49 protein-coding genes, 1 other RNA gene, 5 pseudogenes and 1 other annotated feature are annotated in these 45,418 nt (G+C 36.9%); of the genes and pseudogenes, 8 read left to right on the top strand and 47 right to left on the bottom strand.

Going from position 1 to position 45,418, the window contains the following annotated elements; all coding sequences use genetic code 11:
• The 3 genes and pseudogenes from JEM49_RS04225 to JEM49_RS10790 form a co-directional block, all read right to left on the bottom strand.
• Positions 1-3,970: mucin-binding protein (locus tag JEM49_RS04225; RefSeq protein WP_201873786.1), on the bottom strand; the 3,970-nt coding region annotated here is incomplete at its 3' end.
• Between the two features lie 222 nt (positions 3,971-4,192).
• Positions 4,193-4,717, bottom strand: coding sequence for an LPXTG cell wall anchor domain-containing protein (locus JEM49_RS10730; RefSeq protein ID WP_446720524.1), 525 nt, complete (start codon positions 4,715-4,717; stop codon positions 4,193-4,195).
• Positions 4,700-4,801, bottom strand: a pseudogene (locus JEM49_RS10790) (mucin-binding protein); the annotation flags it as partial. The pseudogene JEM49_RS10790 and the gene JEM49_RS10730, both read right to left, overlap by 18 nt.
• Before the next feature lie 105 nt (positions 4,802-4,906).
• Here JEM49_RS10790 and JEM49_RS04215 point away from each other — a divergent pair.
• Positions 4,907-5,326 (top strand): annotated as a pseudogene (locus tag JEM49_RS04215) (IS982 family transposase); the annotation flags it as partial.
• A gap of 172 nt (positions 5,327-5,498) precedes the next feature.
• On the opposite strand, the gene JEM49_RS04210 reads toward JEM49_RS04215, so the two are convergent.
• From JEM49_RS04210 to rpmG, 35 genes and pseudogenes are all read right to left on the bottom strand, one after another.
• Positions 5,499-6,209 (bottom strand): GntR family transcriptional regulator, encoded by a 711-nt coding sequence (locus JEM49_RS04210; protein ID WP_201873782.1) that lies wholly within the window; start codon positions 6,207-6,209, stop codon positions 5,499-5,501.
• Complete coding sequence (locus JEM49_RS04205; RefSeq protein WP_201873780.1) at positions 6,202-7,173, bottom strand: Gfo/Idh/MocA family protein; 972 nt, start codon at positions 7,171-7,173, stop codon at positions 6,202-6,204. The genes JEM49_RS04210 and JEM49_RS04205 overlap by 8 nt, the downstream gene beginning before the upstream one ends.
• Before the next feature lie 9 nt (positions 7,174-7,182).
• A complete protein-coding gene (gene deoC / locus JEM49_RS04200) occupies positions 7,183-7,896 on the bottom strand; it encodes a deoxyribose-phosphate aldolase (RefSeq protein ID WP_201873779.1) in 714 nt (237 codons plus the stop codon).
• Between the two features lie 149 nt (positions 7,897-8,045).
• Entirely contained in the window at positions 8,046-9,095 is a 1,050-nt protein-coding gene (gene tsaD, locus JEM49_RS04195) for a tRNA (adenosine(37)-N6)-threonylcarbamoyltransferase complex transferase subunit TsaD (RefSeq protein WP_201873778.1), read from the bottom strand.
• Complete coding sequence (gene rimI / locus JEM49_RS04190; RefSeq protein ID WP_201873777.1) at positions 9,092-9,664, bottom strand: ribosomal protein S18-alanine N-acetyltransferase; 573 nt, start codon at positions 9,662-9,664, stop codon at positions 9,092-9,094. Before rimI ends, tsaD begins: the two co-directional genes overlap by 4 nt.
• Positions 9,648-10,382, bottom strand: coding sequence for a tRNA (adenosine(37)-N6)-threonylcarbamoyltransferase complex dimerization subunit type 1 TsaB (tsaB, locus tag JEM49_RS04185; protein ID WP_201873773.1), 735 nt, complete (start codon positions 10,380-10,382; stop codon positions 9,648-9,650). The genes rimI and tsaB overlap by 17 nt, the downstream gene beginning before the upstream one ends.
• Before the next feature lie 25 nt (positions 10,383-10,407).
• Entirely contained in the window at positions 10,408-10,926 is a 519-nt protein-coding gene (locus tag JEM49_RS04180; RefSeq protein WP_087235483.1) for a folate family ECF transporter S component, read from the bottom strand.
• A 58-nt stretch (positions 10,927-10,984) separates the two neighbouring features.
• Entirely contained in the window at positions 10,985-11,719 is a 735-nt protein-coding gene (locus JEM49_RS04175) for an acyl-[acyl-carrier-protein] thioesterase (protein ID WP_087235484.1), read from the bottom strand.
• A 3-nt stretch (positions 11,720-11,722) separates the two neighbouring features.
• Entirely contained in the window at positions 11,723-12,577 is an 855-nt protein-coding gene (rsmI, locus tag JEM49_RS04170; protein WP_025005211.1) for a 16S rRNA (cytidine(1402)-2'-O)-methyltransferase, read from the bottom strand.
• Between the two features lies 1 nt (position 12,578).
• Complete coding sequence (gene yabA, locus JEM49_RS04165; protein ID WP_025005212.1) at positions 12,579-12,929, bottom strand: DNA replication initiation control protein YabA; 351 nt, start codon at positions 12,927-12,929, stop codon at positions 12,579-12,581.
• A 10-nt stretch (positions 12,930-12,939) separates the two neighbouring features.
• Positions 12,940-13,797 (bottom strand): DNA polymerase III subunit delta, encoded by an 858-nt coding sequence (locus JEM49_RS04160; protein WP_201873767.1) that lies wholly within the window; start codon positions 13,795-13,797, stop codon positions 12,940-12,942.
• Positions 13,798-14,118: a cyclic-di-AMP receptor gene (locus JEM49_RS04155; RefSeq protein ID WP_025005213.1), complete on the bottom strand. Its 321-nt coding sequence runs from the start codon at positions 14,116-14,118 to the stop codon at positions 13,798-13,800.
• Positions 14,119-14,129: 11 nt separating this feature from the next.
• Complete coding sequence (gene tmk, locus JEM49_RS04150) at positions 14,130-14,768, bottom strand: dTMP kinase (RefSeq protein WP_191335633.1); 639 nt, start codon at positions 14,766-14,768, stop codon at positions 14,130-14,132.
• A 103-nt stretch (positions 14,769-14,871) separates the two neighbouring features.
• The gene (locus JEM49_RS04145) at positions 14,872-15,111 is read right to left on the bottom strand and encodes a YaaL family protein (protein WP_025005215.1); all 240 of its coding nucleotides are present in this window, start codon (positions 15,109-15,111) and stop codon (positions 14,872-14,874) included.
• Positions 15,111-15,710: a recombination mediator RecR gene (gene recR / locus JEM49_RS04140; protein ID WP_025005216.1), complete on the bottom strand. Its 600-nt coding sequence runs from the start codon at positions 15,708-15,710 to the stop codon at positions 15,111-15,113. The genes JEM49_RS04145 and recR overlap by 1 nt, the downstream gene beginning before the upstream one ends.
• On the bottom strand, positions 15,711-16,046 hold the full coding sequence (locus JEM49_RS04135) for a YbaB/EbfC family nucleoid-associated protein (RefSeq protein WP_003625916.1): 336 nt from the start codon (positions 16,044-16,046) through the stop codon (positions 15,711-15,713). It abuts the gene before it with no gap.
• A 14-nt stretch (positions 16,047-16,060) separates the two neighbouring features.
• Positions 16,061-17,848 carry a DNA polymerase III subunit gamma/tau gene (gene dnaX, locus JEM49_RS04130; RefSeq protein ID WP_201873765.1) on the bottom strand — a complete coding sequence of 596 codons (1,788 nt, stop codon included), beginning with the start codon at positions 17,846-17,848 and terminating at the stop codon, positions 16,061-16,063.
• Between the two features lie 53 nt (positions 17,849-17,901).
• Positions 17,902-18,001, bottom strand: an RNA gene (gene ffs / locus JEM49_RS04125) — signal recognition particle sRNA small type.
• A gap of 42 nt (positions 18,002-18,043) precedes the next feature.
• Complete coding sequence (tadA, locus tag JEM49_RS04120) at positions 18,044-18,550, bottom strand: tRNA adenosine(34) deaminase TadA (protein ID WP_025005218.1); 507 nt, start codon at positions 18,548-18,550, stop codon at positions 18,044-18,046.
• Positions 18,540-19,169: a class I SAM-dependent methyltransferase gene (locus JEM49_RS04115; RefSeq protein ID WP_201873764.1), complete on the bottom strand. Its 630-nt coding sequence runs from the start codon at positions 19,167-19,169 to the stop codon at positions 18,540-18,542. The genes tadA and JEM49_RS04115 overlap by 11 nt, the downstream gene beginning before the upstream one ends.
• A 1-nt stretch (position 19,170) precedes the next feature.
• Positions 19,171-20,016 (bottom strand): ion transporter, encoded by an 846-nt coding sequence (locus JEM49_RS04110; RefSeq protein WP_201873763.1) that lies wholly within the window; start codon positions 20,014-20,016, stop codon positions 19,171-19,173.
• A 75-nt stretch (positions 20,017-20,091) separates the two neighbouring features.
• Positions 20,092-20,454 (bottom strand): 50S ribosomal protein L7/L12, encoded by a 363-nt coding sequence (gene rplL, locus JEM49_RS04105; RefSeq protein ID WP_003625909.1) that lies wholly within the window; start codon positions 20,452-20,454, stop codon positions 20,092-20,094.
• Between the two features lie 51 nt (positions 20,455-20,505).
• On the bottom strand, positions 20,506-21,018 hold the full coding sequence (gene rplJ / locus JEM49_RS04100) for a 50S ribosomal protein L10 (RefSeq protein WP_087175982.1): 513 nt from the start codon (positions 21,016-21,018) through the stop codon (positions 20,506-20,508).
• 43 nt (positions 21,019-21,061) lie between these two features.
• Positions 21,062-21,183 (bottom strand) — a sequence feature (ribosomal protein L10 leader region).
• A 97-nt stretch (positions 21,184-21,280) separates the two neighbouring features.
• Positions 21,281-22,286 (bottom strand): annotated as a pseudogene (locus tag JEM49_RS04095) (AEC family transporter).
• A gap of 149 nt (positions 22,287-22,435) precedes the next feature.
• On the bottom strand, positions 22,436-23,113 hold the full coding sequence (gene phoU / locus JEM49_RS04090) for a phosphate signaling complex protein PhoU (protein ID WP_087363207.1): 678 nt from the start codon (positions 23,111-23,113) through the stop codon (positions 22,436-22,438).
• Positions 23,114-23,131: 18 nt separating this feature from the next.
• Positions 23,132-23,887, bottom strand: a complete 756-nt coding sequence (pstB, locus tag JEM49_RS04085; RefSeq protein ID WP_087235488.1) for a phosphate ABC transporter ATP-binding protein PstB — start codon at positions 23,885-23,887, stop codon at positions 23,132-23,134.
• Position 23,888: 1 nt separating this feature from the next.
• Positions 23,889-24,686, bottom strand: coding sequence for a phosphate ABC transporter ATP-binding protein PstB (pstB, locus tag JEM49_RS04080; protein ID WP_098043655.1), 798 nt, complete (start codon positions 24,684-24,686; stop codon positions 23,889-23,891).
• A 10-nt stretch (positions 24,687-24,696) separates the two neighbouring features.
• Positions 24,697-25,584: a phosphate ABC transporter permease PstA gene (gene pstA, locus JEM49_RS04075; RefSeq protein ID WP_098043654.1), complete on the bottom strand. Its 888-nt coding sequence runs from the start codon at positions 25,582-25,584 to the stop codon at positions 24,697-24,699.
• A 2-nt stretch (positions 25,585-25,586) separates the two neighbouring features.
• Complete coding sequence (gene pstC, locus JEM49_RS04070; protein WP_025005224.1) at positions 25,587-26,582, bottom strand: phosphate ABC transporter permease subunit PstC; 996 nt, start codon at positions 26,580-26,582, stop codon at positions 25,587-25,589.
• Positions 26,583-26,585: 3 nt separating this feature from the next.
• Positions 26,586-27,452 carry a phosphate ABC transporter substrate-binding protein gene (locus JEM49_RS04065; RefSeq protein WP_098043653.1) on the bottom strand — a complete coding sequence of 289 codons (867 nt, stop codon included), beginning with the start codon at positions 27,450-27,452 and terminating at the stop codon, positions 26,586-26,588.
• A gap of 175 nt (positions 27,453-27,627) precedes the next feature.
• Positions 27,628-28,320: a 50S ribosomal protein L1 gene (gene rplA, locus JEM49_RS04060; protein WP_056945458.1), complete on the bottom strand. Its 693-nt coding sequence runs from the start codon at positions 28,318-28,320 to the stop codon at positions 27,628-27,630.
• 82 nt (positions 28,321-28,402) lie between these two features.
• Positions 28,403-28,828, bottom strand: coding sequence for a 50S ribosomal protein L11 (gene rplK, locus JEM49_RS04055; RefSeq protein WP_013853556.1), 426 nt, complete (start codon positions 28,826-28,828; stop codon positions 28,403-28,405).
• A gap of 127 nt (positions 28,829-28,955) precedes the next feature.
• Positions 28,956-29,513, bottom strand: a complete 558-nt coding sequence (gene nusG, locus JEM49_RS04050; protein WP_087175979.1) for a transcription termination/antitermination protein NusG — start codon at positions 29,511-29,513, stop codon at positions 28,956-28,958.
• A gap of 100 nt (positions 29,514-29,613) precedes the next feature.
• Positions 29,614-29,781, bottom strand: a complete 168-nt coding sequence (gene secE / locus JEM49_RS04045) for a preprotein translocase subunit SecE (protein ID WP_087175978.1) — start codon at positions 29,779-29,781, stop codon at positions 29,614-29,616.
• Positions 29,782-29,789: 8 nt separating this feature from the next.
• Entirely contained in the window at positions 29,790-29,939 is a 150-nt protein-coding gene (gene rpmG / locus JEM49_RS04040) for a 50S ribosomal protein L33 (RefSeq protein ID WP_003549092.1), read from the bottom strand.
• Between the two features lie 197 nt (positions 29,940-30,136).
• On the opposite strand from rpmG, the pseudogene JEM49_RS04035 reads away from it, so the two are divergent.
• The 3 genes and pseudogenes from JEM49_RS04035 to JEM49_RS10480 all read left to right on the top strand — a co-directional run bounded on the left by JEM49_RS04035 (position 30,137) and on the right by JEM49_RS10480 (position 32,873).
• Positions 30,137-31,878: pseudogene (locus JEM49_RS04035) on the top strand (1-deoxy-D-xylulose-5-phosphate synthase).
• Between the two features lie 123 nt (positions 31,879-32,001).
• On the top strand, positions 32,002-32,517 hold the full coding sequence (locus JEM49_RS10485) for a helix-turn-helix transcriptional regulator (protein WP_242509767.1): 516 nt from the start codon (positions 32,002-32,004) through the stop codon (positions 32,515-32,517).
• Between the two features lie 41 nt (positions 32,518-32,558).
• Positions 32,559-32,873 carry a hypothetical protein gene (locus JEM49_RS10480; RefSeq protein ID WP_242509766.1) on the top strand — a complete coding sequence of 105 codons (315 nt, stop codon included), beginning with the start codon at positions 32,559-32,561 and terminating at the stop codon, positions 32,871-32,873.
• A gap of 9 nt (positions 32,874-32,882) precedes the next feature.
• Here JEM49_RS10480 and JEM49_RS04025 read toward each other — a convergent pair whose 3' ends face one another.
• The 9 genes from JEM49_RS04025 to JEM49_RS03985 all read right to left on the bottom strand — a co-directional run bounded on the left by JEM49_RS04025 (position 32,883) and on the right by JEM49_RS03985 (position 41,682).
• On the bottom strand, positions 32,883-34,385 hold the full coding sequence (locus JEM49_RS04025) for a gluconokinase (RefSeq protein WP_201873762.1): 1,503 nt from the start codon (positions 34,383-34,385) through the stop codon (positions 32,883-32,885).
• Between the two features lie 112 nt (positions 34,386-34,497).
• Positions 34,498-34,716 (bottom strand): P8 family protein, encoded by a 219-nt coding sequence (locus JEM49_RS04020; RefSeq protein ID WP_201873761.1) that lies wholly within the window; start codon positions 34,714-34,716, stop codon positions 34,498-34,500.
• A gap of 75 nt (positions 34,717-34,791) precedes the next feature.
• Positions 34,792-35,337, bottom strand: a complete 546-nt coding sequence (locus tag JEM49_RS04015) for a sigma-70 family RNA polymerase sigma factor (RefSeq protein ID WP_025005233.1) — start codon at positions 35,335-35,337, stop codon at positions 34,792-34,794.
• A 142-nt stretch (positions 35,338-35,479) separates the two neighbouring features.
• Entirely contained in the window at positions 35,480-36,232 is a 753-nt protein-coding gene (gene rlmB, locus JEM49_RS04010; RefSeq protein WP_087175974.1) for a 23S rRNA (guanosine(2251)-2'-O)-methyltransferase RlmB, read from the bottom strand.
• The gene (locus tag JEM49_RS04005; RefSeq protein ID WP_025005235.1) at positions 36,219-36,662 is read right to left on the bottom strand and encodes a Mini-ribonuclease 3; all 444 of its coding nucleotides are present in this window, start codon (positions 36,660-36,662) and stop codon (positions 36,219-36,221) included. The genes rlmB and JEM49_RS04005 overlap by 14 nt, the downstream gene beginning before the upstream one ends.
• Positions 36,655-38,079, bottom strand: coding sequence for a cysteine--tRNA ligase (gene cysS / locus JEM49_RS04000; RefSeq protein ID WP_446720523.1), 1,425 nt, complete (start codon positions 38,077-38,079; stop codon positions 36,655-36,657). The genes JEM49_RS04005 and cysS overlap by 8 nt, the downstream gene beginning before the upstream one ends.
• A 100-nt stretch (positions 38,080-38,179) precedes the next feature.
• The gene (gltX, locus tag JEM49_RS03995; protein WP_201873759.1) at positions 38,180-39,679 is read right to left on the bottom strand and encodes a glutamate--tRNA ligase; all 1,500 of its coding nucleotides are present in this window, start codon (positions 39,677-39,679) and stop codon (positions 38,180-38,182) included.
• A 75-nt stretch (positions 39,680-39,754) separates the two neighbouring features.
• Positions 39,755-41,131 (bottom strand): DNA repair protein RadA, encoded by a 1,377-nt coding sequence (radA, locus tag JEM49_RS03990; RefSeq protein ID WP_201873758.1) that lies wholly within the window; start codon positions 41,129-41,131, stop codon positions 39,755-39,757.
• On the bottom strand, positions 41,131-41,682 hold the full coding sequence (locus JEM49_RS03985; protein ID WP_025005238.1) for a dUTP diphosphatase: 552 nt from the start codon (positions 41,680-41,682) through the stop codon (positions 41,131-41,133). Before JEM49_RS03985 ends, radA begins: the two co-directional genes overlap by 1 nt.
• 136 nt (positions 41,683-41,818) lie before the next feature.
• Between JEM49_RS03985 and JEM49_RS03980 the strand changes: the two genes are divergently transcribed.
• From JEM49_RS03980 to JEM49_RS03965, 4 genes and pseudogenes are all read left to right on the top strand, one after another.
• A complete protein-coding gene (locus tag JEM49_RS03980; RefSeq protein ID WP_025005239.1) occupies positions 41,819-42,121 on the top strand; it encodes a hypothetical protein in 303 nt (100 codons plus the stop codon).
• A gap of 330 nt (positions 42,122-42,451) precedes the next feature.
• Complete coding sequence (gene pepC / locus JEM49_RS03975) at positions 42,452-43,801, top strand: aminopeptidase C (protein WP_201873750.1); 1,350 nt, start codon at positions 42,452-42,454, stop codon at positions 43,799-43,801.
• Between the two features lie 158 nt (positions 43,802-43,959).
• A pseudogene (locus JEM49_RS03970) lies at positions 43,960-44,782 on the top strand (RhaT/GlcU family sugar-proton symporter).
• 182 nt (positions 44,783-44,964) lie between these two features.
• Positions 44,965-45,294, top strand: coding sequence for a hypothetical protein (locus JEM49_RS03965; RefSeq protein ID WP_201873747.1), 330 nt, complete (start codon positions 44,965-44,967; stop codon positions 45,292-45,294).
• Positions 45,295-45,418 lie beyond the last annotated feature (124 nt).

The following is a 45,418-nucleotide window of genomic DNA, read 5'->3' as shown; positions in this document are numbered from 1 at the left end:
TGTAGGTAATCGTACGAGTGACAGTATCTTGACGACTATCTGGGTTGGTAGCGTGAGTAAAGTGGACATCATATAATTGCATTGCCTGATCATCATGATCAAAAATCAAATCTTGTCCATCACTGCTATCTCTTACCAAAACATAATGTTGCTTTTCATAATTGTTAATATCGGCCTTAGTATTGTAGTTAGCATCTGCATCGCTTACACCATATAATGGTTTACTATTAAGTGTCTCACCTGTAGTGTCGTCGATAAAGTTAACTTTAATTACCTGTGAATTTGCTTTATACGTTACAGTTATAGCACTATCTGGATCGCCATATTTAACAGTAGCTTGTGCAACCTGACTCTTATTAGGCGTATAGCCATCTATTTTCGGTACTGGATATTGAGGCAAAATATCGCTGCCAGGAATTGCAGCCCACGCGATCTTATGTGTAAATGGATCTTCAAAGCCTGATCTGGTGAACTCAATAGAATGTTGGGCAACATCGGGATAAATCGGTTTTCCATTTTGATCAACAAACTTAATCGTCCGCGTAACTTTATGTGTATCAGTTACTGGTTTAGCAAATGCGCCTTCATAGATTAATGTATCGCCATCAAAATCTGGAGCAACAGTGTGATCAAAAGCAGCTGTTCCATTTTGATAACCAGCTGCATATTGAGCATCTGAGTTCTGAATAGTTGGTCTCGCTGCCCAATTGATTACTATGCCAGCAGGCAACAAGATACGATCAGCATCAGTCAAGTCGCTATTCTTAGTCATGAAGTCTTCTGGCTTCATAATAATATCTTGACCTTCGTGATAAGTCTTAGCCTGATCTGGCAGATCAACATAGTGATCATTGCCTTGATCATCTTTGTAATGCACCTTGACGTTAACCTTTGCTTGTCCAGTCACCGTCAGCTTAGCTGAAGCAGGCTTCCCCGGTAAAATAGTCAAGTTAGGCAAATTGCTATTGCTAGAAGCCTTGTTTTCACTAAAGATAGCACTTGAAACGCTAATGCTCTTGCCAACATGTTGATAGATGTCTTTATCTACTAAAGGAATCTCAACCCGGGCTGAAGTCCTTGCTGGTAAAGCTTTACTATCAAACTTGAGCATGACTGACTTGACCTCGGACCAATTAGTTATCTGATCTGCCGTTAGCCAGTGCCCATCAGCAGCTGCAGCTTGTGCGTTATTCAAATCTGTCAACGCAGTGGAATACAGCAACTCACCAGCACTCGATAAATCCGTGCCATTGACGGCATCGATTAAGCTAGCCTGCCCGGACATCGTTGGCGTGAATTGACTAACCTTATCTTGACTATCAGGAATGTTGATAATCTGGTAGGCATTAGCAACCTGATTATTAGTGGCATTGATGATTGAACCATAGATCTTCATTTGATCTGGATTAATTCCATGTACATCCTGCGTAGCTAAAGTTGAAATACCTGAGGTATTCCCTGAGACCATAGTGGCAGATGACATTCCCTCAACAGTATTAATTATCCAAGAACCTGGGTAACCGGCTTTTGAGCCATTATAAACAACTTTGCTAGTATCAATCTTTTCTTTTTGTACCAAGCCTTTTAGAGCCTGAGCAACAGTGTGATCAGGGTCATTCAGATTACCGTTCTTAAGGTTATCAGCAACCGTGAAGAAGACAGTTGGCTTAGTTGAATTCTGCACGTCTGGAGCATTTGAGTAAGGAACTGTCACATTCAGTCCGTCTTCTAGCAAGTCATAGTTAGAACAGTCACACTTAATAAAGCGATGACCATCTACCGTAATTACAGACACTGACTTTGGTGTCAATAGTGGCTGATAGGCTACATATGCTCCTGAATATTTAACTGTAACTTTTGACAGATCGGCAACTTCCGCATTATCAGGCACCATAATATAGGTAATTGGATGCTTCAACATTGGATGGCCATAAGCTGATACACAGGTTTCATAAGTCATGGTACCGGCATTTTTCTCGCCGGGCACCGTACTGGTCTGATGAGCTGGATATACAGCGGTAAATGTGCCTTCCTTAACTTTATTAACCAGCCGATCAATGACCGTTGTCATTGGCATCATCACTTCACCATTAAAACTAGGTGAAGACAAAGTCGTTTTGGTAGTCAAAAGATCGCCAACTAGTACTGGTTTGCCATTAGCGTAGGTCTTGGAATAAGTGCCGTGCTTAGATGACAGATCATATTCAACATCTGGATTCCATTGGGCTATTCGTACGTTCAATGATCTGATTTTCTTATTCGGAGTTACGTGAAATGTTAAAGTATTGCCAAATTGGTCAGGGGTAATCACTGCGGAAGTACCATCAACGTAGCTAACGATAAAATTAATATTATCTGGATCTTGATCTTGATCTTGATAGATTGTATTCTCTGACAAAGTTAAAGTTGCCGGAACATTATATCCATCAGGCAGGTCAACGGTTAGGTTAGCATCTGTTATATCCAACGTCGATTGATTGCTGAGCGTAAAGTAATGCATATCAGTAGTAGAACTTGCCTTGCCATCAACAACCATAACTCCACTAGTGTCCTTGCCTGGATTATCTTTATCATGGGCAGTATATTCCGTTAAATAATTTACCGTGGCCGCCCAATCAATATCTTTCACAGTTGGATAAATCGTTAAGTCATCAATGCCTGTACCGGTAATGGTCCCTATATGGCTAGGCTTAGTAGTCACATTAACTATCGTACCCGAAATAGTTGATTTATCTTTATCTAAGAACTTAGCATGATACTTCTTATTAACAAAATCACTTGCCGGAATATCGAAGTGGCCGGTTATCTTAAAGTTAAAGTGATTTGACTGCCCCTTTAATAAGCTAGTGATCTGTTCTTCATTTAACACGATATGAGCTACATTATTGGCGTCAATCGTTAATTGATCAGGGGTTAGAACTAATGACCGATCTTCATCGTTCAAAGTAATATTAGTTAACTTGTAATTCTTGTCCAAGGCTAAGTTCAGATCAACTTGATTAAAGTCCTTCAGTGGTGTCCCCAAGGTCAAAGCAGGACGGGTCGTAAATTCTTGTCCGTTAATGATAGGTTGGGGAACATGAACTAAATCTGCGCTTAATTCAGGCTCTTTACCGATTGCGGTAACCTTCAAGCTGGCATGATTTTCTGCAGAACCCGTAGTATCAATTGTAATCGTATTAGTCATCGAGGCTAAGGGATTTATATTCTGATCATAATGCAGATTAATGTTTTGAGTAATAGTGCCACCATTAATGAAATGATCTTCGATCTTGTAATAATCGATAGTTTCAGTAAAAGTAGTCTTCCCAAAAACAGGAGCCAAAACTGCTACATCGGTTGTTCCTAAACTCAGGCCACCCTTCTTAGGAATGGTAATAGTATAAGTGTCACCAGCTTGAAAGTCGGCTGAATTCATAGTTAATTTAGCAGTCTTTTGCTTTTCATCGAGCTGACCATGATCAATAGTTAATGTACTGTTTTTGCCAAAAGTAGCACTCGCAGATGGAGCCTCTTTGCCAATTTTATCTCGGTTAGCAGCTGCATCAGTTCTATCTTCTTGCACATTGCTGGTAGTAGAATTAGACGGACTATCAGCAGTCAATTTGGTTTCTTGTGTTTCAGTAACAGGCGTCTTCACTTTGCTTTCACTGTCTTGTTTGACAGTGCGAGCTGCATATAAACTGTTACTATTTAGATCTGTCTTAGCTGCCTTGGCTTCTACGACGAGCGGCTTATCAGCATCTTGTCTTTCTGTAGTAGCTGGTTTAATAGTAATCGTCTCATCTTGAGCCGACTCAGAAGTATTGGCGTTAGTTTGTTCACTCTCTTGAGAAATTGATTCATTAGAATTGCTGGTTTCCGCTTGAACTGTATCAGCTTTGATCCCGAAAAAACTAATCCCAATTAAGACACTTGCAACTCCAATTGTTAATTTTCTAATAGAATAATGATTTTTCCTCTCACGCATCTCTATCACTCCCTAAAAATAACAAAGATATTGTCCTCAATTTTATCTTATGTCTTATACGATTATTGTACTACCAGAGATTAATAAAATATACTTAGAAATTCTGAAAAAGAGTGAAATAACAATTTTTGCTTGATGGTAATAAAAAAGCATTCCTACAGATTTCTCATCTGTAGGAATGCTTCTTCTAATCAAGTGAATCTTTCATTCTAATTAAATTACTTAATCCTCTTTTCTGTCCTTTTTACCAAGTTCAAACAAACTTGCTAGCGATATAGTCAATAACCCTAGAATAATACCAATCTTACTACTCTTTTCACCAGTCTGTGGTAAAGTTTCTCCATTAGTTTTAGCCTTATTATCTATAGCTGTACTATGAGAATTATTAACCATAGAATTAGGAACATTATTTGACTTAATCCTCTTCATTAACAATTCAGACTTAGGCCCGTTACTTCTGTTAGATGTTTCGGCCTTAGCTGGTCTATTTGAACTGGTCAAATGCTTTTTAGCTACTGTTCTTACTTTCTCCTTCTTATCATTATTCTCCACTTTACGTGACTTATGCTCAATTAAATGTTTAGAGTCTTTGTTAGGAACTTCTGGATTTTGCTTTTGCGGCTCTTCAGGTTTCTGAGGCGTTTCAGGATTTTCTGGACTATCCTTTGGCCCTGTTGGATTATCATCTGGTGGAGTTGTTGGCTCTTGTGGTTCAACGTTTTTACTATAAGTTACTGTTCTTACCACATCATGAGCACCATGATCCACTTCAACTGCAGGTACCACGGCTTGATCTGGAGTATATCCTGGAATCTCTGGGGATACAACTTTACCGAATCTTTGTCCAAGTTACACCTTCCTGCCCAGTTACAAGGTTTCTAGTTCCTGTCTTAGTGAAGATCAATGGCGTAGCTTCATAGTCATCATGGGGCTTGCTACCATTATGGCTTCAAAGTTCATGCCTTTGTAAGTGATGATGGCTACTTGCTTGATTACGCAGTCACTAAAGCATCAGTACATGATACTAAAGAAACCACGGAGCTGATGGGCAACGTCCATCCTGCTAACCATTATCTTTTAGGCGATGAAGGCTACCTCGACAAAGATTTAGCTTTTAAGCTAAAACAAATGGGCTATAAGCTTTGGACGCCATACCGCAAAAACATGCGAGATGCTAAAGAGCATAACTATCATCAGCCAATAGCTATCAGAAGAACAATCGAGAGCGATTTTTCCTCGCTTAGCTACTATAACGCTGAAAACAATCGCGCCCGGAGCTTAACAGGTTTTCAAGAACGGCTTAAAGTTGCAGTTTTGGCTTACAATATGGCATATTGTCTAGAACGATTTAACTAGCACCACGCGTATAAGTTTATTTGTTTTGAACCAGAAAGACACAAAAATCTTTGTTGTGATTTTACTAAATTAGAAAAGTATTGTTATGAAGTTTCAAACATTAATTAGATAAAAATTACTAAAAATAAAAGGGTAATGATCTTCGCATAAAATTGTCGATCATCTACCCCCTTTATTTTTTTAAATCAATCAAAAAGTAGTTCTCATCCCCACGATATGTGGCAATCGAATACTCAATCGGAACTTCATTCTTGGTATAGCCATAAGTATGAAAATAAAATACCGGATCTTGCTCTTTAATATCTAATAAATCCGCCGTCATTTCATTAGCAGCTTTAACTTCCAATTTTCGCTTCACATGGACAACCGGAAAATTTCTTTTACTCAATTCTTGATAAAGCGACTGAATTGAAAAATCGATCTCTTCAAAATTAGCCAAGTGTTTTACAGGTAAATATGTTGTCACTACTACATTAGGACTACCATCAGCCGAACGTAAACGCGTTAACTTGTAGACTTCATCGTTCGCCTTCAACTTTAAAGCTTGCCTTACCTCTTCTGTAGACTTTGCTTTTTTAAAGTAAAGAACTTGAGTCTGAGCAGTTAAACCTTTTTGCTTCATTTCACAATCATAGCTTTGAATGACATGAGTAAATTCCTGGGCAATTTTAGTCTGCTTAACAATTGTACCAACATGCTTACGGCGTTCTAAGTAGCCCTGATTAACCAAACCCTGGACAGCATGACTAATCGTTGGACGAGAGACTTCGTATTTAGCTGCAAGTTCTACTTCTTTCGGAATCAGATCACCGGTTTGATAACTGCCATCAGTTATCTGCTTACGCAAAATTTCTTCAATTTCTTGATACTTCGCCTTAGTCATGAGGCAAAAACTCCTGTGCTTTTTCTAATACGCTAATCGCATTCAAGCTATGCTCTGCAGCTTCATCGGCCGCTTGCTGATCATGCTCTTTGATCTTACGTGCAAAGTAATTAAACTCGCTAATCATGCGGTGATCATACTTATTGAAGTTATAATGCTTTGGCTCTTCTTTTCCTATTTGAACATAATAATCAGGCAGAGCATTTAATGGTCCATCAAAGTAGATTAACCCCTTCTCGCCTTCAATATAAGAACGAGTTGGTCCAACTGCATCCTTGGCTGCAATTAAACTAGCTTGCTTATCATCATAAGTTAAATTCAGAATACCGGAAGTGTCAGTACCACGCTGAATTGTTGGTAAGTATGAAATTTGATTTGGCTGACCAAATAAACTGACACAGAAATTGATGTTGTAGATATTCATATCCATTAAAGCACCGCCACCCATTTTACGATCAAACTTAGGAATATGAACACCTGCTAAGAAGTCCGCATAGTGACTAGAAATCTGTGTTAAATTTAAAGCTACAACATGAACCTTGCCAATCTTTTCCAGATCTTCTTTTAAGTGGAAGTAGTTTTCAAGATAAAGAACGGTCATGGCTTCAAACAGCAACACATGGTGCTCATCCGCTATCTTTTTAAGCTCTTTTACTTGCTCACTAGTTTCAACTAATGGCTTTTCACAAACAACATTTTTACCAGCTGCTAAAGCCTCTTTAGCAATGGAAAAATGCAGTGAATTAGGCACGCCAATATAAACCGTATCAATGTTGCTAGCTGCAAACATTGCCTCATTGTCTGTGTAGACTTTGTTAATTTGATACTTTTGGGCTAATCCCTCTGCCACGCTTTTTGACCTAGCTAAAGTAGAAATTGCCACTAGTTCTACATTCTGCATTTGATTACTTGCAGATAAAAAATCATGAACAATCTGGCCACTACCAACGATTCCTAACTTCATTTTTTTCTCCTAACGTTCAATCTCAATACTGTCCACATGATTATCTTCCATCCGCCGCTTTAATGCTTCGTAAATCTTCACACCGGCAGAACAGCCAATTCGATCGGCACCTGCCCGAACCATGGCTAAAAAGTCATCACTGTTGCGAATGCCGCCGGCTGCCTTAACTTTAACATCATCGCCAACCACAGACTTCATTAACTTGACGTCTTCAACCTTAGCGCCAGATATCCCAAAGCCAGTGGAAGTTTTAATAAAATCAGGCTTAACTTCTTTAGCAATCTCAGCCAACTTCTTAATTTCATCCTTAGTTAAGTAGCAGTTTTCAAAAATTACTTTGCATGGAATATGATGCTCATGACAAACAGCAACCACTTCAGTCATTTCTCGCTTAATATAATCGTAGTTCTTAGCCTTTAATTCGGTAATGTTAATGACGTAATCAATTTCGTTAGCGCCATTTTTGATTGCATCCCTCGTATCAAGAACTTTTGATTCAATCGTCTGTTGTCCTAAAGGAAAAGCAATCGCAGCACCTGTATCAATATCCGTGCCCTTTAATTGCTCAGCACAGAACTTAGACTGCACTTGGTTAATCGCCACCATCTTGAAGTGATACTTTTTCGCCTCATCACAAAGCTTTTTCATGTCTGCCCGCGTTGCATCCGCATGTAAATTGGTGTGATCGATTAATCTAGCAAAATCATCTAAAGCGTATTTCATAATTTAAGCCTCTTCTATTATGTAATAACATATTGCTTACACAATTGATGATAAAGCACACAATTGCATAAGTCAACATATATGTTATTACATAATAAAAAATACCTAGAAATAATCGTTCTAGGTATTTGATTTAAAAAGTTATTCTTTTAATTCAACATGCTCTTAGCATATGGCAATTCAAGTGATGGATCAGCATTCAAAGTCAAATCCGCAAATTGATTATCATTATAAAGATTATATGCAGCAGCACCAATCATCGCAGCGTTATCACCACAAAGCTTGATATCTGGTAAAATCACCTTTGGTTGATCTGCCTTAGGTAGTTTAGCAATTTCTGCACTCATGCGATCACGCAAACCATGGTTAGCAGCAACTCCACCACCCATGATAAAGGTCTTAGGCTTGTACTGCTTAATTGCACGAATCGTCTTATGTGCTAAAACATCAATTACCGCAGCTTGGAAGCTGGCAGCCAAATCGTATTTATTCAACTTTTCATGAATTTGATCAGCATGGTGGCAAGTGTTGATAAATGCTGACTTGAGTCCTGAGAATGAGAAATCATAGTCATCATCTTCCATCATTGCACGTGGGAAGTTAAAGGTATCCTTTCCTTCGTGAGCCCATGCATCAATGGTCTTACCTGCTGGATAATTTACCCCAAGTACACGGCCAATCTTGTCGTATGCTTCACCAGCGGCATCATCACGAGTATCACCGATAATTTCAAAATGAACTGGATCTTTTAACAAGACAATTTCAGTATGTCCACCAGAAACTTGCAATGCCAAAGCAGGATATTCAATCTCATCCTTTAATTGCGCTGCCGTAATGTGACCCATAATGTGATCGACACCAATCAAAGGAATACCAGTAGCCATTGAGGCTGCCTTAGCTGCGCTAACACCGATCAAAAGCGAACCGACAAGTCCTGGGCCATAAGTAACCGCAATAGCATCAATGTCTTTCCAACCACAGTTTGCTTCATTCAAAGCTTCTTTAGTAATTTGGCTAACAACTTCAATATGGTGACGACTGGCAACTTCTGGTACTACACCACCGAATCTTTGATGACTCTTGATTTGTGTTGCCACAATTAAACTTTCAATTTCACGTCCATTTTTGATAACAGCTGTGGAAGTTTCATCACATGAACTTTCATAAGCTAAAATGCGAATATCTTTTTTCTCACTCAAAACGTAAACTTCTTTCTTCTAATTTGATGTGGCTTTAACCATAAAACCATATTTATTGCATCAGTATGCGTATCTTGATAATAATTTTTACGAATAAAATTGCTTGTAAATCCTAATGAGCGGTATAACCGTTGAGCAATCTCATTATCCGTACGTACTTCTAAAGTCACGCAATCACTGTCATTCTCACGAGCACGATTGATCATCATTTCCATCAAATAATGACCTATGTGCTGATGTTGATAAAGCGGAGAAACAGCGATATTAGTAATATGCGTTTCTTCTGGACTAAATCTTGCACCAATGAATGCTACCAAATTTGAGGCGTGATAAGCCACTAAATAAAGAGAATTATTTCTTTTTCTCAATTCGGTTGCAAAAGAAAATTGGTTCCAAGGGGTTCTTCCAGAATAAACCTGCTGCTCTAATACTAATAGATCTGGAATATTATCATCATTAGCTTGCATTACTTGCAAAATTTTGCCATTTACATTGGTAATAAATGGCGTAAAACTCATATCAATTTGATTAACTGATTGATGAAAAAACTGATTAAACTTCTTCAACATAATGACTATCCGGTTCGAATGGCTTTCCTGTTTTCTTATGCCAATCTACTTCTGCTTGCGTTCTGCGCAAATATCTTGGCAATAACTTATCTGGATCTACTGGTTGGGTATCAATTGCTAATTGACCAATTAAGCCAGCATGAATCACATTTTGCTCATCGGTGCCATATTCATATGGGATATTCAAAGCTTTAATCTTTTCATCTTGTTTTTCAAGACCAGAACCAACAAATACAATCTTATCGACCTTATTTTGTGCTGCATATTCTTGAATAGCCTTAATCAAGACGTCGATATTGTAATGACCATCCGGAATTACATTTTTAGGAATATCCCCACTAATGTATCCTGCAGCAAAATAATTATCATTTCTAGCATCTAAACCGGTAATTACTAAAGCTGGTTCTTTAACCCCTTTAGCTAAAGCTTGCAAAGTAGAAATACCAACTACTTCTTTATTTAAAATGCTAGCAAACATTTTAACAGTAGTAATTCCAATTCTTAAACCGGTGTATGAACCTGGTCCGATTGCTACAGCAAAACGGTCTATATCGTTTAAAGTTAATTTATTTTCTTTTAAAATCTCTTCAATTAATGGATCAAGGTGTTCGCTATGATTACGTTCATCTCGCTCATTCTTCTCAACAATAACTTGTTGATCTTCATTTAAGGCAACGCTTAAATGATTAGTAGCTGTAGAAACACTTAAGATTTTCATTAATATTATTCTCTTTCTGCTTAAATTACTTTTTTATTTTAACACGAGAAACAGCTTGCAATACAACGTAGATTACAACCATTTGCACCCAAGGAATAATCATTTCTTTAGGCAATCGTTGAACTAAAGCAGCGTTAAAATTCATCCCGTACATCAGATGAAGCCACAATGTATTCATTCCGATATTCACAATAATTGTTACTAAAATTGTTGAAGCAACAATTCGCCACACTTTAACTGGATGATCGTATAAAAATAATGCATAAATTAATGGCCCAACCATTGCAGTCAAAGTAAAACCAATAAAGAAGCCTCCTTGATTGCCAAAAATAGCAGAGGAGACCAAGTCACTGATTCCACCACCAATTGTGCCCCAAACTGGACCAAAAAAGTAAGCTAATAATACGCTACCGATAAAGCCTAGGCCTACTTTAACCGTAGTTGGACCAAATGAAAATTGCCCCAAAATAATTTTCATTGCGACTATCATGCCCAAAAAAATCATCTGTTGCAAATCTGTACGTAAAATCTTTTTTGTATTCATCTATTTCTCCATCCTCTCTCATCATGAAAAAAACATGACCAATTTGTCATGTCTTTTATTATATCTCACGCCACTTCAATTCGCAGACTGCCTGCTCATTTCCGTCATTCGTTTCAACTGCATGATAGGATTTGGTAGCATCATTTTGTATTAAATTCATGCAAGAAATTATCTCGTCGCCATAATGTACTTCTTTATCAAACTTGATATCAATAGTTTCCACTACATGATTTCTTAGGAAATCACGATCTAACATATCAACAAACCAACTAAAATAATGACTGTTGGTAACATGATGATTAGTATCTAAATCATCATATCTTGCCCGATATTTTCTTCTATTCTCATAATTATCTTGTGCTCTCAAACGAGGAAAACGGGGCATTTTCTTCAGTAATGGCACGCCCCAATCTTCCATCATTTTTACATCGGCAGGAACTAAATGGCGCTTTTTAAGATCAAGCATGACCCATTGGCTTTTTACGCTAACCAATGGATTCCCTTCAGAATCACTAATACCAAAATCACGGTATTCAAAAAAACGATTGTATCCACTGGCATTAGTACTCAAAATGACTTGATCACCGGCTTCAGGTAATCGCTTAATATCAAAATGATATTGAGTAACCACCCAACCTAATCCTCTTTTTATTAAATCATCTGTACCAGCATGGCTGTTACTTAATTGATGTTCTGAAACTTGCATCAATAATTCAACCATAGCCGGCAACTCTAGACGACGATTTTCATCACAATCTCTAAATTCAATCTGGTAGTTTTCAGCATATTTCATAATTTATTTTTGATGATATTGATCATATAACTCATTCTTAGAAACATGGTGCTCTTTAGCTACTTGCTTAATCGCATCTTTCTTTGATTCGCCTTTTTCTACTAAGGCATTGACTAAATCAATCAGTTCTGGCCAAGACAATTGTTTTGGTGCCTCAGTATTTGGTGAAATCAAAATTACGAATTCTCCACGAGGTGCATTTTGAGCAAAATATTCGGTTACTTCTTCAACACTGCCACGGATAAATTCCTCATGAATTTTAGTTAATTCACGTGCAGCTACAATCTGACGATCTTTAGGTAAAACAGTAGCTAAATTTTTCAGTGTTTTAGCTAAACGATGCGGTGCCTCATAAAAGATAGATGTGGCCTTAGCTTGATTCATTTGTTCAAAGTAGGGTTTTTGTTCAGAACTTTTACGTGGTAAAAAGCCGTAATAGGTAAATGGCTGCGCATCAAAACCAGAAGCAATAAGTGCGGTCGCAAAAGCAGACGGACCTGGAAGAGGAACCACTGGAATATCATTTTTAATACATTCTTGAACCAAGATATATCCTGGATCAGAAATAACCGGCATCCCGGCATCACTTATTTCCGCAATTACTGCACCATCTTTCATTAATTTAATTAATTCTGGCGCACGTTCTTTAGAATTATATTTATGAAATGAAATCATGCGATTATGAACGCCAATTTTTTCTAGTAAAATTCCACTAGTTCTGGTATCTTCAGCCGCAATGTAATCTGCATCAGTCAGAACTTTTTTAGCTCTAATTGTAATATCTTCTAAATTACCAATAGGTGTAGGAACCAGGTATAACTTACCTTCATCTTTTGCATAACTGCTTTGCCGTTTCAATTTATCTGCCATCCTTCTTTATGCCTTTTTTTTCGCCAAAATTATCTAAAATATCAAGACAAAACATGCAATCTGCACTAGGATCACGATGTGAGCCATAATACATATTACAAATATGGTAACCAGAATCATAAATCTTCTTTAATGACTCTAAACCACTTTGCGTCTTAGTTTCCGGCGCAGGCTGATTTGCAGTTAATTTATCTAATTTTTCATGAAGCAACTGATTTTCTACTTTTAATTCAGTATTTTCTTTTAAAGTATCTAAAATATCATTCTCAAGACTAGCAATAGTCTTAGTCATATTTTCAGTTGTTTCCTTCAGTCTCTGCAATTTTAAATATGGATCCAATTTAAAACACCTACTTCCAATTTAAAGCAAGATAATCTAAAGAATTGCGAAAATTAACATTGCTTAAACGCATCTTATCTATTTCAACCAAATTATCTAGCATTCGTGCAGCTATATTTAGCTTAAGCGAATCAGACAGATCATGTTCTGCTAATAACTTCAACTTAACCAAAATATAGCGCTGCTCTGATACTAATTTAGCATTCTCCGACAGCTTATGTGCACTAACTAAAGCCAAACTATTATGTTCTAGCATTTCTTGGTAGAAATATTTTATTGCCTGATCTAATTTATCAAGATTACCCAGTTCTTCAATTTCACTCTTAGAAAAACCATTTTCTAGTAACAATGCAGTCTTTCCGGTAGGCTTTTCGCCATTATCAAAATTGATAATCTGAGTTCTAGATCGAACTGTTGGTAAAATTTGATCACTGTTATTAGTAATTAAAATTGTAACTACAGGAGCAACGGGTTCTTCTAGCAAGTTAAGCAAACCATTAGCTGCGGATAAGGTCATTTTTTGAGCTTCATTAATAAAGAAAAAGCGCCGACTACTTTCAACCGGACTTTTAGTCAATTCTTCTTTTAAAGGCCGCACTTGATCGATTCCCAAAGTTTGTTTACCTTCAGGTTCAACTAATAGAACATCTGGATGATTACCAGATAAAATTTGTTTACAATTTTGACAAGTCCCATCCGGTTTATTTTCACCAGTACAATTAAATAAACAAGCTAACCAATAGGCCGTATTAAGTGCGCGACTCTCATCGCTATCTACGAATAAGTAGCTATGGGCTAATTTCTTTTGCTGGTATGCTCTTTGTAAAAATTGGGCTTGCTTCGTCCCTATATTAGAAATATCAATCATTTAAAAACGCTTAAACTTATCAACTGGAACAACAAAACAAATTGCACCACCTACAGTAACCTTTAATGGTTGAGTTATTTCATACCCTGTAGAAATCATATGTGGTGTTGCGATTTCTTCTCTTGCCCGTGATTCTTTCTTAATTACTTTTAGTACATCATCGACTTCTTCATCTTTGCATCCCACTAAAAATGTGGTGTTACCTTGACTCAAAAAGCCGCCTGAAGTTGCTAATTTAGTAGCACGGAAATTGCTTTTAACAAATGCTCTTTGTAGATTATTTGAATCTTCTTTTTGTACAATCGCAATTACTAATTTCATTTAATCAATCCTTAAAATATCTCTGGCAATCTTTTTTCTAGAGCTTCAATTACTTGATTTACGACATCATCAATTGGTTGACTGGCATCAATTGTTACAAAACGATCTGGATATAAATTCTTCACTTTTAAAAATCCAGCATAAACTTTTTTATGAAAAGCCATATTTTCTTGTTCTAACCGGTCTTCTTGGCCTGGACGAAGTTTTTGAATTCGATTAAGACCAACTTCAGGAGCAATATCCAAAAAGAAAGTCAAATCAGGATCTAATTTTCCTGTCGCAAAATCATTAATTTGCTTAACTTCTTTGATCCCTAAATCTCGGCCTTCTCCTTGATATGCTAGTGAACTATCAACAAAACGATCTGAAAAGACAATCTTGCCTTCACTAAGAGCTGGACGAATTATTTCTTCTACGTGTTGACTTCTTGCAGCCGCATATAGAAGCGCCTCTGTTTTGGCATCCATTTTATCATTTGCTGGATCCAAAATAATATCGCGAATTTTTTCTGCAATTTTTGATCCACCGGGTTCTCGAGTCACAAGATATTGTGGCTTAAGTTTAGGGCCAATCTTATCCAAAACCTCTTTTAAAACTGTACTTTTTCCTGCGCCATCAGGACCTTCAAAACTAACAAAATAACCTCTCATAAAATCCTCCATAGGTCTATTTTACAGAAGTTTCACATAGATTAACAGCCCTAGCAATTTTTAATTTATAAAATTAAAAAAGTCCCATAATGGGACTTAAATTTTACTGCGTAATCGCATTAGTGATACCACTAAATCTTGTGCCTCGATGACGGGCTTCATTATATAAAAAAGTATACTTTGCTTTTAAAATTCTACCTTGAATATAATTATCATCTGATAAATCCAAAGTATTTTGATCTAGATCTTGTTCTAAAGCTAGTTGATTCTGCAATTTTTCAATTTCAGTTACTAGCTTTTGATCACCTAGTTCTTTAATTTTATTTTTATTTCTTCTAGCCATTATAATGCCGTTCTTCCTTGCACTGCTCGCTTTAAAGTAATGGAATTAGCATATTCAATATCACTGCCCACAGATAAGCCAGCTGCTAATCGAGTAACCTTAATTCCGGCTGGCTTAATTAACTTGCTAATATACATAGCAGTTGATTCACCTTCTGGAGTTGAGTTAAGAGCTAAAATTACTTCTTTTACATCATCATTTTTTTGTAAACGAGTAATCAATGACTTAATATTAATCTCTTCTGGTCCAATTCCATCCATTGGAGAAAGAACACCGTGAAGCACATGATAAAGACCATCATATTCACCCATATCTTCAAAAGCCATCAAATCCTTAGGTTGTTCAACAACCATAATGGTAGTTTGATCACGATTAGGATTGGAGCAAATATCACAAACTTCTTTTTCAGTAATATTTCCACAAATAGGACATTGATGAATATCATTCTTCACTTGAATTAAAGCTTTAGAAAAATCTTCAACATCCTTTTCTGGCATATCCATTGTATAAAAAGCCAAACGAGTGGCAGTCTTTTCACCTACTCCAGGCAGCCTCATATAAGCATCAATCAAATGAGCTATTGGTAATGGATACTGCAATTACATCAAACCTTTCGTGTACTTGCCTAAACTTGCTTGAGTTGCTTCATCAATTTGAGATAATCCTTTGTTAACAGCATCAATGACTAAATCTTGAAGCATATCTGGATCATCTGGATCAATTGCTTCTTTATCGATCTTAATGTCTTTAAGCTTACGATCGCCTGTAAAAGTAGCTACTACAAGATCATCAGCTGACTTACCAGTAAATTCTTGTGCAGTAATATTTTCTTGTTCTTGGGCCATTTGTGCTTGAAGCTTCTTTGCTTGCTTCATCATTTGTTGCATGTTCATTCCGCCCATGCCCATACCGCCAAAGTTAGGTCTTCTACTCATTTTAATTCTTCTCCTTAATCTTTAATCGTTACAGCATCCCCAAAGAGATCTTTAGCCTTATTCACTATTTCAGAATTTTCTTTAGATTCTTTATTTTCAATCTGTTGCTTTTTCTTAGCAAGCAGTTCTTCCTTGTGACTTTCGACAAATTCTTTTCTCACAGCAAGCCAATCATCATCTGGGACTAACACAATTCCATATGAATGCTTAGCAAATTTCTCAATCAAATCTGTCAACTTATCCAGTAAGTCACCATCTGAAGCATTTTCAAACCATAAAGTATACTTACACTTCATTACAACCTGGTCCGGACTAGCAGCCACAGGTTCAAGAACATCTAATAATGCTTTCTCTGAAACTTCTAACACAGATTGTAAATCTGGCCATACATTCTTAATAGCGGTCAGATCTTCTTTGGTTGCATTTTCAAGAACATGATAAACCTGTTTTCGATTTTCTGCTGTAGTTTTTTTGATTTTTCTTGGTGATTTTTTAACTTCCTTAACAATTGTTTTTTTGGTAATTTTAGGAGACGTCTTTGGTACAGCCGTATCCAAATGGAACACTTGATCCTTAGCCAGCATTGGCTTATTGGACAGCTTAATAATTTGTTGCGTTAAGTCTACTACCTGTTTTTTTAATGCAGCTAGTTCTGCTTGCATATCAGTATTAACTTTAGCTGGAGCAGCTTGAACCGGAGCAGCTGTCGATGATGCTACTTGCTCTTCTTGCTTGCTGCCAGCTTCTACTAAAAATACTTCAAGCGGAATTTGTTGCTGATTAGTGTAACGCAGATCATTCAGTGCTTTATTTGCTAAAGTAATCAGACGATAGAATATATTTGTAGGTATATCCTTAATTTTTTGTACAAAATCTTCAGATAAAAACGTACTCTGGTTGTCGTCTCCCGCCTTGATCAACATCAAACTCTTAGTTGCCATCTCAATCAATTCATCCAAAATGTTTTTAGAACTAGCCCCTTGCGCTAATTCAGTTTGAGCTAATTTTAAAGCTGATTCTGGATTCTGCTCTAGCAATGCTAACAATATTTTTTCAATATTTTCCTTTGCAGCAAAGCCTGTAATTTCCAAAGCGTCTTGATAATTGACGCTTTCTTTCTCATAGCTAAGCAGCTGATCCAAGATACTAAGCGCATCCCGCATCCCACCATCTGCTACTTGTGCAATGACAGCTAGAGCTTTATCTTCATATTTGATATTCTCCTGATCAAGAATATATTTCATTCTCTTCTCAAGATCATCTTTTGAAATGCGTTTAAAGTTATAGCGTTGCGTTCTTGAAATAATAGTAGCTGGAACCTTCTGTAATTCGGTTGTCGCCAAAATAAACACAACGTGTTCTGGTGGTTCTTCTAGTGTCTTAAGCAATGCATTAAAAGCACCCATTGATAGCATATGAACTTCGTCAATAATGTAGACTTTATATTTTCCTTCTGTTGGAGCATATTTTACCTTATCGCGAATCTCACGAATTTCATCTACACCATTGTTAGAAGCCGCATCAATTTCCATAATATCAGGCATTGAACCTTTATCTGCAGCTATACAATTAGCACATTCATTACAAGGTTCGCCATCTTGAAGATTAGTACAGTTTAACGCTTTAGCAAAAATTTTAGCACAGGAGGTTTTACCTGTACCGCGAGGTCCCGCAAATAAAAATGCATGGGATACTTTGCCTCTTTTAATCGCATTTTTAAGAGTATCAGTAATTGACTCTTGGCCAATCACACTATCAAAAGTCCGTGGTCGCCATTTACGATATAGCGCTTGATAAGCCATAAATTCTCTTCCCTAGTAAAAAAACTCCTAACTCTTTAAAAGAGTTAAGAGTTTGTAATTGTCTAATAAAAGGCACATGCCTGAACAACCTTAGTGCTGCTACCTTCCGGTCCTGACACGATTCAGAGGTCAAACATTGCCCACAAAGTATCATAACGTATTTCGCAATTTTTTTCTAGTTTCTAGCCTAAAAATTTAATTATTTTCTGCTTTTTTAGCTAATTTTTCGGCCTTTTGTTTTTCTCGAATTGCACGAAAGAAATCCTTCAGCATTTGAGCACATTGATCACGATATAAACCACGAATGCTATGTGGATGGTGATTAAACTTTTCCACTTCAAACAAATCCACAACTGATCCACAAGCTCCAGCTTTTGGATCAAGTGCACCAAAGTAGACATCCTTAATTCGCGAGTTAATAATTGCACCAGCACACATTGGACAAGGCTCCAGCGTGACAAATAAACTGCAATCGATTAAACGCCACATACCCAAATTATGACATGCTTCTTTGATAGCAATCATTTCAGCATGTTGAGTAGCATCTTCGTCTAATTCCCGCCTATTATAGCCTGTGCCTATTACTTTTCCTTCGGGATCAACTACTACTGCTCCGATAGGAACCTCTCCTTGCTTCTCAGCCTCTTTAGCTTGATCTATGGCTAATTCCATATATTTCTTTTTATTAGCGCTAGACAGCATTATTATCCCTCTTAACGGACTTCAAAATATAGTATCCCTTATCTCTAGTAAGAATCTCACACTTTCCATAGGTAGCAGTCATCAACTTACGTGCACTAGGTTCGCCTTGCTTTTTCTGAATAACTACTAAAAGTACGCCCTGATCAACCAAATGATCGCTCGCACCGGCAATAATTTCACTGACAACTTTTTTACCGGCTCTAATTGGCGGATTGGTTAAAACTAAGCCGTACTTCTTATCCACCTGTGCATAACAATCAGAGGAATAAATATTTACGTTTGAAATGTGATTTACTTGTGCATTCTGTTTAGCCAAATTCAAACCACGCTCATTGACATCAACCATGTCGACAGTTTGACTAGGCCAAAACTTTGCAGCAAATAATCCAATAGGACCATATCCTGTTCCCACATCTAAAATATTTTCTTGTGGAAAAGTCACTTCTTTCATAGCTTTGATCAAAACGCCAGAGCCGTAATCCACGCGCATTTTTGAGAAAACACCAGCGTCAGTGGTAAATTTCAAATCAATGTTATCCACATGATAATCAATCACATGTTCATCATGCGCAGTCGTTGGATCTGTCGCAAAATACATTTGATTTTTATCTGTACTCATCCTATTTTTCCTTTCTTTTTTCCAGCCAATCTTTAAATTTTTCTACTTCATTTTCATCTCGTCTCTTTTTTAAAGATTGAATTTCTGCTTGCATTTGCTTATTTTGATCAGCTAAATCTTTGTTTTGTTTCTCAAGATCATCAAGCTTTTTTAGTACTAATTCAATATCGTCATGCGTATGTAGTGTATTTGCACCATTAGTTTTACGCATTAAGTAAGAAGTAATTGATGAGGTAAGCATTCCGACTATACCAATTCCTAACAGCATAATAACCAGTGTAACAAATTTACCCACAATGCTATGAGGAGGAATAGTTTTTCCAAATATTGCATCATATCCTACCGTTGATGCCGTCGATAAAGCCCACCAAAATGCAGTATCTAATGACACATGCTCGGTAATTGCAAACGCCTCAGCACCAACTAATAAGAAGGTAATAGTAAAAAAGACAACATACAGCAAACCGTTAGTATGAAAAATTATTTTTAATTTTCCCATTAGGCCTGCAAGACGAATCAATCTTAACAATCTTAAATCAGAAACTAAACCTGATAAATTAAAAATATTTAACCCCACAAATAATAATCCTATTGGAATAATAGATAATAAATCATAAATGTGGGTTTTAAAATACAGCTTTTTATCATCCGCTTCATAGAAGCGATAAAAATAATCTATTGCAAAAAATAAAACAATAGCACAGTTTATCCAAAACCATTTACTGGTTGGCTGATTTATACTGATGACAGCAGCAAAATCTAAAATAATTAAAAAAATAGAAATGATAGACAAAATTGCCATTACCCATTGATAGGGAGTTAATTTTTTATCTAAACCAATCATCATAAAATTTATTATACAAAAAAATAAGCTCTTCGCACATAGCAAAGAGCTTATTCTTAATGCCCAGTTGGGCTGTAACTATTTAAGGGTTACAGTTGCGCCAACTTCTTCAAGCTTAGCCTTGATGTCGTTAGCTTCGTCTTCTGAAACGCCTTCCTTAACGTTCTTAGGAGCACCATCAACAAGGTCCTTTGAGTCCTTAAGGCCAAGACCAGTAATGTCACGAACTGCCTTAATAACCTTAACCTTTTCTTGACCAGCTTCAGTCAATTCAACGTCGAATTCTGACTTAGCAGCACCTGCATCTGCAGCACCTGCAGCAGCAACTGGAGCAGCAGCAGTAACGTCAAATTCGTCTTCAATAGCCTTTACAAGGTCGTTCAATTCAAGAATTGAAGCACCCTTTAATTCTTCAATAATCTTATCAGTATCTAAAGCCATTTAAGTATCCTCCGAAAAATTAGAATTTAGATATTAAATATAATTTCTTTATTATTCAGCTGAGTCTTCATCCTTAGATTCAGCAACAGCCTTAACAGCATAAGCGAAGTCGCGGATAGGAGCTTGCAATACAGAAACAAGCATTGAAAGCAAACCTTCGCGGCCTGGGATTGAAGCAAGTTCTTTGATTTCATCCTTAGAAGTCAACTTGCCTTCAAGCATACCACCCTTGATTTCGATAACGTCGAAATCATCTTCGTACTTAGAAACGATACGTGCAGGTTCGGTAATGTCATCAGCGTTATCAGTATAGATAACAGCAGTTGGGCCTACGAAAGTATCGTCAAGACCTTCAATACCAGCCTTAGCAGCAGCACGTCTCAAGTAGGTGTTCTTGATAACCTTCATCTTAACGTCGTTATCACGAAGTTCCTTACGCATGTTAGTAACTTCTTCAACAGTTAAACCAAGGTAGTTGATTACCAAGATAGCCTTAGCAGCTTTAAGTTCTTCAGCAAATGCATCAACGAGCTTTTCCTTTTCAGCAATAGCAGCTTTACTCAATTAATTTCACCTCCATGATCGCATTGATAAATTCTATAAGGCCTTTTTAAAGCAAAAACTCCATGCCGAAAGACATGGAGCATAAAAATCTTCATTATCTTCTGGCCTCGGCGGGATTTTGAGGCGTTATGCCACCCGAGTCTTAGGTAGAATTTACAGTTATCTAGTATAGCAGGCAAAAGTCGAAATAACAAGTAGTAAATTAAAAATAAGTCAAAAAAATAAGATCAACTGCAGTTGATCTTATCTTTTACTTTATAAATTAGTGAAATACACCAACAATAATTGGCAAAAGCCAAATCCAGAAAATACAACTTACTGCAAAGAAGACAGTTGAAACAGCAACGGAGCTGGCACCCTCTTTAACATAAATATTGTAACGACTGGAAATGATGATTCCTGAAAATGCTGGTGGTAATCCAGTAGCTAAACAAAGCATTGAAATTTTTTGAGTGTCCATACCACATAAGTATGAAACTAGTACAATAATTCCAGGGGTTAAGAACAAACGGAAGAATGTGTTCCAAATAACTTCCTTATCAATTGAAAATTTAACAGTCGATAAGGCTAACCCAGCTGCTAAAACGGCTACACCAGCGTTGGCTTTAGCAATCAAGTCAAAAGTTGGTGCCCATGAAGCTGGAATTCTAATTCCAATTAAAACAAAGATAACAGCCAAAAGTGGAGCTGCAGCAACTGGCTTTTTAACAGCATTAATAACTGACTTTAATGTTGGATTCATTGGTTTAGCATCTTTTTTGCCAGCGTGATCAGCAAATTCCGCATGCATTAAATCAATTTCACGTTGAATACCAACTTCACTCAAAGCTTTAGCTTCTTCATCACTAACAGGAACGTTATCAGGAACTGAAACTTTCTTAATAGTCTTCTTATTAGTACCCTTTTGTCTAACTTTAATTTCCACTTGAGTAGAACCGTTGCTCTTCTTAGCGGCAACCTTTTGCTTTAATTTATCTTGTCCCTTATTAATTAAGGTCAAGCCTAATGGAATAGTAATCGCATTAACTACGATTGAAACGATCCCAATAACCAAGTTAGTATTGGTGTTATTACCATAAATTGGATCAAGTACGGCAAAACCCAAAAAACCGATGAAATGAACAAGGCGCCGGCAAAGCAATATTAAGAACTAACTTGTTTAGCCCCTGGCGTTGATCATCATCAAAGAATGTAAATTTGCCGCAAATATAACCTAATAGCATAATGACAAGGATAGGCACGATGTCATTTACCAAAATTGCAACCACAATTCTCCTCCTGAGATGATATCTCTTTTTTATATTGTGCTAACTTTCCATATATGAATATACTTTTGTTATGAGCATTTATCTGTAAAAAGTAAAATAATAACGTAAATAATTAAAAAAAGAGAAAAGCTGTGCTTTCCTCTTTCAATTTATATGGTTTTAGTCTCACTTGGATTCGTTAATTCTTCTAGTTCACCAGTAGTTTTGTAAACAACCCAGCTAGCTAAATTAACTATGTGATCTCCAATTCGCTCTAACAATCTAGTTACAACAAAATAACTAGATGATGCCACTGCTCTAGATGGATCATCTTCAATACCATCAACAATTAACTTTCGTGCTCTAACATAATCATGGTCAATTACGCCATCACGACTGGCAACTTCTCGCGCCATCTTTTCATCATCTTGTACGTAAGCCGTCAAAATTTGAATAAGCATGTGACGAACATTGTGAGTCATATTTGAAATGATCTCTTCAACTTCAGGAATACGAGGATTACCCTTCACGCGAATTGTTTCAAGAGCAATGCTCATGGCATTTTCACCAATTCGCTCCAAATCAGTTGTTGCCTTCAAGATACTGATAACTACTCTAAAGTCGGTAGCTACCGGTTGCTGCAAAGCCATCAATTTTAATGCCTTTTTTTGAATATCAATTGATTCAGTAGGGATCTTTTCTTCATTATCAATCATAGATTGGGCAGTTTGTTTATCATGATCAACAAATGCGCGAGTGGCTTGATCGATTTGATCATTTACAAAAACACCCATTTCCATAAATTGCGTGTTTAATTTCTTTAATTCATCTAAAAATATTTCGTGCATCTTTAATACCTCAAAATTTTAACCAAAACGACCGTTAAGGTAATCACTTGTAATTTGCTTTTTAGGTGCAATAAACATTTCTTCAGTTGGACCGGCCTCGATCAAGTCGCCGTTCATTAAGAAGGCAGTCTGATCGGAGATTCGCCCAGCTTGCTGCAGGTTATGCGTCACCATGATGAAAGTATACTGGCGTTTTAATTCCATCAACGTTTCTTCAATCTCGCTACTTGAAATTGGATCCAAAGCACTAGTTGGTTCATCTAGCAAAACCACTTTCGGTCTAACCGCTAAGGCACGTGCAATACAGATTCTCTGCTGCTGACCACCGGAAAAGGCTTGCGCATTACGCTTCAAATTATCCTTGGTTTCTTTCCAAATAGCAGCCTGCTTGAGACTTTCTTCAACCCGTTGATCGATTAATTCTTTATCCTTTACACCGGCGAGTTTAAGACCATAGGCCACATTATCATAAACAGAAAATGGGAATGGTGCTGGCTGCTGGAAGACCATGCCCACTTCTTTACGAAGGGCTACTAGATCCATTTTAGGACCATAAATGTCTTGTCCCTCGAACTTGATATCACCGGTAATTTTAATATTTTCAATATCATCGTTCATCCGGTTCAAGCAACGTAAAAACGTTGATTTACCACAGCCTGAAGGTCCAATCAAGGCAGTCAATTCTTTTTCTTGAAAGTTAAGATTGATGCCATGCAATGCCTCATAGTCACCGTAACTCAGATGTACATCTTTTGCTGAAATTATTGTTGTCATTTTAACCAAAACTTCCCTGAATATAATCTTCAGTAATCTTTCCTTTAGGATTTGTAAAAATATCCGCAGTGGAATTATATTCAATTACATGCCCTAAATGGAAGAATGCAGTATAATCACTAATTCTTGATGCTTGCTGCATATTGTGAGTTACCATAATCATTGTATATTTACTTCTAAGCTGCTTTAAAGTATCTTCTAGCTTTGAAGTAGAAACAGGATCTAGTGCACTAGCTGGCTCATCTAAAAGCAAAACCTCTGGCTTAACAGCTAAGGCACGTGCAATACACAAACGCTGTTGTTGACCACCTGAAAGTGCCAATGCACTTTTATCAAGTTTATCTTTTACTTCATCCCATAATGCAGCCGCACGCAAACTTTCTTCTACTATTTTATCCAGTTCCTGTTTATTATTTTGCCCATCAGCTTTTAAAGCATAGACAATATTTTCTCTAATTGATTTAGGAAATGGATTGGGACGCTGGAAGACCATTCCAATGTTTTTTCTTAATTCATAAACATTGATATTAGACTTATTCACATCCAAGCCATGAAACCAAATTTTGCCATTAACCGTTGCTACTCGATCATTCATTCGATTAAGTGATCGTAAAAAAGTAGATTTTCCAGAGCCCGAAGCTCCAATTAAGGCCGTAATAGTATTCTTCTTAAACTGTAAACTAGCATCAAAAAGCTTTTGTACTTTTCCACCATACAAAACACTTAGATCCTTTGTAGAAAGCTCTAAATCATCCTTGGCAAAAGTTTTAACGTAGCTTTGTTTTAATTCTTGTTGCATCATATCACCTTTATTTAGCTGCGGTTAGCTTGCGGTACAATTTATTACCCAAATAACGTGCACCTAAATTAAACACAATTACCACAATCACCAGCAAAGCAGATGTAGCCGCAGAAACAATAGTTGCATCTGGAATAATTCCCTCAGTATTAACCTTCCAAATGTGAACGGCCAACGTTTCAGCGGGACGCATCACATTTAGTGGACTAGTCGGACTAAAAGGATTCCAGTCAGCATAGTTAATAGTAGAACCACTTTGACCAGCCGTATAAATCAAGGCAGCGGCTTCACCAAAAATTCGTCCGGCACTTAAAATAATCCCGGTTAAGATACCCGGCAAGGCAGCTGGCAAGACGATCCCGCGAATAGTTTTCCAATTAGATAAGCCTAAAGCTAATCCTGCTTCGCGTTGTTCTTGTGGCACGCCCTTAATGGCTTCTTCGATATTGCTGGTTAAAATTGGCAAATTGAAGAAGGTTAAGGCCAACGCACCAGAGATAATTGAAAAGCCTAAACCAAATTGCACTACGAACAGTAAGTAACCAAATAAACCCACAACGATTGACGGCAAGGAGCTTAAAATTTGGATAGTAGTTCTAATTAAATTAGTCACCCAATTGTCTTTAGCATATTCAGCCAGATAAATTGCTGCTCCTAAGGCGATTGGCAATGAAATAATAGTAGTTAAGACCAATAGATATAATGAATTAAATAATTGATCTCGCACCCCTCCACCAGCTTGATAAGATGAAGCCTCTGAAGATAAGAAATGCCATGATAAATGAGGAACACCAGTAATTAAAATATTACCTAAAATACCAGCCAGAATTAATACAACGATTCCAACTAAGATGTAGATAACAGCGGTTGCTAATTTATCTTTCTTTTTTGCATCCATCTTTATTTCTGGCCTCTCTTTCCAATTAACTTAACTAGGAAGTTAAATACTAATGACATAATCAAAAGCAATAATGCTAATGACCATAATGCATTGTTAGGCAATGTCCCCATAACGGTATTTCCCATTTGACTGGTCAATTGACTAGTCAAAGTTGCGGATGGACTAACCAAATTGTATGGCATAAGAACTGCATTACCAATAACCATCTGTACGGCTAATGCTTCACCAAATGCTCTAGCCATACCAAAAATTACCGCTGTCAAAATTCTAGGAGTTGCTACACGCAAGACAACATGGTAAATAGTTTGCCAATGAGTTGCACCTAATGCCATTGATGCTTTTCGGAAATGACTAGGTACGGCTTTTAGACTATCTACAGTTAAAGAAGTAATAGTTGGTAAAACCATGACGAATAAAACTAAAGTAGCTGCTAAAATACCAAAACCTGTTCCACCAAATAATGTTCTGATTACAGGAATAATGATCGTTAATCCTAAAAAACCATAAACAACTGATGGAATACCAACCAATAATTCTGTTACTGATTGTAAAAATGAAGCACCTTTTTTAGAGGAGTATTCTGTCATGTAGAGCGCAATGGCTACCGCAAATGGTGTAGCTACAAGAGCTGCTAAAAGCGTTACCGCAAACGAAGTAACGATCATTACTGCAGCACCGACGTGATTCTTTCCTTCACCAGGATCCCAATCAGTTGAGGTCAAGAAATGAAAGACATTTACATGATTATCAATAAAAGTTGCGAGGCCGTGATAACCTACAAAGCCAATAATGGATACAACTAATACTATAATTAATCCAATAGCAAAATAAGTTAATCCTTTACCCCAATACTCTTGATGAGTTTCTTTAGAAGGCTTAGTTAATTTCTCAATATCAACGCTACTCGGACCCATCTTTTTTAATTTAACGTGTGGGACCTGCTGATCAGCAATAGCTTGATCAACTACTTCTTTTAATTTATCTTTATCATTCATAAATTATTTTCCTACTTTGATAACTCGATTATCACCATCTCGAGTTACTTTCATATCATCAATACTCAAATAACCGATTTTAGGTACAAGATCATGTTGCACCTTTTTACCTAACATATACTTAATAAATGCCTTTGTCTTCTTGTCTGGTTCGCCTTTAGTATACATATGCTGATAAGCCCATAATTGCCACTTATTAGTAGTAATGTTCTTATTAGTTGGCTTAACACCATCGATACTAAGTTTTTGAATATTGTCACCATTAGCATATGGGAAAGATATGTAGCTAATTGTTCCAGGCGTCGTATCAACGATTTTTTTAACCGCACCATTTGAATCCTGCTCTTGAGACTTAATAGCTTTTTGCTTATGTAAAACAATGTCTTCAAAAGAGTCTCTGGTACCACTGCCTTTAGAACGATTAACGACAATAATTGGAACGTTCTTTCCACCAAGTTGTTTCCAATTAGTTAGCTTACCGGTAAAAATTTGTCGTAGTTGTTTCATAGAGACATTCTTAACACCGACGCCTTTATTTACAATTGGTACAATACCAACAACTGCGACTTTATAGTCTTTAAGCTTCTTTGCATCGATTCCCTTTTTAGTCTCTGCAAAAACATCAGAGGTTCCAATCTGAACAGCACCAGCTTGTACTTGGCTCAATCCAGTGCCTGATCCACCACCTTGAACAACAATGTTGCTGCTTGGATGGGTCAACCGATAATCATTACCAGCTTGCTCTGCTAGAAGCTGTAATGCACTAGAACCAACAATTGTAATTTTAGAATTATCTTTAGCACATCCAGTTACACAGGCTAACATCAACAACACTAAAATTAATATTTTTCCAATAGAATGTTTTTTCATTAACACTTTCCTTAAGTAAATAGAATACGATTTCATATAGACAATTAATGATACCATGTAAAAAAATGCTAGGTCAATCACGTCTAGCGCTTACCCAGCTCTAATTAAGTTAAGTTTTTCTTAAGCACAAAAAAAGTCTCGCATGTGCGAGACCTTTTATTAATCAGTTTTTAAATTAGTCCAAGTTTAATGGATCAAGCTTGATACCAGGGCCAAAAGTAGCTGAAACAGCAACACTCTTGATGTATTGACCCTTAGCTGAAGCTGGACGTGCACGTAAGATAACATCACGTAAAGCATCAAAGTTTTCAACTAATTGATCTTCAGTGAATGAAACCTTACCAATTGGGGTATGAATAGCTGCTTGACGGTCAACACGGTATTCTACTTGACCTGCCTTAACGTTCTTAACAGCCTTTTCGATGTCCATAGTTACAGTACCAGTCTTAGGGTTTGGCATTAAGCCCTTAGGTCCAAGGATACGACCCAAACGACCTACCTTAGCCATCATCATTGGGGTTGCAACTACAACGTCAAAGTCCAACCAACCGTCTTGGATCTTTTGTACTAAATCATCTGAACCAACAAAGTCAGCACCTGCAGCCTTAGCTTGATCAGCTTGTGGACCTTCAGCAAATACTACAACGGTTTGAGTCTTACCAGTACCATTTGGCAAAACAAGTGAACCACGAATTTGTTGATCTGCTTGCTTAGGATCTACGCTTAAGTTGTAAGCTACATCAATTGTAGCGTCGAAGTTAGCGTATGAAGTTTCCTTAACAAGTTTCATAGCTTCTGCTACTGAGTATAATTTATTTGAGTCTACCTTCTTGGCAGCATCTAAATATTTCTTACCATGCTTTGGCATGTGATTTCCTCCTTGTATATGTGGTCAAACGAGCTTCTCTAACTCTCCCACCTAAAGTGTTAACTAAATAAAATTAACAGGATTAGTCTTCGACTTCGATACCCATACTTCTAGCGGTACCTTCAACCATGCGCATAGCAGCTTCAATATCAGCAGCGTTAAGGTCTTTCATCTTAGTCTCAGCAATTTCCTTGACTTGATCCTTGGTTACCTTACCAACCTTCTTGGTGTTAGGTTCACCTGAAGCCTTCTTGATCTTAGCAGCTTGCTTTAAAAGCACTGGTGCTGGTGGAGTCTTAGTAATGAATTCGAATGAACGATCTTCATATACTGTAATAACTACAGGGATAATCATGCCCTTTTGGTCAGCAGTTCTAGCATTGAAGTCCTTAGTAAAACCAACAATGTTAATACCAGCTTGACCCAAAGCAGGACCAACTGGAGGAGCTGGGGTAGCAGCACCAGCTGGGATTTGTAACTTAACTACGTTAATAACTTTCTTTGCCACGGTCAAAACCTCCTTGATTCCGTGATGCGGTTAAAATGGAGAATTTTCCTTTTTTCTCCTCCCACAATAATAAACGTACCGTATTAGAATAACATCGTTTAGCTACAATTACAACTAAAATTTATAGTTATTCGTTTACATCTAGCTTTTTAACTTGATCGTAATCAAGTTCAGCAGTAGTAGCACGACCAAACATATCAACTGAAACATATAACTTGTATTTATCAGGTTGAATATCAGTAATCTTACCTACCATGCCATTAAATGCACCTTCAATAATAGTTACTGATTCACCAATTTCAAAGTTTTCAGTTGGCTTCTTAGCAGGTTGGCCTTGATTTCTAAGAAGACGTTCTATTTCTTCAGGAAGAAGTGGTGAAGGTTTTGAACCACCACCGTGTGAACCAACAAAGCCAGTTACGTTAGGGGTATTTCTAACGATAAACCAACTTTCGTCGGTCATAACCATTTCGACTAAAACATAACCTGGGAAAATCTTTTCTTCAATTTCTTGTTTCTTACCGCGAACAGTTTCAACTTTTTCTTCTTCGGGAACCATTACACGAAAGATATAATCTTGCATCCCCATGCTTTGAGCACGAGAAAGTAAATCTGACTTAACCTTGTCTTCATAGCCAGAATAAGTATGTAAAACGTACCATTGCTTTTTTGCAGTTTCGACCATAATTCTTCTCCTTGTTTTTGGGTAAACAAAAAAACCTCCCACAGAGGTTTTTCTTAGCTGTCATTATTATAACATGAACCAATAATAATTTCTATTCTGATTACATATGTTGAGTTAACCAGCTAAAGAGCCAGTCAAGTGCACCCAAATATGCAGCAAACAAAATTGAACTTGTAATAACAGTCATAGTATCATGTCTATTTTGTTTTGCAGTTGGCCAAGTAACCAATTTCATTTCATGGGCAACGCTCTTAAAGAACTTAATCATTAACCTTTTTACCTCGTTTCCTTGTGTAAAGTCATCTTACCGCAATGCTTGCAGAACTTCTTCAGTTCAAGTCGCTGAGTGCGATTTTTACTTGCGGTGATTGAGTAGTTGCGTGACCCACATACGCTGCAGGCTAAAGCTGCTTTTTTCACTGCCATAATCTCACTTCCAAACTTTTATATAAAAACACATACTTATTCAGTATTTTATACTGTCAAATGCAATTACGTCAATATTCTAAATTAGAATTACCAATAACTAAAACCTATCCTAATCCATAGCAACTTAATATTTCAAATAGTTCTATCACTTATCTATAATAAGTTTAACGAGTTTTTAGAAAGGACTACTTTAAATGAACAAACATCCAGAATATTTATTAAATAAAATCTCTGGTCCACAAGACTTAAAGAAATTATCTATCGCTCAAATGCAACAATTGGCACAAGAAATTAGAACCTTAATCTTAGAAAAAGACGCTGCTGAAGGTGGGCACTTAGGACCTGATCTCGGAATTGTCGAAGCTACTATTGCTTATCATTATGTTTTCGATGCTCCAAAAGACAAGATTGTATGGGATGTATCTCACCAAACCTACCCACACAAGATGTTAACCGGCCGTGCTCTTGCTTGGCTTGACCCTGATCATTATGAAGATGTTACTCCATACAGCAATCCTGATGAAAGTCCATACGATTACTACGCCGTTGGCCACACCTCTACTTCAATTGGACTTGCAACTGGAATGGCAAAGGCTAGAGACCTAATGGATAATCACGAAAACATCATGGCCTTAATTGGTGATGGTTCAATGACTGGTGGTCTTGCTTATGAAGGCTTAAACAATGCCGCAATTGAAAAACATAATTTAGTTGTGGTAGTTAATGATAACCAAATGTCCATCGATGAAAACGTTGGTGGTTTAGTCACTGCTTTAAAGAAGTTACGTGATTCAAATGGTGAAACTAAGGAAAATCCATTTACTGCAATGGGTTTCGACTATCGCTATGTTGCCGATGGTAATGATATTAAATCAATGATTGAAGCCTTTAAAGCAGTCAAAGATGTTGATCACCCTATTCTTTTGCATATCAATACTTTAAAAGGTAAAGGCTACAAACCAGCAATTGATGAAGAAGAGGCTCACCACTGGGTAATGCCATTCGATTTAAAGACTGATAAGCCATTAGCACCTGCTAGTGAGGCACCAACTGCTAATTCAGTTGCTTTAGATGTTGTTAGTGAAGAAATCGAAAAAGGCACTAACTTAATGGCAATCAACGCTGCTATTCCTGGTGTCTTTGGCTTAGATAAAATTAAGAACAAATATCCAGACCACTACACAGATGTTGGTATTGCTGAACAAGAATCTGTTGCTTTTGCAGCTGGTGCTGCTAAGGAAGGCGCAGTTCCAGTTTTATTTGAAAATTCCACTTTCTTGCAACGTGCATTTGACCAATTATCACATGATGTCGCAGCTAATGATTTACCAGTAGTCATGATGGTTGCTGGCGGCGGAATCTCAGGCACCAGTAAAACTCACCTGGGTATTTTTGACCAAGTAATGATTTCTAACTTGCCTAACTGGATTTACTTAGCTCCTACTAATTTAGCTGAAGAAAAAGCCATGATGACGTGGGCGATCAAGCAAAGAAAACACCCTGTGGCTATTAAGATGCCAACTAAGGCTGTCCCTGAAAATGGTGATGCTCAAGAAGATTACAGTAAAATCACCTACCAAATTAAGCCAGGTAAAGACGTTGCTGTCTTAGCTTTGGGCGACATGTATGCAATATTTGGTGAAAAAGTAGCGCAAGAACTTAACGCGACCTTAGTTAACCCAGTTTCAGCTAATATTTTAGACAAAGACGCTCTAGATAAATTAGCTAAAGAAAATAAAGTCATCGTCACTATTGAAGACAATACTTTAGATGGTGGTTTTGGTGAGAAGGTAGCTTCCTACTTAGGCACAAAGATGTCAAAGTTTTGAACTATGGTCAAAAGAGAGTTTACACTGATCAAACGCCATTAAAGGATATTTTAAAGGAGAACCGAATGACAGTTGACCAAATTGTTGAAGATATCAAAAATGCTTAGAAATTAATAATTATATCTAAAAAAATCTTCGGGTGATTTATCCGAAGATTTTTTCATGGCAAAATAAGTCGAGTAGTTTTTCAATTAATCCTGCATAATACAAGCTGTAAGGAGGTAAAAATTTTGGAACAAATTGAATCAGTTCAACAGATGCAAGAATTTATTCAAAATCATTTGTCTGAGCAGATCACACTTACTGCATTATCAAAGGTTTCATTATATTCACCTTGGTATTCCTATCGTCTATTCGTAAGCTATCTCAACATGACGCCAGCACAATATATCAGACGGGTGCATTTATCACAAGCTGCGTTAAAATTGCGAGATTATCAAGATCGCATTACTGACATTGCATTAGAAAATGGCTTTAAGAGTGTAGATAGTTTTCAGCGAGCTTTCTACCGCGAATTTAAATGCAATCCTAGTGAATATGCTGCACATCCTGTTCCAATTTATCTATTTAATCCTTATGGCGTTAAATACAAACCTAATAGATATAGAAAGGAGTCTCCCATGAATACTACTAAGAAAATTTCTATTCAGGTTGTTGATAAACCTAAAAGAAAAGTAATTATTAAACGCGGCATTAAGGCAACTGATTACTTAGACTACTGTGATGAGGTTGGCTGTGAAGTATAGGGATTGCTTAAAAGCATTAAATCAATCAGTGGAGAACCTGTTTGCCTCTGGCTACCTGCCAGCCCAATACTTCCGAATATGTTCAAGGTGTTGAAGTAGCAACAGATTATAACGCTCCAGTGCCAAAAGGGTTTGACGTTATTGAATTACCCGCTGCTAAATATTTAATGTTTAAAAGTGCACCATTTGCAGAAGAAAACTGTGGTGCAACTATTGAAGATGTAAGAGCAGCAATTAAAGAATATGATCCTAAAACTAAAGGCTATCTTTGGGATGAATCCAATCCAAGAATTCAACTTGAACCTATCGGAAGCAGAGGTTACATTGAAATGCTGCCTATTAAGAAAATAGATTAGACATATCCTCTAATTTTTAGAATGCATCTTTTGAAAAGAAGATAATTTTTGATAAGAAGTAGCTAAATCATTCTCAATTTCACGATAAAGTGGAAACATTTTTTGATAAGCAGCTACTTCTTTTTTGTGGGGATAATAAACTTTGTCATTTTCAACAAATTGTCCTATTTCATCAATCTTTTTATTTAGCCCTAATACCTGTCTTGCTAAAAACATAGCTGCAAGCGTTCCACTTTGTTGCTCCTTCATCGTGACAATCGGCACATCAAAAATATCAGCACACATCTGTCTAATAAAATCACTTTGCAAAAATCCGCCAGTTGCATTTATCGCAGCTGGTTTTTTAGTACTTTCAATTAACCCCGTTGCTGCATCGTAAAGATTAAAGATAATCCCTTCGATTACTGCTTGTGCCATCTCAGCCTTGGTATGCTGACGAGTCAGGCCAACAAAAGAACCGCGAGCCTTTGCATCCCAAATAGGTGCACGCTCTCCACCTAAATATGGTAAAAAGATCAAGCCTTTACTACCAACCGGTGCATTTTTAGCCAATTGCAGGAAATCCTCTACTGTTGCTTTTTCATCTAGCAAAGTTCGTCTTGCCCAATCCAGTACAATTCCACCATTATTTACTGGACCGCCTAATAAAAATTGCTGTTTGCTTGCTGGATAACAAAAATAACGCGCATCTTGATCTATTTGTGAATTTTTAACAATCGTTCGCACGGCACCAGAAGTACCAACATTTAATGCAAAATGATTTTCGTCCACAACATTTACACCTACCGTGGACAAATAGCCATCGCTTGCGCCTAAAACAATCTTAGCGTCCGAACTTATCCCCAGGTTATGCACATATTTTGCACAAATTTCTCCAACAACCGTTGCTGGATCAGCTAAACTCGGTAATTTAGCTGCATCAATTTCTGCCGCTTTTAACAAATCTTGATCCCAATCTAATGTTTTTAGATTAAGCATCCCTGTTCCAGCTGCCATCGTTGTATCTGTTACAATTTTGCCAGTCAAACGATAAATAATATATTCCTTAATCCCAATCCATTTTTGTACCAGGTGAAAAAGATCAGGATTACTCTGCTTTAGCCATATCAATTTATAAATCGGAGCCATCGGATGGAGCGGCATGCCCGTTTTTTGATAAATCTTCTGTGCTAAGCCAGTCTCTTTTGCTTCTTCAACTACAGTGGTGCAGCGATTATCTGCCCAGGTAATGCTATTAGTCAAAACTTGATTATTTTTCCCTAGCCCAATTAAACTGTGCATTTGACTCGACCATGAGATTGCCGCAATTTTCCCCTGCACTTCTTTAGCCAATTTAAAAATAATCTTTTGCACCGCATTAAAGATTACCTGTGGATCTTCTTCTGCTTGCCCTAATTCCTTTTGAATTAATGGATAGCTTTGACTTACAATCATAATAGTTTGACCATCTAAATCATATAGCACTCCCTTAGTTGCAGTTGTTCCAATATCTATGCCAATTATGTATTTCATAAATTTAATCCTTATTCATTTTTTGCGACAAAAAAACAGCTGCCGGAGAGCAGCTGCCTTGGTGGTCAAACATGCGTGACCACGGTGCGTAGAACATTGTTTTTAGTCGGATTTACTTCTTAAGATTTTCGTTAACGAAGGCTTCGATTTTATCATCTGAGTCTTTCACAAATGGAAGCATATCTTCTTCCGTCTTCATGGTATCTCTACCATTCTTTTCCATAAAGTAGTCCCAAAGGGCATCTCTAACTGGCATATCTGAATCACTCCAGTCAAAAGCTTCCTTCATGTGACGGTCTAACAATGCAGTCTTAATAATTTCGTCTGCCATCTTAAATTACCTCCTAAAATATTCTACATTTAGTATTATACCGCACTTTCTTTTGATCAGCTACAAATTGAAATATTAAAAAAGAACATTCCTCATCTTTTGAATCGTTCTAGATCTCGCCCGTAATAGTTTGGCAGCTCCAATATTTAAATGATTAATTACATACTCAACGCTCATCTCACCTAAAATTGTTAATAATGCAATTAGTTCAAGCCGGGATAAGCTTTTGACAAAATTATTATAAGTATCATCAATTGGAATCGCGAGTTCAGAACGTTTAGGCTCATTAATACTTTGCAAATCAAGTCTCTCTAAAGAAACCGAATTATTATACGTTCGCCGCCTTAATGCAGTATGATAGCGTACCAAAGTTCGCGCATGATTAGTCAACTTAGCTTTATATAAACCCGCAAAATTGCCTTTACGCTCAGAATAAACCATGGCCGCTTCATAACAAATAATCATTGCCTCTTGCTGCCAATCATTTTGATCATAATGACGTAAATAATATCCCTTCAGCACTTTGTTGACTAGGGGTTGATATAAAGTAAACAACTCCTTTAAGGCTTCGTCATCTCCTCTTTTAACTTGCTTAATCAACTTCTTTTCTTTAGCTTGCATTTATATTTCCTCTCAACTTTTCTTCGTTGAGAATACCTGTAGCCCTCTGAAGTCGAGAAGAAAACAAACGTTTATTGTCACACAACTATTTCCCTGTATAAAAAAAGATGGACAAAGCCATCTCTTTGTCCACCTCTATTAATTAATGCAACGGGTGTCTACTATTATAAGCCTGATAAAGTAAAACTCCTGTAGCCACACTCGCATTCAAAGATTGCACATGTCCAATCATTGGTAAAGTGATTGTTTGATCCATTTGCTTTTTAAGCAATGGCGCAATTCCCTTACCTTCATTACCAATTACTAAAACCGTTTTTCCTTTAGCATTCCATTCACGATAATCCGTACCAGCCATATCTGTTCCGAATACCCAATAGCCGCGCTTTTTTAATTCTTTGGTAGTTTGTACCAAATTATTGACGCGAGCAACTGGCACATAATCGATTGCCCCTGTTGAAGTTTTTGCTACAACTGAGGTCAATCCTGTTGCATGGCGCTTAGGAATAATAATCCCGTCAACACCAGTGGCATCAGCAGAACGCAAAATTGAACCTAAATTATGAGGATCTTCAATTGAATCAAGCATCAATAAAAATGGTTCTTTACCTTCATCATCAAATTGATCCAATAATTTGCTTAAATCGGCATATTCAAAACTAGAAATAGCCAAAACTAAGCCTTGATGATTACCACCATCAACCAAACGATCAAGTTTATTTTTAGGCACATTTTGAATTACTAATCGCTTCTTTTTACAAATAGCATAAACCTGATTAGCAAAATCTTCTTGAATACCATGTTGTAAAAATACTTTATTAATTTTATCAGCACTTTGTGTCTTTAAATAATCAAGACCAGCATGGCGTCCAAAAACGAAATCTTTACTTGAAGTCATAATCTTTTAATCCATCCTCTTCTACGGTATTAATGCACCATTCAGTCAACTCTTGAACGCGATCATTTTTATTCAATAAATCAAGATAACCAATCATAGCTTCAAAACCAGTGGATAATTGATAGGTCTTTAAACTAGTATTTTTAGCTTTAGTATGACTCTTGGCATTACGACCGCGGCGGAAAGCTGTTAATTCAGCTTCAGTTAATCGCTCTTCATCTTGCAATTTAGTAACTAAGCCGGCTTGAGCTTTAGCTGAAACATAATGAGTCGCTTCACGCTGCAAGACCTGCGGCTTAACAATTCCGCCTTTAACTAAATGACGGCGAATGATTACTTCATAAACTGCATCCCCCAAATAGGCAAGCGTTTGTCCATTCAAAGTATCCGGATTTACTTCTTCTTCCGTTAATTTCTTTATTTTAATCACGAGTCCACCTTGTCCCTTGTGGAGTATCTTGAATAGTGATACCCATTTCTTTTAATTGATCACGGATTTGATCACTAGTTGCCCAATCCTTGTTCTTACGTGCTTCATCACGCTTTTTAACCAATTGATCAATTTCATCATCATTTGAACCTGCACTTTGACTGCAGAGCTTTTCAGTATCGATACCAAATACCAACAGCCATGCGGAAAGCTTATCCTTAAAAAGCTTCAATGATTCTTTATCAGCTTTTTCTGAATTGGCATTAGCGTTAATTACTGGCAACAAATCATAAATAGCGGTTAAAGCATTTTGAACATTAAAGTCATCATCCATTGCAGCTTCAAATTCTTCATTTGTTTTATTAATAGCAGTTGCTAACTCACTTGAATCTTCACTTGGCGTGTCATCTTCAAGACGGTAATTGATGTTAACTAAAGTATTTTTAAATCTATCTAAAATAGTAGCAGCTTGTTGCAAGTTTTCCGCAGAATAATTAATCTGACGACGATATTGTACGCTTGCCATAAAGAAACGCAAAACTTGTGGATCAACTTCTTTTAAAATGTCGTGTACAGTCACAAAGTTGTGTAATGACTTAGACATTTTTTCTTGATCCTTACCCACAGTCACAAAACCATTGTGAAGCCAGTAATTAACGAATTTTTTACCAGTTTTAGCTTCACTTTGGGCAATTTCATTTTCATGGTGCGGGAATTCTAAGTCTTGACCACCGCCATGGATATCAATTGTGTCACCTAAATATTTAGTAGACATTACTGAACATTCAATATGCCAACCTGGACGCCCCTTGCCCCATGGAGAATCCCAAGCAATTTCATCTGGTTCTTTTTGAGCTTTCCAAAGAGCAAAATCAATTGGGTCTTCCTTTCGATTTTGTTCTTCATCATTGATATGTTCTGAAGCGCCCTCTTCAAGTTGTTCGATATTTTGATCACTGAGCTGTCCATAATGCTTAAATTTCTTAGCACGGTAATAAACATCACCATGACTCTCATAAGCATAGCCCTTATCAATTAAAGTTTGAACAAAATTGATGATCTCTTTAATTTCATGAGTAGCACGGGGATGCAGTGTTGCCGGCTCGATATTTAAAGCAGTTGTATCCTCTAAAAACGCATTAATAAACTTTTCAGCTAACTTAGGAACCGTGGTGCCTTCAGCACGGGCTTCGTTAATCATCTTGTCATCAACATCAGTAAAGTTAGAAACATACTTAACCTTATAGCCCTTGTACTCCAAATAGCGTCTAATAGTATCAAAGGCAATTGAGCTACGAGCATTTCCGATGTGAATATAGTTATACACAGTAGGTCCACAGACGTACATGCTAATTTGTCCTGGAACTAAAGGTTTAAATTCTTCTTTTTTACGCGTCAGTGTATTATATACTTTCACGGCTAACACTTATCCCTTCTGTAAAAATAGCTATCCTTATTTTAGCAAATGAAAAAAGAAGTTGCAGTTATCTGCAGCTTCTTTTTCTAATCGTCTTTAATTAAAGACCATTTTCACTCATTTGCTTTAAGGTTAAGTCGATGTGTTCAACCACACGCTTCTTACCCAAAAGTTCCATAGCTTCACCAATACCAGGGCCCACCATTGAACGAGTAGTAGCAATTCTGATTGGCATAAAGAGCTTTCTGCCCTTAACGCCAGTTGCCTTACGAGTAGCTTGAATAGCACCCATAATTTGAACTGAAGTAAATCTTGGGATAAGGTCTAATTGCTTCTTGAATTCTTCAATTACACCACGACCATCATCATTCTTGATTTCTTCAATTTCTTCATCTGAAAGATCCTTAGTATCTTCAAAGAAGATCCTAGCCATGTCAACGATTTGCTTAGTGTATGACATTTGTACTGAGTAAATGTTAACCAATTGACGAATCCATTCCATCTTTTCTGGAGCTGGATGTTCATCAACTAAACCTGCTTCTTGCAAGTTGTTCAAAGCAAGGTCAAGCAAGGTATCACGATCAGCCTTCTTGATGTATTGGTTGTTAATCCATTCAAGCTTCTTTTGGTCAAATGCAGCAGGTGACTTAGACAAACGAGCTGGATCAAATTGCTTGATGAATTCGCGCTTGTTAAAGATTTCGTTTTCACCCTTTGGTGACCAACCAAGAAGAGTAATGAAGTTAAACATAGCTTCTGGCAAGTAACCAAGGTCACGATATTGTTCAATAAATTGAAGAACTGATTCATCACGCTTAGAAAGCTTCTTACCAGTTTCTGAGTTAATGATTAAAGTCATGTGACCGAACTTAGGTGGTTCCCAACCAAGTGCTTCATAAACAACTAATTGCTTAGGTGTATTTGAAACGTGGTCATCACCACGAAGTACGTGGGTAATCTTCATCAAGTGGTCATCAATTACAACGGCGAAGTTGTAAGTTGGCATACCATCACGTTTTTGAATAACGAAGTCACCACCGATGGTGTCTGATTCGAATTCAAGATGACCCTTAACGATATCATCCCATGAATAAGTTTCCATTTCTGGGATGTGAATACGTACAACGGGCTTAAGACCCTTTGCCTTAGCTTCGTCTTGAGCTTGCTTAATTTCGTCAGCAGTCATGCCTTCATATTCATAAGTGTAGTGAGGTGCAACACCCATAGCACGTTGTTCTTCACGTTGTTCTTCAAGTTCTTCTTCAGTCTTGTATGAGTAGTATGCCTTACCTTCATCGATCAATTGATCAATATACTTTTGGTAAATTTCTTTTCTTTCTGATTGACGGTATGGACCGTAGTCTCCACCTTTATCTGGACCTTCATCCCAGTCAATACCTAACCAGTGAAGGTTTTCCATCTGAGACTTGGAACCGCCCTTAACGTTACGTTTTTGGTCGGTATCTTCAATTCTCAATACCATAGTACCCTTGTTATGACGGGCGAATAAATAGTTAAAAAGTGCAGTACGTGCGTTACCAATGTGCAAGTGACCAGTTGGACTTGGTGCATATCTTACACGGATTTTTTCTTTAGCCAAAATTCATGCCTCTTTCAAAATAGTAAATTCAAACAATTTTAGTTTACTCGTTATATAGAAAGAATTCAATCTGTGCTAACCAAAAACTAATTTTAATGCTTGTGGAATACTAGAAACCGGAATTACTTCAATCCCGTTTTCCGTTAAGCTTTGATACATATTGTGTTTAGGAATAAAAATACGTTTAAAACCTATCTTGGCAGCTTCCTTTACTCTTGCTTCGATTTTATCAACGCGGCGTACTTCGCCGGTCAACCCTACTTCACCTACGAAACAATCAGTAGGCGAAATTTCTTTATCGGTATAACTTGATGCAACTGACATTGCAATTGCAAAATCGATTGCCGGTTCATTTAACTTGATACCACCGGTAGCCGTTAAATAAACATCCTGATTTTGAAGCATCAAATTGCCTCTTTTTTCAAGTACGGCTAACAATAATGATGCTTTATTAAAACTAATTCCCGAAGTAGTTCTTTTAGCATAACCAAATGCAGTTGGTGTTACCAAAGCTTGAATTTCTGCCAAAAGCGGACGTGTTCCTTCTAGTGAAACTACCACGGCTGAACCAGTTGAGTTAGGCAGTCTTTGATCAAGAAAAATCGATGATGGATTAGTTACTTCACGTAATCCTTCATTTTCCATCTCAAACATCCCGATTTCATTAGCAGCACCAAAACGATTTTTCACGGAATGCAAAATCCGATACGTATGATGTTCATCCCCCTCAAAATAAAGGACAGTATCCACCATATGTTCCAAAATTTTTGGACCAGCAATTGCACCTTCTTTAGTCACGTGTCCAATTACGAAAACGGTAATCGCGTCCATTTTAGCAATTTTCATCAATTCACTAGTGACTTCACGTACTTGTGAAGCAGAACCGGTCATTGAATCAAGACTTGGTTCATTCATCGTTTGAATAGAATCAATAACGACAAAATCTGGCTTAACATCATTAATCTGTTCGCGAATATCATGCATATCCGTTTCTGGATAAAGCAGCATATTGCTTTGACCGACTCCAAGACGGTCCGCTCTCAATTTAATTTGGTTAGCTGACTCTTCCCCTGAAACATAAAGAACCTTATATTTTTCTGCCAAATCACTCATAATCTGCAACATTAAAGTTGATTTACCAATTCCAGGGTCACCACCAATTAAGACAAGAGATCCGGGGACAATTCCGCCACCTAAGACACGGTTTAATTCCTCAGATTTAGTTGGAATTCGCTCTTCTTTTTCCGCCTTAATTTTATCCAAATGAACTGGTTCATTAATTCCCGTTTTTTGAATTAAACGACTGGCGGTTGCCTTAGTAGAACGCTTTTGCACTTCTTCAGTTTCTTTTTCAAATTGATTCCATGCACCACAATTAGGACAGCGTCCTAAGTAACTAGCAGAGATATAGCCACAGGAACGACATTTATATTGTGTTTTTACTCTAGCCATTAATCATCTTCCTCTTCATTAGTTGAACCAAAGCCACTTAATCGCGCACGACTAATCGGATTGTCATCATCGGTTTTTAAATACTTCATAAAAATTCCTTGTGCAATTCGATCGCCTTTATGGATATGCAGTGGACAAACTCCGTAATTTAACATTTGAACAAATAACTCACCCTCATTATTGGGATTATTGTAATAATCTGCATCAATCACACCGATACCGTTAGGTAAAGATAAGTGTTTCTTAAATGTATTGGATGAGCGATTAGCCAAAATTAACACTTCATCCTCTGGCATATAAACTTTTAAACCAGTTGGCACCAAAATCGGCTTTAAAATTTTATCAGCCATTTCAAAATCGCGTTGATACAGTTGATGTCCATTACGAATCAAGCGAAAGATTCTAACGAAATCCAAGCGCCAAATGCTAGGAATAGTGATATCTTCAGCAGCTTCAATATCATAACCCGCACTAGCTAAAGTTTGACGACGTGGTAAATTAATTTCCTTATCTTGATACTTCTTTACTACTTCAAATCCGCGTGTTTTCATTTCGATAACTCCATTTACTACTTTTCATTTAACAGATATATATTCTACAATGTTTTGAGTAAACACAAAATATTTAACTCTCTATTATTTATTACGCAAAAAAGAGTGATTTTTTCTTTTAAAAAGGTGAAATTTTATGTTTGACATTAATAAATCACATCTATCATTTGAAGATCATGATGATAGCAACGTTTTAACCAGTAGCTGGACGATGGATAAAATAAAAAGAAATGACGGTACCGTTTGGGTGATGAATCATTTCTTTATTAATCCTAATTCTAATTTAGAAGAGGCATTAGAAAAGGAAATGCCTACCGCTTTATCCGTTGCCCAAGAATCCGGCTACCCTATTTGGCCACTTGATCCAATAGTTATCAACTATTTTGAAAAGCATCCCGAATTTCACAGTATTTGGTATCATCAGCCTTACACAAAATAAGAGTCCACATACGTGGGCTCTTATTTTCTTTGCAATTGATTATATTTTGCACCATCTGGTAACTTGAAATCTATTTTGTTATAGCCATTCCAAGTCGTTTGTTGCTCTATCAATTTAGTTTCATTATTTTCACTACTACATCTTAATACCCCTGCATCGTACCCATTACTAAAATCGAGATAGGTCGAACTTTTTAATTAATCTTTATCGTGATATAAAATTTTTATATATCTTATCTAAAATAGGTATATCAATACTAGTAATAGACTACTTCCTTTTTATCAGCTAAAATATAGAATGAAGAGGTATACATTAAAAGGAGGATTTTTAATGGCAAAAGAAATTAATAATGATACCATTGCAAAATTTGAAAATGATTTAAACAATCATCCTGTTTTTAACGTTGCAAGTCACGCAGCACAAGAAAATGGCATTTACAAAGCAAGTCAAAACTTACAAACTAAGATCGACCTAGACCCAACTTTCTCAATTGAAATTGATACTGGTAAGCCAGCTGATCAAAAACAATCAGGCCGTTGCTGGATGTTTAGTGCTTTAAACACTATGCGCCACCCATTACAAAAGAAGTTTAAGTTAAAGGACTTTGAATTATCTCAAAACTACACTAACTTCTGGGATAAATTTGAAAAATCTAACTGGTTCTTTGAAAACGTAATTGCAACAGCTGATAAAGACTTAGGCGATCGTAAGGTTTCATTCTTATTCACTACCCCACAACAAGATGGTGGTCAATGGGACATGCTTTGCGGCATCATCGAAAAATACGGTATTGTGCCAAAGAGCGTTTACCCAGAAACTGCTAACGCAACTAATTCAAGTGCATTAAACGATACTTTGAACACTTTGCTTCGTAAGGACGGTCTTGAATTACGCAGACTTGTTAATGCTGGCAAATCAGAAGACGAAGTACAAGCTCGCAAAGAAGAAATGTTAAACGATGTCTTCCGTGTTCTCGCAATTTCACTTGGTGTTCCACCAAAGAAGTTCAACTTTGAATACCGTGATGATGATCACAATTATCACATCGACAAGGACATTACACCTAAAGAATTCTTCGATAAATATGTTGGTATAGATTTAGCTAACCACATTTCAACTATCAATGCCCCAACCAGCGATAAGCCTTTCCACAAGGTATTCTCAGTTGAATACTTGGGTAACGTTGAGGGCGGTCGTCAAGTTCGTCACTTGAACTTAAAGGTTGATGAAATGAAGGATTTAATCATCAAGCAATTGAAGAGCGGTGAAGTTGTTTGGTTTGGTTCAAACGTTGTTAAGGATTCTGAACGTCGTGCTGGTCTGCTTGACACTAACCTTTACCGCCGTGATCAATTGTTTGATGTTGACTTCTCAATGTCTAAGGCTGACAAGCTTGACTCAGGCGAAAGCATGATGGACCACGCAATGGTCATCACTGGTGTTGACATTGTTGACGGCAAGCCAACTAAGTGGAAAATTGAAAATTCATGGGGTGAAAAGCCAGGCTTTAAGGGCTACTTCGTTATGAGTGATTCATGGTTTGACTCATTTGTTTACCAAGCAGTTATCAACAAGGATATCTTGCCAGAAGACCTCAAGAAGGCTTACGACGAAGGCAAGGATAACCCAATTCAATTATTGCCATGGGACCCAATGGGTGCTTTAGCATTTAAGTATTAATAAATAATTTTATTCAACATACTTGAAAGACTAGGAATGTAAGTTAGGCATTCCTAGTCTTTTTTCTCCATAAATCAAAATAATTTGCTAGCAATTTAATTTTATTTTATTTAGTTTATTATTATGTTTATACTTACAAAAAATAAGGATGGTGATTTATGAATATACTCATTGCTTTAATTCCAGCACTTGGTTGGGGTATTTTTCTGCTCATTGCTGGTAAAATCAAAAACGGTCAACCTGCTAATGAATTAATGGGATTGGGAACTGGTGCATTAATAGTCGGTATTATTACAGCCATTATCCATCCTACCAATTCCAACCTTACGATATTTTCATTATCATTGATTTCCGGAATCTTTTGGACGATTGGACAATCTGGACAATTTATTTCAATGCGCAATATTGGCATCAGTAAAACGATGCCTTTATCGACAGGTTTACAGTTGATTGGTAATACCTTAATTGGAGCCATAATTTTCGGAGAATGGACTAGCGGTTCTCAATATTTAATTGGTACTTTAGCCTTGGTATTAATTATCATTGGCGTTAGCTTGACCGCTCTCAGCAAAGATAAAAGTGCAAAGCTCAAAATAAGAGATATTATTTTATTGCTCTTCACATCAGTTGGTTATTGGATTTATTCATCATTTCCAAAAGCTATTACAGCCGATGCGCAGACCCTATTTTTACCACAAATGATCGGTATTTTTATTGGTATCTCATCAAACCAAGGTATTAAAAGAAAAAACTACCTGGCTTAATATCTTTTCCGGCTTTTCATTCGGTATTGCCGCATTCGCATATATCTTTTCAGCTCAACTAAATGGTGTTATTACTGCTTTTATTTATAGTCAACTTTGCGTAATAATTTCTACCTTAGGCGGTATTTTCTTCATTGGTGAAAATAAGACTAAGTTAGAATTAGTTGAAACTTTCGTTGGCTTGATCTTAATTATCATTGGTGCAGCTATTCAATGAAATACTAAAACTAACGAAGACTCCAGATGATTTATTCTGAAGTCTTTTTGTATTTACTATCAATATCATAAATCTATAATGCTTTCACATTTCCAAGTGCATATTCTTGCTTTATTCAAAAATGAAACATACAATGAAAGCGCATTTAGTAGAGATTATCATTTACCTAGGAGGTAATAAACATGACAGATTATTCAAACAGACAATTGAAAGCTTTAGACAGAATTTCTAAGAAGACTAGTGACGCTGAAAGTCACTTAGCTAGAATCGAAGATTCAGTTCCTGACCGTCGTCACCGTACTGCACAACATGAAACTATTAAGGACATTAAGTCCATTTTAAAGCATGCTAGAAAAGTCGGTGAATATGACGCTAAGACCGATGCTAAAGCTGATGAAAAGCTTGATAAGTTAAGTGATACTGATGGCTACGATATTAAACGTTATCGTGAAGAACACCACTCACTTGAAAAAGCTAAAGAAGTTTTAGCAAAAGCTGGTAAATTAGAATAATTTATTCAGTAAAATAAAAAAGACACAGTTAGGTAAGAAAATTGAACTGAGACCTAAAAATTAGACAGTTTAAAATACAGGATTAATAGAGGCTTGATTCCGATATTCTTTCGGAGTTAAGCCT

The organism is Lactobacillus sp. A27 (assembly GCF_016742815.1).
Taxonomy (GTDB): domain Bacteria; phylum Bacillota; class Bacilli; order Lactobacillales; family Lactobacillaceae; genus Lactobacillus; species Lactobacillus gallinarum.
The sequence above is the reverse complement of the archived record's forward strand: the minus strand, read 5'-3'. Positions and strand labels throughout refer to the sequence as shown.

What these genes read in the sequence shown, in the direction of transcription:
- JEM49_RS04065 (WP_098043653.1), bottom strand. Translation starts at nt 27,452, where the DNA reads ATGAAAAAACATTCTATTGGAAAAATATTAATTTTAGTGTTGTTGATG.
- JEM49_RS04180 (WP_087235483.1), bottom strand. Translation starts at nt 10,926, where the DNA reads ATGAATACAAAAAAGATTTTACGTACAGATTTGCAACAGATGATTTTT.
- pstB (WP_098043655.1), bottom strand. Translation starts at nt 24,686, where the DNA reads ATGCAACAAGAATTAAAACAAAGCTACGTTAAAACTTTTGCCAAGGAT.
- JEM49_RS04110 (WP_201873763.1), bottom strand. Translation starts at nt 20,016, where the DNA reads ATGATGATTGGTTTAGATAAAAAATTAACTCCCTATCAATGGGTAATG.
- JEM49_RS03985 (WP_025005238.1), bottom strand. Translation starts at nt 41,682, where the DNA reads ATGAAAACACGCGGATTTGAAGTAGTAAAGAAGTATCAAGATAAGGAA.
- JEM49_RS03965 (WP_201873747.1), top strand. Translation starts at nt 44,965, where the DNA reads ATGACAGATTATTCAAACAGACAATTGAAAGCTTTAGACAGAATTTCT.
- JEM49_RS04020 (WP_201873761.1), bottom strand. Translation starts at nt 34,716, where the DNA reads ATGGCAGACGAAATTATTAAGACTGCATTGTTAGACCGTCACATGAAG.
- JEM49_RS04015 (WP_025005233.1), bottom strand. Translation starts at nt 35,337, where the DNA reads ATGCAAGCTAAAGAAAAGAAGTTGATTAAGCAAGTTAAAAGAGGAGAT.
- JEM49_RS04210 (WP_201873782.1), bottom strand. Translation starts at nt 6,209, where the DNA reads ATGACTAAGGCGAAGTATCAAGAAATTGAAGAAATTTTGCGTAAGCAG.
- JEM49_RS04135 (WP_003625916.1), bottom strand. Translation starts at nt 16,046, where the DNA reads ATGAGTAGAAGACCTAACTTTGGCGGTATGGGCATGGGCGGAATGAAC.
- tmk (WP_191335633.1), bottom strand. Translation starts at nt 14,768, where the DNA reads ATGAGAGGTTATTTTGTTAGTTTTGAAGGTCCTGATGGCGCAGGAAAA.
- tsaB (WP_201873773.1), bottom strand. Translation starts at nt 10,382, where the DNA reads ATGAAAATCTTAAGTGTTTCTACAGCTACTAATCATTTAAGCGTTGCC.
- JEM49_RS03980 (WP_025005239.1), top strand. Translation starts at nt 41,819, where the DNA reads ATGTTTGACATTAATAAATCACATCTATCATTTGAAGATCATGATGAT.
- phoU (WP_087363207.1), bottom strand. Translation starts at nt 23,113, where the DNA reads ATGCACGAAATATTTTTAGATGAATTAAAGAAATTAAACACGCAATTT.
- rplA (WP_056945458.1), bottom strand. Translation starts at nt 28,320, where the DNA reads ATGCCAAAGCATGGTAAGAAATATTTAGATGCTGCCAAGAAGGTAGAC.
- secE (WP_087175978.1), bottom strand. Translation starts at nt 29,781, where the DNA reads ATGATTAAGTTCTTTAAGAGCGTTGCCCATGAAATGAAATTGGTTACT.
- pstC (WP_025005224.1), bottom strand. Translation starts at nt 26,582, where the DNA reads ATGAATGATAAAGATAAATTAAAAGAAGTAGTTGATCAAGCTATTGCT.
- JEM49_RS04115 (WP_201873764.1), bottom strand. Translation starts at nt 19,169, where the DNA reads ATGAGTACAGATAAAAATCAAATGTATTTTGCGACAGATCCAACGACT.
- pstA (WP_098043654.1), bottom strand. Translation starts at nt 25,584, where the DNA reads ATGGATGCAAAAAAGAAAGATAAATTAGCAACCGCTGTTATCTACATC.
- deoC (WP_201873779.1), bottom strand. Translation starts at nt 7,896, where the DNA reads ATGAAATACGCTTTAGATGATTTTGCTAGATTAATCGATCACACCAAT.
- pepC (WP_201873750.1), top strand. Translation starts at nt 42,452, where the DNA reads ATGGCAAAAGAAATTAATAATGATACCATTGCAAAATTTGAAAATGAT.
- nusG (WP_087175979.1), bottom strand. Translation starts at nt 29,513, where the DNA reads ATGGTCGAAACTGCAAAAAAGCAATGGTACGTTTTACATACTTATTCT.
- JEM49_RS04155 (WP_025005213.1), bottom strand. Translation starts at nt 14,118, where the DNA reads ATGAAATTAGTAATTGCGATTGTACAAAAAGAAGATTCAAATAATCTA.
- rimI (WP_201873777.1), bottom strand. Translation starts at nt 9,664, where the DNA reads ATGTTGAAGAAGTTTAATCAGTTTTTTCATCAATCAGTTAATCAAATT.
- rlmB (WP_087175974.1), bottom strand. Translation starts at nt 36,232, where the DNA reads ATGACTTCAAGTAAAGATTTCGTTTTTGGACGCCATGCTGGTCTTGAT.
- rplL (WP_003625909.1), bottom strand. Translation starts at nt 20,454, where the DNA reads ATGGCTTTAGATACTGATAAGATTATTGAAGAATTAAAGGGTGCTTCA.
- dnaX (WP_201873765.1), bottom strand. Translation starts at nt 17,848, where the DNA reads ATGGCTTATCAAGCGCTATATCGTAAATGGCGACCACGGACTTTTGAT.
- rpmG (WP_003549092.1), bottom strand. Translation starts at nt 29,939, where the DNA reads ATGGCAGTGAAAAAAGCAGCTTTAGCCTGCAGCGTATGTGGGTCACGC.
- radA (WP_201873758.1), bottom strand. Translation starts at nt 41,131, where the DNA reads ATGGCTAGAGTAAAAACACAATATAAATGTCGTTCCTGTGGCTATATC.
- tadA (WP_025005218.1), bottom strand. Translation starts at nt 18,550, where the DNA reads ATGCTGTCTAGCGCTAATAAAAAGAAATATATGGAATTAGCCATAGAT.
- JEM49_RS04205 (WP_201873780.1), bottom strand. Translation starts at nt 7,173, where the DNA reads ATGAAGTTAGGAATCGTTGGTAGTGGCCAGATTGTTCATGATTTTTTA.
- JEM49_RS04145 (WP_025005215.1), bottom strand. Translation starts at nt 15,111, where the DNA reads ATGGCTAGAAGAAATAAAAATAAAATTAAAGAACTAGGTGATCAAAAG.
- pstB (WP_087235488.1), bottom strand. Translation starts at nt 23,887, where the DNA reads ATGACAACAATAATTTCAGCAAAAGATGTACATCTGAGTTACGGTGAC.
- JEM49_RS04175 (WP_087235484.1), bottom strand. Translation starts at nt 11,719, where the DNA reads ATGAAATATGCTGAAAACTACCAGATTGAATTTAGAGATTGTGATGAA.
- JEM49_RS04025 (WP_201873762.1), bottom strand. Translation starts at nt 34,385, where the DNA reads ATGAAATACATAATTGGCATAGATATTGGAACAACTGCAACTAAGGGA.
- JEM49_RS04160 (WP_201873767.1), bottom strand. Translation starts at nt 13,797, where the DNA reads ATGATTGATATTTCTAATATAGGGACGAAGCAAGCCCAATTTTTACAA.